This is a genomic window from Euzebyella saccharophila (genome assembly GCF_014855495.1).
Classification (GTDB): domain Bacteria; phylum Bacteroidota; class Bacteroidia; order Flavobacteriales; family Flavobacteriaceae; genus Euzebyella; species Euzebyella saccharophila.
In genome coordinates, this window is the sequence record NZ_JACYFJ010000001.1 from 807399 (window position 1) to 865069 (window position 57671).

At 38.9% G+C, this 57671-nt stretch carries 42 protein-coding genes (2 of these 42 cut by a window edge); 19 read left to right on the forward strand and 23 right to left on the reverse strand.

What is annotated here, in order from left to right; translation table 11 throughout:
• The 3 genes from IL355_RS03335 to IL355_RS03345 form a co-directional block, all read left to right on the forward strand.
• Window positions 1–747, forward strand: the end of a protein-coding gene (locus IL355_RS03335) for a TonB-dependent receptor (RefSeq protein WP_192460770.1). Its footprint begins 1968 nt before the window's first position; 747 of the gene's 2715 nt are visible here — the last part of the coding sequence; its start codon lies off the left edge, out of view; the stop codon is at window positions 745–747.
• An 88-nt stretch (window positions 748–835) separates the two neighbouring features.
• Window positions 836–1276, forward strand: coding sequence for a hypothetical protein (locus tag IL355_RS03340; protein WP_192460771.1), 441 nt, complete (start codon window positions 836–838; stop codon window positions 1274–1276).
• A gap of 54 nt (window positions 1277–1330) precedes the next feature.
• Window positions 1331–1924 (forward strand): 3-keto-disaccharide hydrolase, encoded by a 594-nt coding sequence (locus tag IL355_RS03345; RefSeq protein ID WP_192460772.1) that lies wholly within the window; start codon window positions 1331–1333, stop codon window positions 1922–1924.
• Between the two features lie 46 nt (window positions 1925–1970).
• On the opposite strand, the gene IL355_RS03350 is transcribed toward IL355_RS03345, so the two are convergent.
• Window positions 1971–3008 carry an endonuclease/exonuclease/phosphatase family protein gene (locus tag IL355_RS03350; RefSeq protein ID WP_192460773.1) on the reverse strand — a complete coding sequence of 346 codons (1038 nt, stop codon included), beginning with the start codon at window positions 3006–3008 and terminating at the stop codon, window positions 1971–1973.
• Between the two features lie 114 nt (window positions 3009–3122).
• Here IL355_RS03350 and IL355_RS03355 point away from each other — a divergent pair, with 114 nt between their 5' ends.
• Both IL355_RS03355 and IL355_RS03360 read left to right on the forward strand, forming a co-directional pair.
• Complete coding sequence (locus IL355_RS03355) at window positions 3123–5852, forward strand: TonB-dependent receptor (protein ID WP_192460774.1); 2730 nt, start codon at window positions 3123–3125, stop codon at window positions 5850–5852.
• A gap of 25 nt (window positions 5853–5877) precedes the next feature.
• On the forward strand, window positions 5878–7227 hold the full coding sequence (locus IL355_RS03360) for a DUF5689 domain-containing protein (RefSeq protein WP_192460775.1): 1350 nt from the start codon (window positions 5878–5880) through the stop codon (window positions 7225–7227).
• Here the strand turns inward: IL355_RS03360 and IL355_RS03365 are convergent.
• The 3 genes from IL355_RS03365 to IL355_RS03375 are packed head-to-tail and all read right to left on the reverse strand — an operon-like array spanning window position 7224 to window position 10308.
• A complete protein-coding gene (locus IL355_RS03365; protein ID WP_192460776.1) occupies window positions 7224–7625 on the reverse strand; it encodes a response regulator in 402 nt (133 codons plus the stop codon). The genes IL355_RS03360 and IL355_RS03365 overlap by 4 nt on opposite strands.
• A gap of 47 nt (window positions 7626–7672) precedes the next feature.
• Entirely contained in the window at window positions 7673–8101 is a 429-nt protein-coding gene (locus tag IL355_RS03370) for a response regulator (protein WP_192460777.1), read from the reverse strand.
• The gene (locus tag IL355_RS03375) at window positions 8101–10308 is read right to left on the reverse strand and encodes a PAS domain-containing sensor histidine kinase (protein ID WP_192460778.1); all 2208 of its coding nucleotides are present in this window, start codon (window positions 10306–10308) and stop codon (window positions 8101–8103) included. Before IL355_RS03375 ends, IL355_RS03370 begins: the two co-directional genes overlap by 1 nt.
• A gap of 247 nt (window positions 10309–10555) precedes the next feature.
• On the opposite strand from IL355_RS03375, the gene IL355_RS03380 reads away from it, so the two are divergent.
• The 3 genes from IL355_RS03380 to IL355_RS03390 are packed head-to-tail and all read left to right on the forward strand — an operon-like array spanning window position 10556 to window position 12432.
• Window positions 10556–11023 (forward strand): ankyrin repeat domain-containing protein, encoded by a 468-nt coding sequence (locus IL355_RS03380; protein WP_192460779.1) that lies wholly within the window; start codon window positions 10556–10558, stop codon window positions 11021–11023.
• Window positions 11023–11652 carry an NUDIX hydrolase N-terminal domain-containing protein gene (locus tag IL355_RS03385; protein WP_192460780.1) on the forward strand — a complete coding sequence of 210 codons (630 nt, stop codon included), beginning with the start codon at window positions 11023–11025 and terminating at the stop codon, window positions 11650–11652. Before IL355_RS03380 ends, IL355_RS03385 begins: the two co-directional genes overlap by 1 nt.
• 3 nt (window positions 11653–11655) lie before the next feature.
• A complete protein-coding gene (locus IL355_RS03390) occupies window positions 11656–12432 on the forward strand; it encodes a nitrilase family protein (RefSeq protein WP_192460781.1) in 777 nt (258 codons plus the stop codon).
• On the opposite strand, the gene IL355_RS03395 is transcribed toward IL355_RS03390, so the two are convergent.
• Both IL355_RS03395 and IL355_RS03400 read right to left on the reverse strand, forming a co-directional pair.
• A complete protein-coding gene (locus IL355_RS03395) occupies window positions 12416–14053 on the reverse strand; it encodes an Ig-like domain-containing protein (protein ID WP_317175467.1) in 1638 nt (545 codons plus the stop codon). The genes IL355_RS03390 and IL355_RS03395 overlap by 17 nt on opposite strands.
• A gap of 31 nt (window positions 14054–14084) precedes the next feature.
• Window positions 14085–14792 (reverse strand): ComF family protein, encoded by a 708-nt coding sequence (locus IL355_RS03400; RefSeq protein ID WP_317175468.1) that lies wholly within the window; start codon window positions 14790–14792, stop codon window positions 14085–14087.
• Between the two features lie 46 nt (window positions 14793–14838).
• Here IL355_RS03400 and IL355_RS03405 point away from each other — a divergent pair, with 46 nt between their 5' ends.
• Complete coding sequence (locus tag IL355_RS03405; RefSeq protein WP_192460782.1) at window positions 14839–15735, forward strand: hypothetical protein; 897 nt, start codon at window positions 14839–14841, stop codon at window positions 15733–15735.
• A 37-nt stretch (window positions 15736–15772) separates the two neighbouring features.
• Complete coding sequence (locus IL355_RS03410; protein ID WP_192460783.1) at window positions 15773–17317, forward strand: glycine--tRNA ligase; 1545 nt, start codon at window positions 15773–15775, stop codon at window positions 17315–17317.
• 27 nt (window positions 17318–17344) lie between these two features.
• On the opposite strand, the gene IL355_RS03415 is transcribed toward IL355_RS03410, so the two are convergent.
• Complete coding sequence (locus tag IL355_RS03415; RefSeq protein WP_192460784.1) at window positions 17345–19417, reverse strand: TonB-dependent receptor family protein; 2073 nt, start codon at window positions 19415–19417, stop codon at window positions 17345–17347.
• A gap of 152 nt (window positions 19418–19569) precedes the next feature.
• Between IL355_RS03415 and IL355_RS03420 the strand changes: the two genes are divergently transcribed.
• Together IL355_RS03420 and IL355_RS03425 are read left to right on the forward strand one after the other, a co-directional pair.
• A complete protein-coding gene (locus tag IL355_RS03420; protein WP_192460785.1) occupies window positions 19570–20334 on the forward strand; it encodes an exodeoxyribonuclease III in 765 nt (254 codons plus the stop codon).
• Window positions 20335–20408: 74 nt separating this feature from the next.
• Window positions 20409–21449, forward strand: a complete 1041-nt coding sequence (locus IL355_RS03425) for an NADP(H)-dependent aldo-keto reductase (protein WP_192460786.1) — start codon at window positions 20409–20411, stop codon at window positions 21447–21449.
• Between the two features lie 101 nt (window positions 21450–21550).
• Here IL355_RS03425 and radA read toward each other — a convergent pair whose 3' ends face one another.
• The 5 genes from radA to panC form a co-directional block, all read right to left on the reverse strand.
• On the reverse strand, window positions 21551–22912 hold the full coding sequence (radA, locus tag IL355_RS03430) for a DNA repair protein RadA (protein WP_192460787.1): 1362 nt from the start codon (window positions 22910–22912) through the stop codon (window positions 21551–21553).
• 95 nt (window positions 22913–23007) lie between these two features.
• On the reverse strand, window positions 23008–24150 hold the full coding sequence (locus IL355_RS03435; RefSeq protein WP_192460788.1) for an alpha/beta hydrolase: 1143 nt from the start codon (window positions 24148–24150) through the stop codon (window positions 23008–23010).
• Window positions 24151–24173: 23 nt separating this feature from the next.
• Entirely contained in the window at window positions 24174–25139 is a 966-nt protein-coding gene (locus tag IL355_RS03440; protein ID WP_192460789.1) for a lysylphosphatidylglycerol synthase transmembrane domain-containing protein, read from the reverse strand.
• Between the two features lie 2 nt (window positions 25140–25141).
• Window positions 25142–25492, reverse strand: a complete 351-nt coding sequence (gene panD / locus IL355_RS03445) for an aspartate 1-decarboxylase (protein ID WP_192460790.1) — start codon at window positions 25490–25492, stop codon at window positions 25142–25144.
• Between the two features lie 69 nt (window positions 25493–25561).
• On the reverse strand, window positions 25562–26407 hold the full coding sequence (gene panC, locus IL355_RS03450; protein WP_192460791.1) for a pantoate--beta-alanine ligase: 846 nt from the start codon (window positions 26405–26407) through the stop codon (window positions 25562–25564).
• 105 nt (window positions 26408–26512) lie between these two features.
• Here panC and IL355_RS03455 point away from each other — a divergent pair, with 105 nt between their 5' ends.
• The 7 genes from IL355_RS03455 (at window position 26513) to IL355_RS03485 (ending at window position 37858) form a co-directional block, all read left to right on the forward strand.
• Window positions 26513–27322 carry a glycogen/starch synthase gene (locus IL355_RS03455; protein WP_187456645.1) on the forward strand — a complete coding sequence of 270 codons (810 nt, stop codon included), beginning with the start codon at window positions 26513–26515 and terminating at the stop codon, window positions 27320–27322.
• A 6-nt stretch (window positions 27323–27328) separates the two neighbouring features.
• Complete coding sequence (locus IL355_RS03460) at window positions 27329–29158, forward strand: DUF4270 domain-containing protein (RefSeq protein WP_192460792.1); 1830 nt, start codon at window positions 27329–27331, stop codon at window positions 29156–29158.
• A 151-nt stretch (window positions 29159–29309) separates the two neighbouring features.
• The gene (gene glmS, locus IL355_RS03465; RefSeq protein ID WP_192460793.1) at window positions 29310–31157 is read left to right on the forward strand and encodes a glutamine--fructose-6-phosphate transaminase (isomerizing); all 1848 of its coding nucleotides are present in this window, start codon (window positions 29310–29312) and stop codon (window positions 31155–31157) included.
• Between the two features lie 195 nt (window positions 31158–31352).
• A complete protein-coding gene (locus tag IL355_RS03470; protein WP_192460794.1) occupies window positions 31353–34190 on the forward strand; it encodes a TonB-dependent receptor in 2838 nt (945 codons plus the stop codon).
• Window positions 34191–34197: 7 nt separating this feature from the next.
• Window positions 34198–35817: a response regulator gene (locus tag IL355_RS03475; protein WP_192460795.1), complete on the forward strand. Its 1620-nt coding sequence runs from the start codon at window positions 34198–34200 to the stop codon at window positions 35815–35817.
• A 181-nt stretch (window positions 35818–35998) separates the two neighbouring features.
• Window positions 35999–37507: a F0F1 ATP synthase subunit beta gene (gene atpD, locus IL355_RS03480; protein WP_187456640.1), complete on the forward strand. Its 1509-nt coding sequence runs from the start codon at window positions 35999–36001 to the stop codon at window positions 37505–37507.
• A gap of 72 nt (window positions 37508–37579) precedes the next feature.
• Window positions 37580–37858, forward strand: coding sequence for a F0F1 ATP synthase subunit epsilon (locus tag IL355_RS03485; RefSeq protein WP_192460796.1), 279 nt, complete (start codon window positions 37580–37582; stop codon window positions 37856–37858).
• Between the two features lie 77 nt (window positions 37859–37935).
• Here IL355_RS03485 and IL355_RS03490 read toward each other — a convergent pair whose 3' ends face one another.
• From IL355_RS03490 to IL355_RS03540, 11 genes are all read right to left on the reverse strand, one after another.
• On the reverse strand, window positions 37936–42828 hold the full coding sequence (locus IL355_RS03490) for a T9SS type A sorting domain-containing protein (protein ID WP_192460797.1): 4893 nt from the start codon (window positions 42826–42828) through the stop codon (window positions 37936–37938).
• A gap of 4 nt (window positions 42829–42832) precedes the next feature.
• Window positions 42833–44917 (reverse strand): fibronectin type III domain-containing protein, encoded by a 2085-nt coding sequence (locus tag IL355_RS03495; protein WP_192460798.1) that lies wholly within the window; start codon window positions 44915–44917, stop codon window positions 42833–42835.
• A gap of 1 nt (window position 44918) precedes the next feature.
• Window positions 44919–49967, reverse strand: a complete 5049-nt coding sequence (locus IL355_RS03500) for a hypothetical protein (RefSeq protein WP_192460799.1) — start codon at window positions 49965–49967, stop codon at window positions 44919–44921.
• Window positions 49968–50588: a hypothetical protein gene (locus IL355_RS03505; RefSeq protein ID WP_192460800.1), complete on the reverse strand. Its 621-nt coding sequence runs from the start codon at window positions 50586–50588 to the stop codon at window positions 49968–49970.
• 103 nt (window positions 50589–50691) lie between these two features.
• Window positions 50692–50931, reverse strand: a complete 240-nt coding sequence (locus IL355_RS03510; RefSeq protein ID WP_192460801.1) for a hypothetical protein — start codon at window positions 50929–50931, stop codon at window positions 50692–50694.
• A gap of 144 nt (window positions 50932–51075) precedes the next feature.
• Entirely contained in the window at window positions 51076–51642 is a 567-nt protein-coding gene (locus IL355_RS03515; RefSeq protein ID WP_192460802.1) for an REP-associated tyrosine transposase, read from the reverse strand.
• Window positions 51643–51879: 237 nt separating this feature from the next.
• Window positions 51880–52488: a hypothetical protein gene (locus tag IL355_RS03520; RefSeq protein ID WP_192460803.1), complete on the reverse strand. Its 609-nt coding sequence runs from the start codon at window positions 52486–52488 to the stop codon at window positions 51880–51882.
• A gap of 300 nt (window positions 52489–52788) precedes the next feature.
• Window positions 52789–53097, reverse strand: a complete 309-nt coding sequence (locus IL355_RS03525) for a hypothetical protein (protein ID WP_192460804.1) — start codon at window positions 53095–53097, stop codon at window positions 52789–52791.
• 218 nt (window positions 53098–53315) lie between these two features.
• Window positions 53316–53888 (reverse strand): REP-associated tyrosine transposase, encoded by a 573-nt coding sequence (locus IL355_RS03530; RefSeq protein WP_192460805.1) that lies wholly within the window; start codon window positions 53886–53888, stop codon window positions 53316–53318.
• Between the two features lie 105 nt (window positions 53889–53993).
• Window positions 53994–54365 carry a hypothetical protein gene (locus tag IL355_RS03535; protein WP_192460806.1) on the reverse strand — a complete coding sequence of 124 codons (372 nt, stop codon included), beginning with the start codon at window positions 54363–54365 and terminating at the stop codon, window positions 53994–53996.
• 1 nt (window position 54366) lies between these two features.
• Window positions 54367–57671: the 3' portion of a fibronectin type III domain-containing protein gene (locus tag IL355_RS03540; RefSeq protein WP_192460807.1), read on the reverse strand. It continues 3139 nt past the right edge of the window; 3305 of the gene's 6444 nt are visible here — the last part of the coding sequence; its start codon lies off the right edge, out of view; the stop codon is at window positions 54367–54369.

A 57671-nucleotide genomic window follows, 5' to 3' on the forward strand; every position in this document is an offset into this window, starting at 1 on the left:
GAAAAAATAACAGGTTTTGAAATAGGGTATGGTTTTAGAAGTTCTAAATTCAGAGCTAATGTTAACTTGTATTCTACAAGATGGGCAGATAGGTTTGAAAACGTTCAATCAACTTTTAATTTTGGTGAACCTGATGAAGTTCGAGGTACGGCGAACCTATTGGGTATTACCCAGGTACACACAGGTATTGAATTTGACGGAAGATTTCAAGCAAGCAATAAGTTGGCATTTAACGGTATGCTTTCAATTGGTAATTGGGAATATAAAGATGACGTGGCGGCTACCTTTTTCGATAATGACCAATCCCCAATTGTAATTGATGGGGTCGAACAAGCTCAAACTCTCGAATTAGATGGAGTAAAAGTTGGTGATGCTGCCCAGTTTACTGCGTTTTTAGGAGCGGATTATGGTATACTTGACAACTTAAGTGTTGATGCTGGATACCGTTTTGCAGATAATCTATATGCACAATTTGATGCAACGGACATTGGTCCAGAAGGATCACTGAAATTACCTTCCTTTGGTTTGGTGGATGCTGGTCTGTCTTATGGATTGGCATTAGGAGATTCTAGTTTAAATTTTAGATTAAATGTGAACAATGTTTTTGATACTACATATATCGCTGAATCAGATACAAATGATTTTGTTGAAGCTGGTGACGAAACTTATGATGGTATTAATGTAAGCAATAGAGTATTCTTTGGTTTCGGAAGAACTTGGAACCTTAGTGCAAGATTTAATTTCTAGGCACTCATTATTATATTAGAACCCCGCTACTAGCGGGGTTTTTTTATGCCCAAAAAGCCGTACATTTAGCTTCTTAAAATCACAACTTATGTACGAAATAGTTCAGGTGCTTCATTCCTATTTAGCCTATGTAGTTCTTTTAATATTGATTTTGGCCGTTTTCAACGCCTTTAGCGGCTGGATAGGTAAAAGAATCTTTAATATGGAAAAGGATTTAAGGCTAAGTCTATTTGCCTTGATTCTCTCGCATATTCAGCTATTGGTGGGGTTGATTCTCTACTTTGTTTCCCCAAGTGGCTTAAATGCTATCAAAACCTTGGGTATGGGAGGTTTAAATGCCCAGTCACGATTGTTGGCACTGGAACATCCTGTAATTAATATCGTGGCCATCGTATTCATTACCATTGGCTGGTCTAGACACAAGAAATTTGTAGAAGGCGACAAAAAATTTAAAAGCATTGCCATTTTCTATGGTCTCGGACTTGTTTTGTTACTGAGCCGTATCCCATGGAATGCGTGGTTCAATTGATTTTACCAATCAAATAAATCAAACCCAAACCCTAATTTTATAACCAAAAATCAAATGAAGAGATTATTAGTATCCCTGTGTGTGGTATGTATGGTGACTTTCACCCATGCCCAAAAAGAAAAATTGTTCAATGGAAAAAATCTTGATGGTTGGACCATCTATGGTACCGAAAAATGGTATGTAGAAGATGGTTTACTCATTTGTGAAAGCGGTCCTGACAAGGGTTATGGCTACTTGGCAACTGATAAGCATTATAAGGATTTTGAATTGACATTGGAATTTAAACAAGAGGCCAACGGAAATAGTGGTGTATTTATTCGTTCTACCATCGAAGGGACCAAAATTACTGGCTGGCAGGTAGAGGTGGCACCTCCAGGCCATGATACCGGTGGTGTTTATGAGTCCTATGGTAGAGGATGGTTGATCAAGCCGGAAGCAGAAAAGGATAAAGCCTTGAAAATGGGCGAGTGGAATAAAATGAAAATTCGAGTAGAGGGAGACCAAATTACATCTTGGTTGAACGGTACCCAAATGATTACGCTTACCGATGAAAAAATAGGTAAGGGAGAAGGGTCAGTGGCTTTACAAATCCATGACGGCGGAGGAATAAAGGTGAAATGGCGCAAATTAAAGTTAAAACAACTTTAATAGCTTGCAGAAACGTTTGAACCCCTCTATAACCAGAGGGGTTTTTTTATGGTTCTTTTCTGATTAAATAAAGGTAAACGGGAAAGTGATCGGAGTAACCTCCGGTATAGGCGCCACCAGCATAAGTTCTTAATGGGTAGCCTTTATAGGTTCCTTTTTGTGTTATAAGATAGGGGGCGGTAAAAACGGAGGCTTTCCAAAAGTGATACTTTTCATCTCTCTTTTCTACAAGCGCTTCGGTCATAAAAAGCTGGTCAAAGAGATTCCAATTGTCCCTATAGGCCAAAGAACCTACACCCTTTTTATACATGCGTTCCATAGGGTTGTAAAGCTCTCCTTTCTCTAGCTTTTTAATTTTCCCTTTCGTTTTAAGTATATTTTTAAAACTATCATTGGTGGGGTCGTCATTAAAATCCCCCATACTAATAATCTTTGCTTGCTCATCCAATCTTTGTAGGGAATCAATAATTCGTCTGTTTAGTTGGGCAGCGGCTATTCGGTTAGGCCGGCTTCTTGCTTCACCACCACTTCTAGATGGCCAGTGGTTGACTAAGAAAAATAATTGTTCACCATCCAACATGCCCCCAACAACCAATTGGTCCCTGGTGTAATTTCTTTCTTGCTCCTCATTTAAGAGCAATAGCCGATGACTTGCTGTGGAAGTTGGCACAAAAGCCGATTTCTTGTATAGTAAAGCAACATCAATGCCCCTTTCATCAGGTGAATCATAATGAATAATTTCATAGCCCTTGTCCCTAAGAACTTCTTGATGTATCAAATCTTTTATGACTCTTAAGTTTTCTACCTCACAAATCCCCAGAATGTCCGGGGAATTTCCCGTCTTGTCAGAGCCAATTTCCGATATGACTTTTGACATGTGAATTAGTTTTTGCTGATATCTTTCTTGGGTCCAATTATCCTTCCCCTCCGGTGTTCGGTCATCATCAAAAATCAAAGTGTCATTGGTGGTGTCAAAAAGGTTTTCAAGATTATAAAAAGCAACCGTTCTTATCTTATAAGAACTGCTTTGGGAAATTGCTAAAAAGGGAAACAGGAGTAAAAAAAGTAATTTCAAATTTATCATCGGGATATAAAATCTACTTCAATTAACGATTTTTTTAGCTGATTAAACCTCATTCTTGGTAAGAATAATCCTTAATTTGTTAATATTGATACGTTCTCCAAAAAATATAAGTAATTGAAACGCATTGGGTTTCTTTTTGTTTTCTCCTTTATTGCCCTGCATAGTCTTTGGTCTCAAGATAGGTATACACTTGATGGAAGATTAGTTTCCCAGAGAACGGAAAATCCCATTCCTCAAGCTGAAATTACAATTGAAGGGTCTAATAATATAGTAAGGTCCCAAGAAAATGGATTCTTTAGAATTACAACTGCAAAAAGGGAAATTCTACTAAGGATTTCGTCTGCGGATTATCTAATAAAACAAATACCTATAACCTTTACTTTGGATAGTTTGAGTTTAGGAACAATTATGTTGGAAGAGGACATCACCACTGAACAGACTACCAATCTCATTACGTTAACCGATAATGAACTTACGGATGATGGTATTGCCTCCAATCCATCCGGATTATTGCAGGCCACTAGAGACCTATTCCTTAACAGGGCGGCTTTTGATTTTGGTCAAGCCTTCTTTAGGGTAAGAGGGTATGATTCCCAAAATGGAAATATTTCCATCAATGGTATTAAAATGAACAAGTTTTATGATGGTAGACCGCAATGGAATAATTGGGGAGGACTGAATGATGTATTAAGAAATCAGCAATATACCAATGCGTTAGCACCTTCTGATTTTACCTTTGGTGGTATTTTAGGCAATACAAATATAGATACGCGCCCAAGTGGGTTAAGACCGGGAACTAGATTTACGGTATCTGCCTCCAATAGAACATATGCGGGTAGGTTTATGGCCACACACAATTCTGGACTGCTTGAGAATGGGCTGGCATATACTGTTTCAGTTTCTAAAAGATGGGCTAAAGAAGGGTATATAAATGGAACTTTATATGATGCCTATAGTGCCTATGTAGGAGGTGAGTATAAAATCAATGATAAAAACTCCCTTCAATTCACTGGAATATTTGCTTCTAACAGACGTGGGAGGTCATCGGCCATTACGGAAGAAGTTTTTCAATTGGCGGGTAATCGTTATAATCCTTATTGGGGGGAACAAGATAACAAGACCCGAAATTCCCGGGAGCGAGAAATTTCAGAACCTATCCTAATGCTAAATTATCGGGTGGAAAAAGATAAATTCAACTTGAATGCAGGTGTTTCCTATCAGTTTGGAACAAATAATAGAAGCAGACTAGGGTACTTTAATGCACCAAATCCAGATCCTACTTACTACCGGTACCTTCCCAGTTTTTATATCAATAGCCCTATAGGAGCAAACTTTACGAGTGCGAATCTAGCGAAGGAAGGGTTTCTAAACGAACCGCAAATTGATTGGGAGGCAATTTATAGGTCTAATGAAAGAGAGGCGGCGGCTTATCTCTTATATGATGATGTCACGGATGATCAACAATTTAACTTTAATCTCATCAGCAACTTTGATCTGTTACAGAATGTTCAGGTAGACCTGGGATTGAACTTTTCACAACTTTCATCTATCAATTATGCTAGAATTACTGATTTATTGGGGGCGCAGTTTCACAATGATATGGATGCCTTTTCCAATACCAAAAATGACATAGCAGGCCTGGTTCAAAAACAAAGAGGAGATGTTTTCAATTACAATTACATTTTGGACGCTACAAATTATTCAAGTTTTGCTCAGTTTAGGTATAGCAAGGCCAGATGGAGTGCTTTCATGGCCGGTGAATATTCAACTACTTCTTACCAAAGGGAAGGGCTTTTTCAAAATGAAAGATATATAAACAATTCTCTTGGCAAGAGTGATAAGGTAAATTTTTCCAACTACGGCGTTAAAGGAGGTGCAACCTATAAAATAACCGAAAGACATGTAGTGAACGTCAATGCTGCGCAAATTTATAAGGCACCAGTGCTTCAAAATGTTTTTGTAAATCCTAGGGAGAATAATGAGGTAGTTGCAAATATTCAAGATGAAAAAATTACGACGCTAGATGTTAACTACCATCTTAAGCTGCCTAATTTAACGGGTAGGTTGAGTGCCTTTTACACCCGATTTCAGAATATAACGGACATCAACTTCTTCTTTGTGGACACCGGGGTAGGGTCCGATTTTGTTCAAGAAGTATTGACGGATTTAGATAAGTTGCACTTAGGTACAGAACTCGGATTGGAATATAAGCTTTCATCATCCGTTAAAATGAATTTTGTGGCAGCCATAGGCAAATATGTATTTGCTAGTGACCCTAACGTTACTATCAATTTTGACACGGCAGGTAGAGAAGAGGATTTAATCAATATAGACGGAAACCTATCTTTGGGTCCGGCCCAAATAAAGGACTATAAGCTTGCTCAAGGTCCACAACAGGCATATGCTTTAGGTGTTGAATACAGAGACCCCAAATATTGGTGGATAGGTGCTACGGCTAACTACTTAGCAGATAATTATGCCAACATTTCTACTATTACCAGAACCTCCAGTTTTTATTTAGACCCGGAAACAGGAAATCCTTTCCCAGATGCTACTGCTGAAAATGTTGAAGAATTGCTAAGACAAAAACCTTTGGATTCTTTCTATTTGCTCAATTTAATAGGCGGGAAGTCATGGTTGAGAAACGGTAAATATATTAGTGTGTTCACTAGTATCAATAATGCGTTTGATGTGCAATTTAGGACTGGGGGGTATGAACAAAGTAGAAATGGAAATTTTGGACAGTTACGCGATGATAATTTGAGTGGCACCCCTTCATTTGCCCCTAAATATTGGTATGGCTATGGACGTACCTTCTTTTTAAACATCGCCTATAGTTTTTAGAAGTATGGAAAAACGGAAATTTTTAATGATACGCTTCTTTGAATACATATTATTGGTGATTGTTTTTGCTACTTGCTTTTTGTCCTGTAATAGGGAATATGATCCTCCCAAATCGGAATGCGATGAAAATATAATGGCTAATGCTACTTATACAGAAATTAAAGAACTCTATATAGATGAAACCATACAAATTCAAGAGGATTTAATAATTGAGGGCTTTGTAATTTCTTCAGATGAGGAAGGTAACTTTTTTAGCGTACTGCATATTCAAGATGCTGTTGCTAATCCTAAAGAAGCCTTTCAAATAGAAATAGATATAAGGGATTCTCACTTACTGTACCCTATTGGCAGTAAAGTGTTTATAAAACTAAAAGGATTGTATCTGGGTAAGAGTGGCGATGTTTATAAACTGGGTGCAACCTTTGAGTCCTTTGGAAACGTATCCGTGGGTCGTTTACCTGCTAATGTGGTAGATGAACATATCATTCCCTCTTGTGATGACCCTTCAATAATTCAACCTGTAAAAATTTCTATCGAAAGATTGAACGAGTATCCTTCTGGTATTCTAGTATCCTTGGACAGTTTGGAGTTTGTTGAGGAAGAATTACTGCTTCCGTTTGCCAACGAGGCAGAGGAGACCGTTAGAACTTTGATTAATTGTGACGACCAAATAATATCCCTAGTGAATAGTGGGTATTCCGATTTTCAATCTGAAATTGTACCGGATTTAAATGGAAGGGTCACTGGGATTCTTTTGGAGGGTGAGTTGATAATAAGAAGTTTACAGGATATGGAATTCACCAATGATAGATGCGCTCCGTTTATAGATGAGTTTACTTCTAATCAGCTTTTTATCTCAGAATTGGCTGACCCCGATAACAATGTGGGTGCTAGATTTGTTGAAATTTTCAATGCTTCGGAAACCGCCTTAAGTTTAAAAGGATGGTCTTTAGTCAGGTATACAAATGCAAATACTGAGGTAAGTTCTATGGTTGACCTTTCAGAAATTGTATTGGAAGGAAAAACGACACTTGTTATCAGCCCCAATGAAGAGGAGTTTCAAAGAGTGTATGGTTTTGCACCGGATATGGCTATTGGCAGCAATAGTCCTGCAGATTCTAACGGTGATGACAACCTGCAACTTATAGACCCTTTCGGAAAGGTAATTGATGCATTTGGAGTAGTAGGAGAGGACGGTTCCGGAACCGATCACGAGTTTGAGGATGGACGGGCTTTAAGAAAATTGAATGTTGATATGGCGAACCCAAACTTTGCTAATAGTGAATGGGAAATTTATAATGATACGGGTGCGGCAGGTACCAATAATCAACCCCAAATTGCTCCGGAGGATTTTACACCTGGGGAGCGGAATTAATTGAAATAAGCTTCAAGTATTTCTTTGGAAACAGGTTTGGAAAGGTAATTATTCTCTAACCCATAGCTTTTGGCTTTTTCTGCATCCGCTGGATCTATAGATGAACTCATGATTAGAATAAGAGGTGTGGTTTTCTCAGAGGGATGTATTCTCTTAAACTCCTCAACAAACTCCCATCCGTTCATAATGGGCATATTTAAATCAATGAAAATGACGGAGGGCAATGGTTGATTGCCCTCTATTAATTCTTCAAATTCGTCAATCGCATCTTGCCCATTCTCAAAAACTAAGGGATTGGGGTCCGTTTCCCCATCATATTTTTTTAGTGCCCTTTTTAATCCAAAAACCGAAATGGCGTCATCATCTATTATGCAAATGCTTTTTAAGGCTTCATTCATTCATTCCAGCTTTTAAAAGTGACTATTCTAAGTGTACAGTGTACACCCTATGTTTCTGTGGTCTTATCGTGTTCTATTCCAATATTCTTTAGTACTGTATGTAAATCTTCGCGAACCACCGGTTTCAAAATATAATTATCAACTATTTCATAATTTCTTATCCGTTCCAAATCACGAGGGTCTATGGAAGAACTAATAATGTAAATGACCGTTTTTTCCCTGTTTGGATTAGGAATTTTTACAAATTCATCCAAAAACTCCCATCCGTTCATGATGGGCATATTAAGGTCTAAGAAAATTATGGGTGGGATGGATTCTCCGCTTTCGACAATATCTTCAATTGCTTCAATAGCATCTTGACCGTTATTGTAAACCATGATTTCATCACTGAAATCAACTTCCTTCATTATTCGTTTGGTACTATAGACAAAAATGGGGTCATCGTCAATAATACAAGTACTACTTACTTTAGCCATTATTCTGGGGTTTGGTTGTTCTCAAAATACAATTTAAAAGTAGTTCCTATGCCTACTTCACTTTCTACTTCTATTTTACCTCTCATGGATTCCATTTGGTTTTTGGTAATAAAGAGGCCAATGCCTTTTGCATCTTTATTTTTATGAAAGGTTTTATACATGCCAAATATTTTCTTGCCATGTCTTTTTAGGTTAATTCCTAGCCCATTATCCGCAAAACTTAAAATTACATGATTTTCGGTAATTTCTGTTGTAATGTTTAAAGTGGGAGTACGTTTGGGCGAACTATATTTAATACTATTGGTAATTAAATTTAAGAATATGCTGTCTATATATGCCGGAATACCGTTTACGGTTAAATTATGGGGCATATCTACAGTGCATTGTACCTTTTTGTCATTTAATAGAACACTTAGGTTCTTTTTTACCGTGTGTAGGGTTTCAGGTAGGTTTACGGGTACCATTTTTTCATTGGCACCTACTTTTAGTTGAACCACATCGTTAAGATGTACGACGGTTTCATTCAGGCTTTCAGAGGCATCCTTGAGCATAGAATGGATTTCCGTTACTTCGGATTCATCCTTTTCCCCTTCTAAAAAGCCAGTGAGCATGGAGAGGTTGGTAGCGTGTGATCTTAGATTATGTGATACAATATGGGCAAAATTCAAAAGGCTATCATTTTGCTGCTTGGTAATATTTAAAAGCCTGGTCAATTCTTCTTCAGCCTTAATTCTTTGGGAGATATCCATTACCTGCGAAATAAAATGCGAAAGTCTCCCTTCAATATTTCTAACCGCTGTTACCGTCAATATCGCAAAAATAGTCTTACCTTCTTTATTAAGGTATCTTTTTTCTATTTTGTAACTATCCCGCTTACCTTTAATTACTTCATTAAGAAGCGCTACATCCTTTTCTAGGTCTTCTGGGTGCGTAATATCTTGAAAGTTTTTGTTTCGCAACTCTTCTTCCGTGTATCCCAATTTTGAACATAATTGCTTGTTCACCTGGATCCACTCCCCTTTTAAACCTACCAATGCCATACCCGTTGTAGATTTCTCAAAGGCCCTGTGCAAGGACTCTTCGCTACGTTCAAGCATTAATTGTGTTTTGGAAAGCTCTGTGATGTCAAAGTTGGTGCCTATCATTTTGGTGGGCGTACCTTTCTCGTCATAAATAATGACAGCCCTGGCACCTAAGTGTCTAATTTCTCCTTTTGGGGTGACGATTCTATACTGGGTCTCATATTCTTTTTTGCCTTCTAGGGCATTGTTATGTGTAGATACAATAGTATCTAAATCATCTGGGTGAACGGCCCTTCTCCAATGATGTCTGTTGTTAGGGTTAAAATTGATTCTTTTAACTCCATATAATTTGTACATGTTGTCATCCCATACAAAGTCTTCATTGAGCATAGAGTATTCCCATATTCCTATATTGGATCCAGTGGTGGCAATGGCAAGTCTATTGGAAACCTCATTTAATTTGATTTCCATTCTTTTCTCATCATCAATATCTTGAAAAGTACCAAAAATACGAACACACTTGCCGTGTTTCATTTCAACACTGCCCATGGCACGTACCCAACGTTCCCTTCCTTTAGCAGTGACAATAACAAGGTTGACATCCCAAGGGGTGCCATCTGCCATGGCTCGCGCCACTACTTTTGAAATAGTATCTCTATGCCTACCTTCTTTATAGAATTTAATTCCCTCCTCCAGTTTGGGCATATAGTCCAATGGAAGCTCATGAATTTGTTTGGTGATGTCTGTCCAATAGAGATCATTGGTGAGTAAATCAATTTCCCAACCGCCAATTTTGGCAACTTCAACAGCTTTTTGGTGAATCTCTTCCTTTCTTTTATTTTCAGAAATATCTTCTAGAAAGAGGATGATTCCTGTAATAATGCCGTCAAGGTTTCGCTGAGGTTTCACTTTCCATTTTAACCACTTTACAATACCTTCCACCACCAATTTTTTTGCGTCATTTTGATGGGATTCTCCTCTAAGGCATTTAGGTAGTACTGTTTCCAATTCTGATTTCAAGTACGGCATAACCTCAAAGAGGTTTATACCTAGTAAATTAGAATTTGGAACAGAAAATTTGTCTTCCCAAACCGAAGAATAGGTCTGAAAACAATATTGGTCATCCAGTAACGCAATGGCTACAGGTGCTTCTTTGATAAGCGTGTTAATGGTTAAAGTGTCCAATACAAGGGGGGTTTGGAGAGTGAAGTTATAAAAATATGTTCAAAAGTAGGAAAATATCTAAAAATTAATGGTTATTTACCTTAATCGTGTAATCCACTGCAATTACTACTATACAAGGATTTATAAATAAATTTAATAGTGCTATTTTATAAAAGTCAATTGAGGATATTTGAAAGAGATTCAATTTTGTAATTTTCAGTCGATTTGCTTTCATAGTATTATGAACGTCATTTTTAATAACATTTGTATGAATGAAGATTTTTTAAATTATATAAGGTCTGGGAATGTAGGAAAGGTATCAACAGCAATTGCAGACAATCCTAAGCTCATGTCCGTTAAAGACCAAAGAGGTTCCACGCCCCTTATTTTAGCTACCTATTATAATCAATATGAAATTGCCCAATTGTTGTTGGAGAAAGGTGCAGAAGTAGATGAAGTAGATGGGGCCGGTAATACGGCATTAATGGGCGTCTGTTTTAAAGGATATGATGGGTTGGCAGAATTGTTGGTGAATAAAGGAGCCAATGTAAATGTGAAAAATTCCATGGGGGGTACCTGCTTAATTTATGCAGCTACATTTAACAAACCTAAAATTGCAAAGTTGCTACTGGATAATGGAGCGGATACAAGCGTAAAGGATAATAGGGGACATACGGCCCTCGACCATGCCAAGTTACAAGGTTCCCATGAGCTTATTAACATGTTGGAAGTGTAATGGATTTAAGTGCGGAAGAACAACTTAATTTAGTAAAACGCCTTAAATCAATAGCTGATATTGGATTGGTCTATGCCGAAAGTGATTACTCAGAGGAACGCTATCAAGAAGTTAGGCAAATAAGTCTCCAATTAATGGCGCAAATTTCGGGTACACAACTTAAGACTTTAGATAACTTCTTTCTTCCTGAAAAAGACTATCCAACGGTAAAAGTAGATGTTCGGGGTTTTGTTCTAAATGAACAAAATGAGATTTTAATGGCGAAGGAAAGATTGGATAACAAGTGGACAATTCCCGGTGGTTGGGCAGATGTAGGGGATACTCCCTCTGAGGCTGTTATAAAAGAGATAAAGGAAGAAACCGGTTATGAAGCTGAAGTGGGTAGACTTTTGGCCATTTATGATAAAAGATGTCACCCTCATCCCCCACAAACATTCTATATTTATAAATTGATATTTCTTTGCAATATAACCGGAGGTGTCCAAAAGCATGGATATGATATGGAAGCCGTTGGATTCTTTAAAATAAATGAATTACCAGAACTTTCTAAAGATCGTATTCTCTCCTCACAACTTCAGCAGTTGTATGAGTTGGCTAAAGGAGAGGGAAGTAAGGTACATATTGATTGATTTATGAAAGAGGAATTACATATAGCCATGGTGCAAACAGCCTTGGAATGGGAAAAACCCGAAGTCAATAGAAAATCGATTTCTAATAAAATCGATTTAATTTCCAAAGACGTGGATATCATTATTTTACCCGAAATGTTCACTACCGGTTTTACCATGACCCCTGAGAATATAGATATTTCCGAAGGCTGTAAAACCATAGATTGGATGCAAAATATTGCAGACGGGAAAGGGGTGGCCATTGTGGGTAGTGTGGCCTATAATACAGGAAAGGAATTTGTTAATCGGCTATTTTTTGTTGCCCCAAATGAAAAAGAGGTATATTATGATAAGCGTCATACCTTTACATTGGCGGGAGAGGACAAGGTGTATAAAGCGGGAAAAGATAAGTTGATTGTAGACTACTTGGGATTTAAAATTTGTCCGCTGGTATGCTATGATCTTAGGTTTCCTGTATGGGCAAGAAATGTGGACAACTATGATGTTCTTTTATACGTAGCTAATTGGCCAAAGCTCAGAGTGGCTGCTTGGGATGCCCTTTTAAAAGCTCGTGCCATTGAAAATATTTCCTATTGTATTGGAGTTAACAGAATTGGGGTAGATCAAAAAGGCAATGAATATTCTGGGCATTCGGGCGTATATGACTGCTTAGGCAGCCAAAAGGTTTTCTCCCAAAAAGAGGAGGTGATATATGCAACCTTGTATAAAAACCATATTACCGAAACAAGGAAAAAACTGAAGTTTTTAGAAGACAGGGATAATTTTACTCTCGTATTGTAAACGTCTCCACTTTTTCCCAATTGGCCCTTACTTCAATAACATCAGGATAATAACTAATTCGCTCAGGTTGTAATTGCTTTAGGTAATTACCGGTATCCCATCGATTATTTCCGTTTTTGTCAAAAATTACTTTTAAAAGATAATTTCCTGGGTCTAAATGATTGAACTCAAAGGATTGGGGTTCATTAGCAATTATTTCGCGCTCAAGACTTCCTTGCTCATCCGTTAGTTGTACAATTAAAGGATAGGCATCCTCTGCTACTTTTACCTCAAACCTCAAATTTCCATAATCGGCATAGCTCCCGGTTGATAAAAAATAAGAGAGGGTGTCATTGGCTTGGCCAAAGAAATCTTCAATCGCTCCCGGCAGTAAATCCAGTTGATAACTTGAATTGGGTTCTTTTTCAAAATTTATGTCAACTTTATTCAAAACGGTGTCCAATTCACTCTTAAAGGTAATGGCAACAGAATCTTGGTTCATCATGCTCATTAAGGTGGTGTCAATAGAAATGAGAGGTGTGTTGGCTCCAATGAAAAAGGACTCCGTAAAACTTAATGAACTGCTTTGATTAGGGTTTAAACGTAAAGAGTCAATGCCAACCTTCCTATTTTTGACCGTAAAAGTGTCCTTTACTTTTAATCTCTCATTGGTAACCGTAAAAACGATGGAATCCATTTCGTAGGGAGTCAGCCAAAAATTTAGAGTATCCTTGTCCTTTTCCTTCACTATTTTTGTTGAAACAGTGTCCGGCAGTGTAGTAAGAGGTGTTATCTCCACGCCTGTCGCATCCCCATAGTATCCAAACTGTATTCTGTTTTTGGCAACAAGACTAGGTACTGCCATACTGTAATTGGGTACTTCCTTGAACAAGTTTAAAACGTAAGTAGAGTCCGTCGGTAACGTAATAGTATCTGGTAGGAAAGCAATTTTGTCTGCGTTTTGGTCAAAAACATGGTTTTTGGCCGCATCCTTTAGGGCAAAAAGCTTGTATTGACCTTCCTTTAAATTTTTTAATCTAAATATAACGGCACTGTCAAGGGTGTTGGTGATATAATTGGGAGGTTTTTTGTAAACTGTGGAATCTGTGTAAGCTGTATCCATTTCATACAACATGATACTTATAAAGTCATCAGCCTTTCTTTTATAGGCATCCTTTACGGCACCTGTAAGTTGCAGAGAATCTATATAATCTCCCGTTGAGAAAACATAGGTTAAGAAAGAACTTGGGTTTCCTTCATTGTTGTCTTGAACACTTTGGCCAAAATTTATGGTATAGGTGGTGTTATCCTTTAAGGTGTCTTTGAATTTGAATTCCACATACTTGCTGGCGCCACCTTGAGGCGTAATATCTGGCTGATATTTTAATGGTGGAGAAACTATTAATTGGTTTTGTACGTCTTCCAATTTTATAAGCTCATCAAAATAAAGACGAATTCGTTTCGCTTTAAAGTTGGTGGTCATACTATCGGGTTCGGTTTTTACCAAGGTAGGAGGCGTAATATCCTTAGGGCCACCAGATGGGCTACCTTTTCTGGCACACTGCCAAAGGCTGTTCACAATTAAAAGAAGAAAAAGAAACGCCGTAAACCTACGCACCATAAACCAGAAATATGGATACAAAGAAACGACTAATTTTTGGCAAAAACCATAATTAGGGTACTACGGCCATACTAGTAATATATAGTTTGGTGTCTATGCCGATTGAAAGAGCTTGAGCACATATTTCCATGGTACCACCAGTGGTAATAACATCATCTACCAATAGAATATTTTTGCCCGTTAGCCTTTCTGGGTTATTTAAGGCATATAAAGAGGTTTGCTGCTGCCATCTTCCCAACCGGTTCTTTTTGGTCTGCGTTTTAGTATTCGCGGTTTTAACAAGAATATCATCTATATAATCAGCTTCAAGGTACACTGCCAATTTTTTAGCGAATTTGCTTACTTGATTATATCCCCTCTTTTTTAATTTTTTGGAATGTAGCGGTACAGGTATTACAAGATCTATTTTACCGTCTAGCTCTTTACTGTCTTTTAACAATTGACCGTACCACTCTCCTAAAAAGTCACCAATTACTTCTTGATTTCTATATTTTAGGTTATGAATGAGCTGTTGAACAATCCCTTTTTTTGAGAAAAAAAGGAAAGAACTCGCTTTTTCTATGTTAATTCGACCATAAAATATACGGTCAACGGGATTTTCTTCGTTAAAAGAATAATCGGTGAGTGGCAAATTGTTCCGACAAGTGGTACAGACCAGTTCCTCTCCTCTGATTAAATGAGCATTACATCCAAAACAGACCCTAGGGAAAAGGACCGTAATGATATCAATTATTATATTTGTTAACTTTTTATACAGCAAAATCTAAGCTCGAAAAGATCGACTTACCTAAAGCGCACCGTTCCCAATGAACGTTCAAGATACTAAATTCAATTACAAGATTATTTTTGCTGCCCTGGTTGCCGTAATTATCGGTATTCTTATAGCTTTTTATTACAGTTATGCCCAGAACAAAAGCGAAATAGCCTTTTTACAACGTGAAAAGGAACTTCTTGTTCAGGATTTGAATTTAATGAAAACCGATGTTGATAGGCTCTCTGCGCTCAATGAGGTAAACGAAATTGAATTGGAAAGTTCAAAATATAGAATTCAACAATTATTGGATTCCGTTGGGCAATTAAATTTCACTATCGAAAAACTGAGAGAGTTTAAGACCGAATTAAGAAGGCTCGAGTCTAAAAATGATAGTTTAAAGCTTAAAAATAATTTCCTTAGGTATAATAATACGCTACTTACTGAGAAGTATGAAAAGACCAAAAGGGAATTGGAACAGCTGAAAGGAAAGAGTGTTTCCTTGGCAGAGGCAGAGGCCATGCAAAGGCAGAAAATCAAGGAACTTAATCGGGAGTTAAAATCTAAAAGTTACCTAAGCCTTCAGGGCACGGAGGGAAGTGGTTTTAGGTTGCGCAGTGGCAAGCCAATTAATACCAATAAAGCCTCAATCATTGAAAAACTTCGCGGTTGTGTAACGGTTTTGGCAGATATAAGGGAGATGAACACCATGAAGGTTATCTACTATCAGTTTTTAGATCCCAACATGACCGTAGTTGCAGACAATGCGAATACCATTTCTGTAAACGGAAATGTCTACAGTAAAAGAGTTGAGTTTAAATTCAACGGTGAGGACACCAATATCTGCGACTTTATTACCATCCCTCAAGGTTCGTTGGAAGAAGGAATGTACAGGCTTAACATTTTTGAAGGACAAAAACTACTGTCCTCTACGGAATTTGAGCTGAAATAATTTTTTTTGACTTTAGGTAATATCCTATTTTTGCCGCATGGCAAAACAAGAAGACGATTTTAAGAGGGTTATCTCCCATGCAAAGGAATACGGGTACGTATTTCAATCCAGTGAAATATATGATGGTTTAAGCGCTGTTTATGACTATGCTCAAAACGGTGCGGAACTAAAAAAGAATATTAGGGATTATTGGTGGAAAGCCATGGTGCAACTCAATGATAATATTGTAGGTATAGACGCCGCCATATTTATGCACCCCACTACTTGGAAAGCTTCCGGGCACGTTGATGCGTTCAATGATCCCATGATAGACAACAAAGACTCTAAAAAAAGGTATCGTGCAGATGTTTTGGTAGAGGATTACGTTGCTAAAATCGAGGCAAAAATAGAGAAAGAAGTTGCCAAAGCAGAAAAGAGATTTGGCGATAAGTTTGATAAAGAACAGTTTTTGGCTACCAACCAAAGAGTGATAGATTATCAAGAACAAGCAAGATCTATTCTTAGTAGATTGGCCAAATCTTTGGAAAAAGAAGATTTGTCAGATGTAAAAAAGCTTATTGAAGAGTTGGAAATTGCCTGCCCTATGTCCGGTTCTAGAAACTGGACAGATGTGAAGCAATTCAACCTAATGTTCGGTACAAAATTGGGAGCATCTGCGGAAAGTGCCATGGATTTATATCTACGTCCAGAAACGGCTCAAGGTATTTTCGTAAACTTTTTGAACGTTCAGAAAACCAGCCGAATGAAAATTCCTTTCGGTATAGCACAGACAGGAAAAGCTTTTAGAAATGAAATTGTTGCTAGGCAGTTCATTTTTAGAATGAGGGAGTTTGAACAAATGGAAATGCAGTTTTTCATTAAACCGGGCACTCAAATGGAGTGGTATGAAACATGGAAGGAAAACCGGATGAAATGGCATTTAAGCCTTGGTTTGGGAGAGGATAATTATCGTTTTCATGACCATGAAAAATTGGCGCATTATGCAGATGCAGCCGCGGATATTGAATTTCGCTTTCCTTTTGGGTTCAAGGAATTGGAAGGAATACACTCCAGAACAGACTTTGATTTAGGTAATCACGAGAAATATTCCGGTAAAAAATTACAATACTTCGATCCTGAAACCAGGGAGAGTTATGTGCCCTACGTGCTTGAAACTTCTATTGGCTTAGACCGTATGTTTTTGGCCGTATTCTCTAATTCCTTACAGGAAGAGGAGTTGGAAAACGGTACCTTTAGGACGGTGCTTAAGTTACCTCCTGTACTGGCGCCCACAAAAGCGGCTATCTTTCCTTTGTTGAAAAAGGACGGATTGCCAGAACTTGCCCAAGAAATTGTAGATGACTTAAAATGGGACTTTAATGTTCTATATGATGAAAAGGATGCCGTGGGTCGTCGTTATAGAAGGCAGGACGCTAATGGTACCCCCTTTTGCATTACGGTAGATCATCAATCTTTGGAAGACCAAACGGTGACCATTCGCCATAGAGATTCTATGGAACAGGAACGTGTAGCCATTGCCGATGTGAAACGTATTATTCACGAGCAAGTAGACATGAAAACTTGGTTGCAGAAAATTCAATAGGCCACTACTGCTATCTTTTAAATTTTTCTATAACCGATAGCCTAGTCTTAGACTGGTATAATAATTTCTCGGGTTACCTGGATAGTAATATCTAGGTTCCCCGCCAAAACTACCGGCATTGATCAATACCGAGGATGCGTATTTTTCATCGAAAATATTATCAATTCCAAAATCTGCACCAAGGGTAAATTTGTCAGATAGTTTTTTATGGTAGCCCATTCTTGTGGTAAAAACCGTGTAGGGTTCACTTTCCAGGCTATTGTCATCTCGCAGTGGAATTTCTGATACGTGGCGATGCGTCGTATTCCAATAAAAATCCTTGAACAACTTAAGCTGAATGCCGGCAGTACGTTGTTGCTTGGGAACTCCAGTTAAAGGATTTCCAGAATAGTCTTCGTCCTCATCGGTAAAATCTAAAAACTCATGATCATTAAGGGTATAGCTTACAAAAGGGGATAGGTGAAAATTAGGGCTTAGGTCCCATAGATAATCCATGTAAATTTCAAGTCCTCTATGTCTGGTTTTTCCGGCGTTTCTGCCAATGTATTGGTCTTCGGCTACCCTTTCCGCTACCAATAGATTTTTTACGTTCATTTGGTAGAGGTTCAGATTGAGGTGAAATTTTTTATCATCAAGAAATAAGTCTGTTCCTATTTCATAGTTCATTCCGGTTTCTTGAGAAATATCGGGATTAATGACTCCGTCTGGGGTAAGTGTCTGTTCAACCGTAGGATTTGAAAAACCTCTACTTATATTGGAAAATAATTCAATATTATCAGTGGCTTCATAAGTGATGTTAAAGTTAGGGAGAACAATGGTCTTAAAACTTCTTTCTGCACTTTGGTTGTTGGGGCCTGTGTTGAATCTATCCCTAAAATCATAGGAAGTTTTATTAATGTTGACCCCAATTTGGGTTTTCAATTTTTCGGTAAGAGGAAAGAGCACCGACCCAAAGAGATTTAATTGCTCTCTAAATTCTTTGTTATTAGCAAATTGTGGACCTTTTAAACTACCGTTTTCAGGTTGGGTCAAAGTTTCAAAAAGAGCCCAGTTATATTCATCTTTATATAGCTCCCCGCCAAAATGGTATTCGGCCAAGGCAGTAAAAGCATTAAAGGTTCCAGAAAATTTAGTTCTAGCACCAAACCCTTTAGTAATTTCATCTAAAAAGCCTAACGGTCTTGGTCGCCTTTCAAAATGATCCAAATAGCTATAAAAGACACTCGTGGTATTTTTTAGACTGTTGCTAAAGTAATGGCTGTAGTTAATGCCTGTGAGCGTATAGTTGTTTGTTTCAAAACCCGAAACTCCTCCCCAATTAGCAGCAGCTTGCTTTGGATTTTCCATCAATGCGGTAATTCCTAAGGAGCTTGCAATGTGCGCCGTATAGTCAATATGATTAATTAAAAGACCGATGGTGTTTTTTTCATTGATTTTGAAGGAGGTGTTCAATAGAATTCCATCACGGTCAAAATTACTGTTGTCACGATAGCCGTTCATGCTCATATGACCGTATTGCAGTCCAATACGCAATTTACCGTCAAAATGGTTGAAGGAAAGGTTGTTTTTAACCAAACCAAAGGAACCAACCGTGAGATTGTTGTTAAAATTGGTTGCTTTGCCTAAGGCTTCCTTGGGGGTTAAAATTATGGCTCCGCCAAGATTGCTGCCAAATGATGTTGCTTTAGGTCCTTTTACTACTTCGATTTGACTAAGGTTTTCTAAGTCGAAAGCTTCTATAGTTGAAAACCCGGAACCATCCGTGACCGGAATTTCATTATAATAAAGCCGGAGTTTGTCTGTTCCAAAAGCAGTTCTACTTCCAATACCCCTTACGGTAATTCTATTGGTATTTATAGCGCCGGAAAAGACAAAAACCCCAGGTATTTGGTTCACCGAAGAAACAATATCTGCAGGGCTGTAATTTTGAAAAGTCTTGGCAGAAATGACCAATGAAGGTTCAATTCCCAAGCTTTTTTTAGATTTTAATGCGTCTAAAAGAATAACCTCATCCAGTTGGGTAATGCTGTCGTTTTCAATAGTGCTTTGAGACCAAGCTGCGAATGATAGCAAGAGGATTAAAAGGGGAGTAAACTTCATGATTGGAATAATTGGGGTAAAGATACAAGACTTGCCTTGGTTTAATAACAATAATGAGCCAAAAATTGATGCGTATAACTTCTCTAGTCCATAGCTACATTGGATTTTTATAAGTTGGAGGCTTTCCCTATTTTCGGGCAAATTCAAAATAGGTGAAGATAGTTTCGTACAATGTTAATGGTATAAGGGCGGCATTAAAGAAGGGCTTTTTAGAATGGTTAATGACCGTAAACCCAGATGTGGTCTGTTTGCAAGAAATCAAGGCAATGGAAGAACAGTTGGATCTATCTTTGTTTGAAGCAGCCGGTTACCCGTATCATTATTGGTTCAGTGCTCAAAAAAAGGGCTATAGTGGCGTGGCCATTCTGTCCAAAAGAAAACCTGATAATGTGGCGTTCGGAACCGGTATCGCCTATATGGATTTTGAAGGACGTAATTTAAGGGCAGATTTTGGGGATGTTTCCGTAATGAGTATGTACGTGCCATCAGGAACCAATTTGGCCAGATTGGAACATAAACTTATGTACATGGCAGATTTCCAGGTCTATGCCGATGAATTGAGAAAAACCCATCCAAATCTTATAATTTTGGGCGATTATAATGTTTGTCATGAAGCTATAGATATTCATGATCCGGTAAGGAATAAAAATGTTTCCGGATTTCTACCTGTGGAGCGGGAGTGGATGACCCAATTTCTTAAGAGTGGTTTTATAGATAGCTTTAGATATTTTAATCCTGCGCCAGACAATTATACTTGGTGGAGTTACCGGGCCTATGCAAGGGCCAATAATAAAGGTTGGCGGCTTGATTACGGTATGGTCGCAGACACTTTGGAAGACAGATTAAAGCGTTCCGTAATTCTCTCCGAAGCAAAACACAGTGATCATTGTCCAATATTATTGGAGCTGGAAAATTAATGTTCAAAAGAGGAACTAGGCCCATAGGATTTCTTTAAATTTGAAACTTCTTAAAAGCAACACCCCAAAAAACCATGAAGTACACTAAACTTCCACATACAGATATAGAAGTAAGTAAAATTTGCCTTGGAACTATGACGTGGGGCAACCAGAATACGGAAGCTGAGGGTCATGAACAAATGGATTATGCTTTGAATCAGGGAATCAACTTTTTTGATACTGCAGAACTCTACCCAATTCCTGCACATCCTGATAGACATTCGGTTACGGAAAAGATAATAGGTACTTGGTTCAAAAAAAATGGAAACAGGGATAAGGTCGTACTTGCATCCAAAATTGCAGGTAAAGCAGATTTCACTAAGTTTATAAGAACAACAGGCTTTAAAAAAGATTCCATTATTGAGGCTGTCAATGCCAGTCTCTCCCGACTACAAACGGATTATATAGATCTGTACCAGTTGCATTGGCCGGAACGAAATACCAATTACTTTGGAAAACGGGGCTACAAGCATGATGTAAGTGACCATTGGGAGGATAATATTCACCAAGTACTGGAAACACTACGTGATTTGGTTCGTGAAGGAAAGATTAGGCATGTAGGTTTATCCAATGAAACACCATGGGGAACCATGCGTTTTTTAACGGAAAGTAAGGTGCATGCAAGCCTGCCCCGTATGTTGACCATTCAAAACCCCTACAGTTTGTTGAACAGGCTTTTTGAAGTAGGACTGTCCGAAATTTCAATTAGGGAAAAAATTGGACTTTTGGCCTATTCTCCTTTAGGATTCGGGACTCTTTCAGGAAAGTATTTGGGAGGTATGATGCCTGCCAATAGTAGGTTGAACTTATTTCCTAATTATGCTAGATATAGTAGCGAAACTGCCGTGAAAGCGACTGAACAATACAATACGCTTGCCAAAGAAAACGGATTAAGCCTTGCTCAAATGGCATTGGCATTTGTGAATACGAGACCATTTATAACAAGCAACATTATTGGTGCAACCACTATGAGCCAATTAAAAGAGAATATTGCGAGTATTGATGTAGAACTGTCAGAAGAGATATTAAAGAATATCGAGGCCATACATGGTCAAATCCCTAACCCAGCACCCTAATTTACTATGTATTTTTTGAAAGTTGGTCTAGGGCAATTGGTGCTGATTGTTTTGGTGATATTGGTGATTTTGGTTTGTGCGCGGATTATGCGAGATAGACGTTAACCGAACAAATCGCTGACAACATCTTCAATTCTTGAGCAACGGTGAATATTGATTTTTGTGTTTTTTAGCCCTATTTTATTGTTTTTGGAAACGTAGATTTCAGTAAACCCTAGCTTTTCTGCTTCTATAATCCGTTGGTCCACACGTTGAACCGGTCTGATCTCTCCCGCTAGGCCCACTTCCGCAGCAAAACATACCCCTTTTTCAATAGTAATGTCTTCATTACTTGAAAGAATGGCAGCTATAACCGCAAGATCAATGGCTGGATCATCTACTGAAATGCCTCCTGTGATATTTAAAAAGACGTCCTTGGCACCTAATTTAAAACCGGCTCGCTTTTCCAAAACGGCCAAAAGCATGTTGAGTCGTTTGGCATTATAACCGGTTGTGGAACGTTGGGGGGTGCCATAAACTGCTGTGCTTACGAGTGCCTGAATTTCGATCATTAAAGGTCTCATTCCCTCAATTGTAGAGGCTATGGCCGTTCCGCTTAGTTTTTCGTCGTTTTTGGAAATGAGGATTTCAGAAGGATTGTTTACTTGCCTTAGTCCACCACCTTGCATTTCGTAAATACCTAGTTCGGCCGTAGAGCCAAATCGGTTTTTTAACGATCGGAGAATTCTATATACATAATTTCTATCACCTTCAAACTGTAGAACGGTATCCACCATATGCTCCAAAATTTTAGGGCCCGCAATGGAACCGTCTTTGGTAATATGTCCTATTAGAATAACAGGAGTGTTGGTTTCCTTTGCAAATTTTATGAGTTCTGCCGTACATTCACGAATTTGAGATATGCTTCCGGCGGCAGATTCTATATAATCTGAATGTAGTGTTTGAATGGAATCTATGACCACAATATCCGGTTCGGTGGCTTCTATCTGCCTAAAAATGTTTTGAGTTTTGGTTTCAGTAAGTATGTAACAGTTTTCGCTATTTGGATGGATGCGGTCTGCCCTCATTTTTATCTGTTTTTGGCTTTCCTCGCCTGAGACATACAAGGTGGTATAGGGTAGTTTAAGGGCTATTTGTAATAATAAGGTACTTTTTCCAACTCCAGGTTCACCACCTAAAAGAACCAATGCACCGGGAACCAAACCTCCTCCAAGTACCCGATTAAATTCTAGGTCAAATGTGTTAAGCCTTTTTTCTTTATCTGTACTGATTTCATGAACCCTAAGAGGCTTTGAAACTTTTTTTGCCGTATTGGAACTACTTTTCCAACCTTGCTTTTCCTCTTTCTGCACCAGTTCCTCTACAACGGTATTCCATTGTTTGCAAGAAGAGCATTGACCAACCCATTTTGCGTACTGGGCTCCACAATTTTGACAGAAATAAGCAGTTTTTACTTTAGCCATGAAGTACCTGTTTGAAAAGATGTAAAGGTACTAAAACATAAGATTTGATAAGGACTATACAGGTCTATCGAACAATAGCATCAAAGCAAAAAACTCTAATATCCAAAATCTGCTTTAAGGGCATCTATTTTTTCTAAAGCCATTTCCTTTGTAAGGAAGTCTATTTCATCCATTCCAAAGGCTTTTTCAAAGGTTTTGAGGGCTTTTTTAGGTTCGCCCATCTGTTCGTAATATTCACCTTCAAAATAAAACCCCATCATGGTATCCGGGAACTCTTTTTTGCAAAGGTCTGATAGTGGCTTTAAAGATTCTATATCCTCCTTTTTTCTAGAGGCCGCGTAAATAGCCATGATATCGTTCAAATCAACCATTTTCTTTATGCCGAACAATTCTTCAATACCATTGTATTTGTTTTCAAGATATTGAAAGACGGGTTCTTCTGAGGTAAGTATTTGCTCTTTGTACTCTTTAGGGCTTATGGGTTTGAACATGCCAAAAATGTTATCAAATGCCTTTCCTATCCCATAGGTTGCAATGGAAATATGGTCTGCACCTTCATATTTTTGGAAATTGTAATGAAGGGTTTCTTTATCAATTTCCTTAATGGCATTATGCATTGCCAAAATACGCTCGGTATCCTTGTTTTTTTCATCCTCAATAATGAGTTCATAGAACATCTGTTTGTCAAATGCAGATAAACGTGAAGGTACCCTAGATTCCATCTCAGGAGCCAAGGTGGGAGAAATATTAATATAAGCGTTGAATAATGAATTTTCTTTAAACAGCCAATAATTGGTATAATTGGCAGTGATGTCGTAACCAACTACCATTTTAAAAGGGGCGGTACTGTAATTGAGATCCAGGTATGGAATAATTTCCATTCCTAGGAATTCAAAGAACAATTTTCCTTTTTCAGATGGCAATCCGTTTTCTTCGTTCCAGGCACAATCATCAAACCGAATGCTTTTTTCACTTTGCATAATACCAACAACAATACTTGCGGGCATGCCATGAAACTGGTGGTAAAATTTAGCGTTGGCAACTACTTGGTCAAAAAGGTATTCCGCATCCAAAACTACAATCAGGGGATATTTTTGGGTTTCATCGTAATCTTCCGGAAAGTAATATTTGACATCTCTACGTTCCTGTAATTTGAACGATTCGAATATTTCTTGGGTAACCTGGGCTTTTAGTCCAGAGCACACTAAAAGTGCTAGAATTGTAATTTTACGTAACATGGAACTTTGTTTGGTACAAATCCTTATCGGTTTCTGTTCAATAACGGTAATAACAGAAAAGATATTGCACCAAAAACCACTACCATTAGGGTTTGTGCTATCCACATGATCCAGCCGTAGGCATCACCGGAAACCTTGCTTATGCCAAAAATGGAAAGGGCAGTGCTAATGGCAATAGGATATAGCCCAATACCTCCATTAGTGAACATCATGGCCAAGGAACCTGCCACAAATGCAACCAAAAGCTCGCTGGTGGTCAAACCCAATGTTTCGGGCACTGTAAATTTAATGACCCACAGCATGCCAATATAACAGACCCAAATAAAAATAGTGTGGCCTATAAAAGCCCATTTTTGTTTCATTTTAAAGATGCTCAGAAGCCCTTCAAATAGTCCTTTTAAAAAGGTTTTCAACTTTAATGCAAAGGGCAACTTCGATTTTTTGATAAAAAGCAAAAAAAGAATTCCTACCACCAAACCAATTAAAAGTAGGGCAATGATTTTACTAAAGGGAATACCAATTTTAGTGAGATAACCTAGGATAATATCGGTTTGAAGTAATAGCGTAAGCGATATAATCAGAAAGAGCATAAGAACATCTATAACCCTTTCCGTTATTATAGTGCCAATACCTTTGTCAAAAGGCACCTTTTCATACGTAGTTAATGCAGTGGCCCTCAATATCTCACCCGTTCTGGGGATACCCAAATTGGTAAGGTAGGCCATCAAAATAATAAAAGTGTTATTGCTTATTTTGGGCTTATAACCCAAAGGTTCTAAAAGGCAATTCCATCGTATAGCCCTTGAAATATGGCTAAGAACACCTAACAGCATGGATGCTGATACCCAAAATAGATCAGCCTCTTTTACGTAATAAATAATCTGATCAATTTCTTCCTTTGAGGTGGAAGTGTACCAATACCAAACCAAAAAAACTCCCAATGCTATTGGGAGTAGTGTTTTAAGAATCTTTTTAAGATTGTTTTTCAAGGTTAGATCAACAGATTGTTCTCTTCATTTGGGAAAACCAAGGAAGGATTAAATGCTTTGGCCTCCTCTATGTCCATCCAAGCGTACGTGATTAAAATCAATACATCCCCAACGGCCACTTTACGTGCAGCCGCTCCGTTCAAGGTAACTTCACCACTATTTCTAGGCCCGGGAATTGCATAGGTTTCAAGTCGTTCTCCATTATTGTTATTAACGATTTGTACCTTTTCTCCCCTAATAATATTTGCAGCATCCATAAGATCTTCATCTATAGTAATACTACCTATATAATTAAGGTCTGCCCCTGTAACTTTTACACGGTGTATTTTAGATTTGACAACTTCTATTTGCATGGTACAAAGTTAATTATAATAATTCCTTTAGCCTTGAAATTGCTTTCATTGGGATTGTGATATCGAAATTTAGTTAAGTGCTATGTTATCAATTAATCTAACCCCATCGGCATAAACGGCAATAAAGGCTCTATATTTTTTATCTTTTGATTTTTCTATAACCGGTACCAAATTTTCGGCATCGGTCATTTCAAAATATTCCAACTCCAATTCTTTATGGTTCTCAAATTCTTTGGCTAACCAGTCTTTAACATAACTAGCACTTTTCGTGCCAAATTTTATTTTGGCAGCCTGTAGGATTTGATAGATATAGCCTGCCTTTAGTCGGGTTTCTTTGGACAACCTTTCATTTCTAGAACTCATTGCCAAACCATGTTGTTCCCTTATAATAGGGCACGGAACTATTTCCACGGGTATTTGTTGGGAAGAAACCAATTTCTTGATAATCTGTAACTGCTGATAATCCTTTTCCCCAAAATAGGCCCTTGTTGGTTGTACCAATTTGAGAAGGGTTTCTACTATGGTTCCCACCCCATTAAAATGGTCATCCCTAAAAGCACCTTCCATGACCTTGTCCAATCCGTCAAAGTCGTAGGTTTTTGATTCTATGGCATTGCCATATATTTCCGTTTCTGAAGGGGCAAAAATGATTAGATCGTTTGAAACTGTCTCCAATAGTCTTTTGTCTGCCTCAAAGGTTTTTGGGTACTTTTCGAGATCTTCTTTTTTGTCAAATTGAGTAGGGTTTACAAAAATACTTACAACTACAGTCTTGTTTTGGAGTACTGCGGTACGTACCAATTCCAGATGACCATTGTGAAGTGCTCCCATGGTGGGGACAAGGCCCAAACTGTTATCATTAGGATTGGAATTTAAGTGATTCTGTAGCTCTTTTTGAGTACGAAAAATTAACATAGGTTCATTTTAAGGGGGAGCAAACTTACTATATTACAGCTAATCTGCATAATTTTTGTAATTTTGCAGCCACGTTAGAACCCATAGCAAAAAAATATAGCATACATGAATGGTAAAAAGATATTGTTCGTATCATCGGAATTAGTACCCTATCTTCCGGAGAACGAAGTTTCCTTAATGTCTTACGAAACCCCCAGAATGGTGAACAGTAATGGCGGGCAGATTCGTATTTTTATGCCAAGGTACGGCAATATCAATGAACGTAGGCATCAGTTACATGAGGTAATTCGTCTTTCGGGGATGAATTTGGTAATCAATGATATGGATATGCCATTGATCATTAAAGTTGCCTCTATTCCGAAAGAACGTATTCAGGTTTACTTCATTGATAACGATGAGTACTTTAAAAGAAAAGCTACTTTTTCTGATGCTGACGGAAACCTTTTTCCTGATAACGATCAAAGAGCCATATTTTTTGCCAAAGGTGTCGTAGAAACAGTCAAGAAATTAAATTGGACACCGGATATTATTCATGTTCACGGCTGGATGGCTTCCCTTTTACCGCTTTACCTGAAAAAATATTATGCAGATGAGCCCTTGTTCGATACCAGCAAGATAGTTACCTCTGTTTACGGAAAATCTTTTGAAGGCGAACTACAGAAGGATATGATCAAAAAAATAGCTTTTGATGGTATTCCTGAAGAAAGTATTGCAGCCTTGGAGACCCCTTCGTATAATAATTTGTTAAAAGTTGCCGTAGATCATTCAGATGCCGTTATTTTAGCCGCGGAAGAAATTCCTGAGGATTTAAATAACCATATTTCCAACCTTGAAAAACCAGTGTTGCCTTACGTTTCTATTCAAGAATTTGAAGAAGCGTACGCAAATTTTTACAACACTGAAGTTTTAAAATAGTCCTGAATGACATTTTTCAAAAGATTTTTCTTTTCTGCATTGGCAGCTGTTTCGCTAATGCTAGCTGTAGTAGCCTGTGAAGAAGATCCTACTACCATTGGTTCTGGTGTAATCGGTAGCTCTCCCTTTACTACGGACAAGGCAGTTTTTGATGTTTTTGCATACAATAAAAAAATAGAGGCGGTAAGCACTAACAAATTACCGTTATATCAGCTAGGTTCTTTTACGCATCCAGTGTATGGTAAAACAGAGGCCACTGTCAATAGTCAGGTTCAATTATCATCTGTAAATCCTACGTTTGGTGTCTACTCACAAGCAGTAGAGGATGACCCTAGTGATTCTCAAATCGCAGAAAATGAAAAAGTAGAGGCTGTTTATTTATACATTCCTTTTTTGATCAATCCCGAAGGTGATTCAGATGGAGACGGTCTAATAGATGAACTTGATAAGAAGCCTAACGATGCTGCCAGTGATTCGGATGAAGATGGAGTTTCCGATGCTCAGGAAATAGGCAGAGGTACCAATCCTAATAATCCAGATACTGATGGTGATGATATTCCAGATGGGGAGGACAATGACTTTACGGCTAACCAGTATCAAAAAACCTTGGATGTAGATAGTGTATATGTTGGTGGAAAGGCCTTTGATCCATCCTTAGAAGGCACTATGGTTAATTTAAGGGTAGAGCGTTCCAATTACTATCTGCGCGATTTGGATCCCAGTGCCAACTTTCAGGAAGCGCAAGAATACTATAGCAATCAAGAATTTGCTCCTTCTTTTGTTGATAGCCTGCTGTTTGATGGGCAGGTAGCATTAAGTAGAAATCAAATTCCCGTTCAGAAGAGGGATGATAGCTCTACGGAAGATGTCGATGAGTCTGAAACATTTACTTATTTAGGTCCTGGAATTAGGGTGGCTTTGGATGCTGATTTTTTTCAAAACAATATCCTGGATAAAGAAGGTAGTTCAGAGCTTACAAGCCAAGAAAATTTCAAAGATTTTTTTAGGGGAATAAATTTTACGCTTAACGGTGTTTCTGAAGAAGTGATGATGTTGTTCGATTTAAAAGATGCGAACATAACCATTACTTATAGCTATGATACAACCGATGGTGAAGGTGAAGGGGAAAGAGATTATGTGATCAATTTTTTAACTTCTGTTTTAAGTAACGGACAAGCTACTGGAATTGTCAACGGTAATGCGGCAAATACTTTGAAAAACGATACGTATCCTGCCGATGTTATGGATGCAATTGGTTCGGAACCCAATGCCGAAAAAATATATCTAAAAGGAGGTTCTGGCTCATATGCCGAAATAAAACTATTTGATGAAGAAAACGGAACCAGTGTTCTAAATCAGATAAAGAATAACAACTGGATTGTTAATGAAGCGAATTTGGTTTTTTATGTCGCAGATGAGAGCAATGTGGCCCAACCGCCTAGTTTGTACTTGTTCAATACAGAAACTCTACTGCCGCTCTATAATACGGGAATTCTTCAAAGTGATCAAGCGAGTGTTCTCTTGGAAGAAATGTACGGAGGGGAACTTGAGGAAACCACTGATGGACAAGCTCTAAAATATACCATAAGGATTACGGAGCACATTAACGATTTATTACTGCGTGATGTCGAAAATGCCACTTTGGGAGTGACCTTAACATCCAGTCCTTTCCAGTTAGGAATTAGGGATGCTATGCTTTCCGATGATGTGGAGGAAGAATTACCCACTGGTAATACTTTAACTCCTCTGGGTACTGTGTTATACGGTAATAATGTGTCAGAAGGAATGTCCAGTAAAAAATTGCAATTGGAAATTTCCTATACGGAAACTGAATAGCAAGACTTCTACTATTTGGGCTTTTTTATCTTTATTTAGCTATACTATAGGCTTAATATCCCCGTTTACAAGTTAAAGAACATTGGTTTCTAGATTGTTCTTGTAAATTTGCTTGAACATTAACTTCAATTTTAGCTGTAAATTACTAGATATGTGTGGTATTGTAGGTTATATAGGTCATAGAGATGCCTATCCAATAATCATTAAGGGATTAAGAAGATTAGAGTACCGGGGCTATGATAGTGCTGGTATTGCCTTATTTGATGGACAAGATATCAACCTTTCCAAAACAAAGGGGAAGGTGGAAGACCTTAATAAAAAGGCAGAGAAAGAGATTTCAACTTCGGGCTCACTTGGTATGGGGCACACACGTTGGGCAACCCATGGTGTTCCTGATGACGTAAACTCCCATCCCCATTATTCCAATTCAGGAGAATTGGTAATTATTCATAATGGTATCATAGAAAATTATGAATCCATTAAAAAAGAGCTTATCAAAAGGGGCTATACTTTCAAGTCCGATACGGATACGGAGGTATTGGTAAACCTAATTGAAGAGGTTAAGAAGCAAGAGAACGTCAAACTGGGAAAAGCGGTTCAAATAGCATTGAATGAAGTCGTAGGTGCCTATGCTATCGCAGTCTTTGATAAACAAAAACCAGATGAAATTGTAGTGGCCAAATTGGGTAGTCCGCTAGCCATTGGTATTGGTGAGAATGAATACTTTATAGCTTCAGACGCATCCCCGTTTATTGAATATACCAACAATGCCGTTTATCTGGAAGATGAGGAGATGGCCATTGTAAGAATAGGTAAAGAAATTAAACTTCGTAAAATAAAGGATGATGCCATAGCGTATCCAAATATCTTGGAGTTGAAAATGAATATTGAGCAAATTGAAAAGGGGGGCTATGACCACTTTATGCTCAAGGAAATTTATGAACAACCTCGCGCTATCCTAGATACGTACAGAGGTAGGCTACGGGCGGATCAAGGTATCGTTAAGATGGCGGGTATTGATGAGCATTTGGAGAAGTTCATGAACGCCAATAGGGTTATAATTGTAGCATGTGGTACATCTTGGCATGCCGGTTTAGTGGCGGAATACATTTTTGAGGATTTGGCCAGAATTCCGGTAGAAGTGGAGTATGCTTCGGAGTTCAGGTATAGAAATCCGGTCATTACGGATAAGGATGTATTAATTGCTATTTCCCAATCCGGGGAAACTGCAGATACATTGGCGGCCATAAAGCTGGCTAAGGATAAAGGTGCTTTTGTCTTTGGGGTATGTAACGTGGTGGGGTCTTCCATTGCTAGAGAGACCCACGCCGGTGCGTATACCCATGCAGGGCCAGAGATTGGTGTGGCTTCTACAAAAGCTTTTACTACTCAGATAACAGTTTTGACGCTCATCGCTTTAAAACTGGCTAAAGAAAAAGGGGAGGTTTCGGAATCAAATTTTCATCAGTTCCTAACGGAATTGGAAACTATACCGTCCAAAGTCGAGAAAGCCCTAGAGTCAAATCCGTTAGTAGAAATTATCTCTGATGTTTATAAGGATTCTACCAATTGTCTTTATTTGGGTAGGGGGTATAATTTTCCAGTAGCATTGGAAGGTGCATTAAAATTAAAGGAAATCAGTTATATCCACGCAGAAGGGTATCCCGCTGCAGAAATGAAACACGGACCTATCGCATTGATTGATGATCAAATGCCCGTGTTCGTAATTGCTACCAAGAAAGGGCACTATGAGAAAGTGGTTAGTAATATTCAGGAGATAAAGTCACGAAAAGGAAAAATTATAGCCATTGTAACGGAGGGTGATGAACAGGTAACGGAACTGGCAGACCATGTTATAGAGGTGCCGGAAACATATGAAAGTCTTACTCCCTTATTGACAACTATTCCTTTACAATTGCTTTCATATCATATAGCCGTTATGCGTGGTTGTAATGTGGATCAACCAAGAAACTTGGCAAAATCTGTTACTGTGGAGTAATTTTTAAGGTATTTTCACAATATTTAGATATTAAGGCCATGGTTTTCTATGGCCTTTTTTATTAGGGTATTCTAAATATGAATGCTATAAATTAAGAAAAATATATTATGCATGCATAATTTTTTTCAATTTAGTATTTTTCGTGTAAAAAAAAATGTAACTTGGTCAAACGAACCTTTTTAACTTAAACTTAACATGAGAAGAGTACTATTTTTGGCATTGCTGTTATTGGGCGGTTTCATACAAGCTCAAACTACGGTAAACGGGAAAGTGGTAGATCAGAACAATGAGCCCATTCCGGGAGCCAACGTGATTATAACGGGTAAGGCAATTGGGGCTACGGCTAATTTTGACGGTAATTTTACTCTCGAAACTTCTGAGGTCCCCCCCTTTCAGTTAACAATTTCAAGTATCGGATATTCTGAGGCCACAGAAGAGATTACTGCAAATAATCAATCTGTTACTGTAGTTCTTTTCGAAGCTCAAACCTTTCTGGATGAGGTGGTCATATCCGCTTCCAGAACTCCTGAGCGTATTTTTGAATCTCCGGTTACGGTAGAACGTTTTGGTCTGCAGGAAATTAAGAATACCGCTTCAGCGGATTTTTATGACGGATTGGAAAACCTAAAAGGGGTAGACGTAAATACCAATAGCTTAACTTTTAAAAGTGTAAATACCAGAGGTTTTGCAACCTTCGCAAATACCAGGTTCATGCAGTTGGTAGATGGAATGGATAATTCCACGCCAGCTCTAAATTTCCCCATTGGCAACCTTGTAGGTATGATTGAAACCGATGTGCAGAGTGTGGAATTATTACCGGGCGCATCTTCCGCTCTTTATGGGGCCAATGCATTTAACGGTATCTTGTTTATGAGAAGTAAAAATCCTTTTGACCATCATGGGATTAGTGCTTTTGTAAAGCGAGGGTTGACTTCCCAAGAAGCCGCAGGCGACAATCCGTATACGGATTTGGGTATACGTATGGCACACAAGTTCAGTGATAAGTTCGCGGGTAAAGTGAATTTTGGCTACTTAAAAGGAACCGATTGGGCCGCTACCAGCGAGGTTGATAAAACTAGGGTGGGTGGTACACGTGCAGATTTAAACTATGATGGTATCAATGTGTATGGTGATGAAGTTTCGGCAGATATTAAAGATGTTGCCGTCACCCTAGAAGGTCTAGGATTATTGCCGGCAGGAGCCAATGCTTTGGTTCCATCTACAGAAGTCAGTAGGACGGGTTATAATGAAAGGCATCTTACAAACTATAATGCAGAAAGCGTAAAAGCTGATTGGGGTCTTTACTACAGGCCGTGGGCCAATGATTTTGAAATTGCCTATGTAGGTAAAGTAGGTACGGGTTCTACTATTTATCAAGGTACTAATAGATACAATATCAATAACTTTTTTCAACAACAGCACAAAATTGAATTTAGAAATGACAACTTCTTTTTAAGAGGGTATGTAGTTGCCGATAAGGCAGGGGATTCCTATGATATGGTATTTACAGGTATTAATATCAACCGCGCTTGGAAGGATGATAATACCTGGTTCGGGGAATATACAGGGGCCTATGTTCAGGCCACCTTGGGCGGCGCCACCAATGAGCAAGCACATGCGATTGCCAGGGCGCAAGCAGAATCTGGAAGGTTTGAGCCAGGGACGCCAGAGTTTGAAGCAGCCTTCAATAGAAGTATCAACGACCCCGACCTTTCTACAGGCTCTCAGTTTCGTGATGCTTCAAAATACTATCACGCAGATGCCAATTACAATTTCAGCGAATTAATTGATTTTGCCGAAATTCAGATAGGTGGGTCTTTTAGAAAATATAGTTTGAATTCTTTCGGAACTATCTATACCGATTATGATGGCACTATTGACTATTCGGAATTTGGGTTGTACACACAAGTTCAAAAGACTATCGATTTTACGGAAGAAATGAACTTGAAACTAACAGGTTCGGTGAGATATGATAAATCGGAATTTTTTGATGGATTCTTCTCTCCAAGGTTATCCGCAGGTCTTACCTTGAACCGTGATCATAATATTAGGGCTTCTGTGCAAACAGGGTTTAGAAACCCTACGACTCAAGATTTGTTCATTGGTCTCGATGCTGGTCGAGCTATTCTTGTGGGCTCTGCTCCTGACAACCTAGATAGATATTCGAGAAGTTTTGAGGTAAGTGGTGCGGCACAAGGTGGTTTGCAGCAACCTGCATCCATTACTCAAACTGGTAGGGCTGCTTATGAGAATTCATATAAATTTTCCTCTGTTTCAAATGATAACTCTACTCAAGACTTTGAAGACACCGGTGATCCGTCGAGTCTAGAAGTGGCTAACCCTGATGTTGTAAAACCGGAGCAGGTAACTTCTATTGAAGTTGGTTACCGAGGTAAGATAGGTAAGTTAGTAGTTGATTTTAGTGCGTATTATAATAATTACAAAGATTTTATTTCTCAGGAAGTAGTTATTGCTCCATTTTACGGTGACGTGGAGGGTAATCAAACGGTAGATTTGCCAGGCAGGGATGATTTTCCATTAGCTGCATTGGCTATTGCCAATGATGATTTTCAAGCATACAGCGCTTATACCAATTCAGATGTTGATATATCTTCTTACGGGGCCTCTATTGGTCTAACAGCCACTTTCTTTGGCGGGTACGATTTAAGTGGAAGCTATACGTATGCCAAACAAGACTTTGATCAAGAGGCGAATCCGGACTTTATGAGCAATTTTAATACGCCTGAGCATAAGTTCAAGGCGTCATTGGGCAATACGGACGTATTTGAAAATTTTGGTTTCAATTTGGCATATAGATTTAGCGATGATTATTTCTGGGAAGCCACCTTCGGAAATGGGGTAGTGCCCGAATTCCACGTTTTGGATGCCCAGTTGAATTATCGGGTGCCTAGCATAAAGTCCTCTTTCAAAATGGGTGCAACCAATCTTTTGGGTGATGAATATTTTACGGCTTTTGGAACAGGTTTCATAGGTTCTATGTACTATGTTTCATGGACCATCAACAACTTATAAAATTACAATGATGAAAATAAGATATATTGCCCTTTGGGCAGTTTCATGCCTTTTTATCGCATGTAACGAAGAATCGGACTTTGAGGAAGTGGAAGTAGTAGAGGAAACGCCCGAACTTACCTCGGGTTCGGCCGACTTTTCAACCTATGTCTCTTTAGGAAATTCGCTTACAGCCGGCTTAACGGACAATGCACTGTTTATTGCAGGTCAACAGAATTCCATGCCCAATCTATTGGCTGCAAAGTTTTCTCTTGTAGGAGGAGGTTCGTTTACACAACCTTTAGCAAATGATAATATAGGAGGACTGTTGGCTGGTGGTGAGCCTTTGGAAGGCTTTAAACCGAGGTTGGTGTTCGGAGGAGCTGGTCCGGAAGATCTCGAGGATGTAGTAGGGCCGGTAAGTCCGACAACCGATATCGTATTGAACAATCCCGCAGGTCCTTTTAACAATTTAGGGGTTCCAGGAGCTAAAAGTTTTCATATGCTATTTAATGGATACGGAAATTTAGGAAACTTGGAAGCAAAACTCGCCAATCCTTATTTTGTACGTATGACCGGAAGCACTCCGGATGTAAGTATCTTGGAATTGGCTATGGCGCAATCTCCCACCTTTTTTACCCTATGGGCAGGGAATAATGATGTGTTGGGTTATGCTATTTCCGGAGGTGATGGTACGGACCCGATTACAGACGAGGCTCTTTTTAATAATGCTATCAACGGATTAGTGGCAACATTAACCTCTGCTGGTGCGCAGGGTGTTATGGCCAATATTCCATATGTAACCACTATACCGCATTTTACTACGGTCACGCATGATCCGATTGATCCTGAGGAGAATAATTTCGCCGATTTAGTACCTACCTTAAATGCATTTTTTGGAGCATTGAACCAAGTCTACGATTTTTTGGGTGAATCGGAACGTGCCATTACGTTTAACGATTCGGTCAACAATGCTGTTGTTATTTTAGACGAAGACTTAGTAGATCTCTCTGCGCAGATTACCGGGGTTCTAAATGCTAATCCGGCCTTTCCTGTTTTTGTACAGCAGTTGGGGTTGTCGGAGGATAAGGCTCCCGTAGTAGCAACCTTAATGGGAAATGCGTACGGACAAGCTAGATTGGCCAACGAAGATGATTTATTGGTATTGTCTAGTAGAAGGGTAATTGGTGAAGTCGATGAATTTTCTACGAATGCTCTTAAAAGTTTTGGCTTTCCGGAAGCCATGGCGGCACAATTTTCAACAAATGGAATTACATTACCTCTAGGCGATAAGTGGGTGTTGACTCCAGAAGAACAAGATGAAATAAAAACCGCTACTGATAACTTCAATGCCACTATAGCTACGGCCGCTTCCAGTGCCGGGTTGGCATTTGTGGACGCCAATGCCATCATGCAAAATTTGGCCAATGGTGGTGTAACGGATGGTGACTATACCTTAACAGGGAGTCTGGTAACGGGAGGTGCCTTTTCCTTGGATGGTGTTCATCCTACGGCAAGGGGGTACGCCCTTTTAGCCAATGAATTTATGAAAGCGATCGATGATACTTACGGTTCAAATTTTGAGGACTCCGGTTCTTTGTATGATATAGGGAATTTCCCTACGAATTATTCACCTACCTTGAGGTAGTTTAATGTTTGAAAATCAACAAAAAACGGTGCTTATGTAAGGCGCCGTTTTTTATGCTTAAAAAAGAATAAAAAGTAGTTTTCATTTAAAGTTGAAAAAGCTACCTTTGCACCCGGAAAAACACAGGTGAAAAAAACTGTCTATCAATAGTTAATCAATTGAATTTTTAAACGAAAAGGTAATGTCTAAAGTTACAGGTAAAGTTTCGCAGATCATTGGGCCGGTTGTAGATGTTGAGTTCCAATCGGGAGATACCCTTCCTAAAATCTACGATTCATTGGAAATAACCAATAAAGATGGTTCTAAGTTGGTTTTGGAAGTGCAGTCGCACGTAGGTGAAAACACCGTTAGAACCATTTCTATGGACTCTACGGATGGTCTAAGCCGTGGAACTGATGTACTTGCTACGGGTAGTGCCATTCAAATGCCTATTGGCGATGATGTGTATGGCCGTCTTTTCAACGTAATTGGTGATGCTATTGATGGTTTGGGAGATTTGCCAAAAGCCGGTGATAAAGGTTTGCCAATACACCGCGAAGCGCCAAAATTTGAAGACCTCTCTACTTCCACGGAAGTACTTTTTACCGGTATCAAGGTAATTGACTTGATCGAGCCTTACGCAAAGGGTGGTAAAATTGGATTGTTCGGTGGTGCAGGTGTTGGTAAAACGGTATTGATCCAGGAGTTGATCAACAACATCGCAAAAGGTCACGGTGGTCTTTCTGTATTTGCCGGTGTAGGTGAAAGAACCCGTGAAGGAAACGACTTATTACGTGAGATGTTGGAATCCGGTATTATTAAATACGGTGATGATTTCTTGCATTCCATGGAAGATGGTGGATGGGATTTGACCAAGGTAGATAAAGCTGCCATGAAAGAATCAAAAGCCACTTTCGTATTCGGTCAGATGAACGAGCCACCGGGAGCACGTGCACGTGTGGCGCTTTCAGGTTTGACTATTGCGGAGTATTTCCGTGACGGTGCTGGAGACGGACAAGGAAAAGATGTACTTTTCTTCGTAGATAACATTTTCCGTTTTACGCAAGCAGGTTCAGAGGTGTCGGCACTATTGGGTCGTATGCCATCTGCGGTAGGTTACCAGCCTACATTGGCAACCGAAATGGGTGCCATGCAAGAGCGTATTACATCTACTAAAAGAGGTTCTATTACTTCTGTACAGGCGGTGTACGTACCTGCGGATGACCTTACGGATCCGGCTCCTGCGACAACCTTTGCCCACTTAGATGCTACTACCGTATTGTCCCGTAAGATTGCTGAGCTAGGTATCTATCCTGCGGTGGATCCTTTGGATTCTACTTCTAGGATCCTTACTGCTGAAATCTTAGGAAAAGATCATTACAACTGTGCGCAACGCGTAAAAGAGCTTTTACAGAGATATAAAGAATTACAAGATATTATTGCCATCTTGGGTATGGAAGAATTATCCGAAGAGGATAAATTGGCCGTAGGTCGTGCAAGACGTGTTCAACGTTTCCTTTCACAGCCTTTCCATGTGGCAGAGCAGTTTACCGGTATCCCTGGGGTGTTGGTAGATATTAAGGAAACCATTAAAGGGTTTAACATGATTATGGACGGTGAATTGGATCACCTACCAGAATCTGCCTTTAACCTTAAAGGAACCATCGAGGAAGCCATTGAGGCAGGTGAGAAAATGTTAGCTGAAGCGTAAATAGTGATAAGTTAAAAGTTGATGGTTCCTTTGTGCCTTGACTTTTGACTTAAAGCTTAAAACCAATAAGAGATGTATTTAGAAATTGTATCGCCAGAGGCTACATTATTTGCTGGAGAGGTTACGTCGGTAACTGTTCCTGGGGTAAATGGAGAGTTTCAAATGTTGAACAATCACGAACCTATTATTTCCCTTTTACAGGAAGGTAATGTAAAGGTGGATGGTAATATCTCCGTAGATGAGGAATTCGCTTCTAAATTCTCCAAAGATTCAGATGGCAAGACAATTCTTCCGATTTCTAGTGGTACTGTTGAAATGAAAGACAATAAGGTCATTGTTTTAGCGGATTAATAAGTACACAATAATAGAATTAGAAAATGCCCGAAGAAGTTCTTCGGGCATTTTTAGTTTTGTGTTTATATCAGAGATTATTTCTTTATTACCTTCCTTAAGGTTTTCCCATAAGGAGTTTCCAGTAATACAGCATATACTCCGGCCGGTAGTCCGGAAATATCAAAAGGAACTTTATAAGAAGAGGCACCTCGTTCTTTTTTAGAGGCTATCAGGGCGTTATTTGCCAAACTAAACACTTTGATGCTAATATTTCCTCGTTCGGTCATATGTATATCTGCGGTGAATTGCCCGCTGGAAGGATTCGGATAGATAAGAAAATCCTCTACCAACTTACTTCCGTTGGCGGTTGCTTCTTCTTTAACTGTAGAATCCGATTGGTTGATAATTATTTTTTTGGTTTGTTGTGCGATACAATCCCCTCGGTACGTAATGATTCCGATTTCGTATTCCCCAGCTTCGGTAAACTGCAATTGGGCTTCGTCGCTATCGGAAGAAACTACCAAGGCTTCATCAGGAAATATCCATTCCAACCTATCTGGAAGCGGGTAGCTGATATCTACGGCAACTACGGTCTCATTCACAAATGCCTGTGTAGAGGCCGCCAATTCGGCATTAATTTCCTCGGTACTTATATCAACTGAAATAGAACCCTCCGCTTTACATCCTGAGGAGGAGGTTACAATAATCGTATAGGTACCACTTTGGGTGATATTTATAGCAGGAGAATTACTTGTAAATCCATTGTTGGAGGTCCAACTATAAATAGCGCCCTCGTCTTCTATACTAGCATCCAAAGCCAATTCCTGATCCAAGCAAAGCGTTTGGTCTTCCCCTAAATCTACTTCTACAGGTTTCGGGTATTCGATTAAGTATGTACGTGTAACCGGACCATTTTCTAGCCCTGTGACGGTCACGGAATACGAACCAGGGGCAAGATTAGTGATGGTATTGGTCGTTTCGCCAGTACTCCAGTCATAAGTAAACGTTCCGTTGCCCTGATTTACGAGTAGGGAAATGCTTCCATTTGTATCTCCTTCACAAGCTGGTTGTATGATTGTTTCCTCAACAATATCAGGCTGGGTAATTTCAAAAATTTCCGTCAGTCGGCAACCATTATCATCTGAAATGGTAACTTGGTACCTGCCGGCCGCAAGACGGGAAATATTTTCTTGGTCGCCTATTACCAGCCCATTGGATAATTGAGTCCACTCGATATCGAAAGGAAAGGCTCCTCCCGATAATTCCAACGATATACTACCGTCATTAGCATTGTATTCCGAAACATTGAGTAGGTCTCTATTGCTAATTTGTAAGGCATCTGGTGCCGCTTCTACTACCGCTGTAAGTTCCGTATAGCAGCCATTCACATCAGATATGAAAAGGGTATATTCTCCAGAAGGTACATTGGTCAAGTTGAGGCTGGAATCACCATTGCTCCAAGAAAATTCATAAGGAGCCGTTCCACCCGAAAAAGTAACTTCTACAGCCCCTGTCGCTTCCCCGCTACATAAGATAGAGGTGGTGCTCAGTACCGAAGCCGTTAGCAAATCCGGTTCAGTGATGACCACTATGCCAGAATCTGCACTAATTCCATTAGCATCGGTAGCTCTAAGGAAGTAGCTTCCAGGACCTAAATCTGCCAAAAGATTGGAATCTTCCGCCAGCTTTGTGTCAGAACCATTTATTTGCTGAAACCATTCCAGAACATAAGGCGCTACGCCACCTGTAACTTGTCCGGCAATTTCACCGAATGCATCTCCACTACATGGAATGACTTCCGTTTGGGATGCAGTAACTATAAGTTCGCCAGGTTCAGTAATGGTAAAGGATTCGTTTAAAATACAGCCGTTGGCATCCGTAACCAAAATAGAGTAGTCTCCCTCCGCTAGGCCGCTAATATCCTGTGTATTGGTTCCGTTGACGTTCGGTCCTGTCCATTGATAAGTAAAGGGGGGTACACCACCGGTAAATATAGGGGAAATGGCACCATCGCTTCTTCCCTCGGCACTTACAGAAAGCACAATGGTGTTTTCGTTATCCAAAAGAATTTCAGGATAACTATCTACCACCACATCGGTTTGTACCATCTCACATCCATTGCTATCACGAACGGTTACCGTATAATTACCGGAATTCAAAAAGCTAAAGTTACCAGAGGGTTGAAAATTAGTACCGTCAATGCTATAGGCATAACCCGGGGTGCCGCCTTGAGGATTGCTGATTATAATACTTCCTTCGGTGCTATTGGCACAGGTGCCAGTGGCGGTTATGTCTACACTAATGACCTCAATAGCATCAATAGTTACAATAGCACTCTCGAGAGCATTGGGGACGGAACCATCATTTAGAAATAGCTGATAATCTCCAGGAGGGAGGTTTTCTATGGTGTTATCGTCTATGGTCTGGGCATACAAAGAGCCATCTCTGTACCAATCAAAAGTAACAGGAGATGTGCCGGTTACATCTGCTGTAATGATGGCATCATTGGCGGCAGGGCAGTTCATTTGGCTGACTATAGTTATGTTATTAATGGACAAAGGGCCGGGTTCGGTAATTTCAATTTCCAAAGGTGTAGAAGAACAACCGTTACTGTCCGATACGGTAATTTCATATCGTCCCGCAATTAAACCTGTTATATTTTGAGTATTGCTACTGAAGGAAGTGTTATTAGGTCCAAGTCCTACCCAACTAAAGATGTAGTTTTCGTTAGCATCTATTTCAGGAAGTCCGCCAGCTACAGAAATTGTAATGGCCCCATCATTTCCTCCATTGGTGCTTACATCTTGAACGGTAGGGTTGATGATTATTTCCGTAGGTTCTACAATTTCTACTTGGGATGAAGGAGGAGATACACATATCGGTGTGTTTCTTTTTCTTATGATAACTTCATAAAATCCACTGCCCAAATTTGTGATTGTAGTTCCTGTCAAGGCAGTCCAGTTGAGTCCTCCGTTAAGTGAATAGTCATATTCAGTTGCACCTGACACCGAAATTTCTAGGCTTCCATCATCGGCTCCAAAACAACTAGCATTTGTTGGCGAAACCTCCATTATTTCAATGCTAGTCGGTTGGGGGACTTCTATGTCCGCGGCTTCCGAGTATGCCCCTTCGATATCAAAATCCCCTCCAGCGGAAATAGCCCTAAATGAATAGGTGCCTGGGGCTAAACTAGTCAAGCTGTTATTGACCTCCCCCGGAATTTGAACACCATTGGAATCGTACCACCTAAACTGTAATGGGGGGGTGCCTCCAGTTACTTGCAAGGTTATACTGCCATCTAATTGACCTGTACAGCTAGGGGCAGTGGCATTTACATTTTCAATAGTGGGAAGTTGATTGGCAATTAATTCAAACTCTTGCGATGTATCGGAACAATTTGATCCTGAAACAAGAGAAACCGTTACCTGATACCTTCCTTCTGGTAAATTTTCAAAAGTATATGGGTCCTCGGTTGTATTTGACTCTGAATCATGCAATATGAAGCTATTGCCGATTTCATCAAACCTGTACAGATTGTAATTAAAACTTCCGTCGCCTTGTGCAAGGGTAATTCTAACGGAACCATTGGACAAACCTGAAGCGGATGGCGGAAGGCCAAAAGATTGTGAAGGGTCATCATTAATTTCTATTGCTACCGGTGTCTTTAGTACTATAAAGGAATGCGGATTGTTTACATCGTTCGTACAGTTATTTGAGTTGCCGGTATATTCGACCAATATATCAACGGTTTGATCATTTAATGATGCCGGAATCTCTAGGGTTGAAGAAGTGGAGTTGTAAACCCCACCATTAACTCTATACCGAAACTCGTAATCTGACAATGTACTGGAACCTCCACTCAAATAACCTCCGTCTGCACTTAGTGAATATACTGTATTTTCTCCAATACAGGCTGCTGCACTTTCTAGAGATGATGAAGCGGTTATTTCTGTTGGGCTTTCTATCTTAAAACCGTCTGTAATAGCCGCACTGCTAACGGTGCCATCTCCGTTTAATACTTGGTGTACGACAAAATAGTTTTTACCTCCTATAGCTCCTGCAAGACCTTGATACTCCCAGTAATAAGTACCATTAGCATTGATCAATTGGTCATTTGAATCTGAAATTGTTTGCGGGGTATTTCCGGCAACAGTTGGGTTATCTTTTTCTAGGTCGTCTACAACATTGTCGGGTGGAGTGCCTTCATACAGGTATACCCTTAAACTGCTGTTGTTAGGTAAATCATCTTCAAACTCAAAACGGACGCTGCCATTGTTTGTACCTGCACATTTTTCAGGTTCAGGTTCTATATTGGTCAGGTTAAGTCCACATGAAAGCCAAGAGTAATCAATTGTTTTTTTATACCCACCATTTAAATTATTGGTAACAACAAATGTAATTACTTCTTCAATATGATCAGTTGGATTATCCGGAAACAAATCCGTAAGGTTAAGGGTTTTCGATTGTGAATTGAAAATCAGAGGTTTTTCTGTTGGATCTGAAGCGGTATAAAAAGACCAAGAATAGGCTTCGGTTGGGTGTCCTACTGTTGCGTTAAAAGTAACATCTTCACTATAACATTTAGAGCCAGTTGTATGACTTGCAGTAATTTCTATTTTTGGCACAAGACGTATTGATCCACTTAATGAATAACCTTGCCCTGTTAAACTAAAATCTTCTCTACTATTTAAGTTAACTACACCATTTTCGGTCAGACTAGGTTCCGAACCAAAATCCAACCTTGCGTTCCAATTTAGAGAAGAATTTGAGGTGGAATTAGCCAAGGTTTCACCATAGGTAAATTGTTGTGGCGGGTAGGAAGGGGATTGCAGATATTCATTAAATAATATTGCTGATTGTATTCCAATTTGTACATTTCCGTTATACGGAGAAACCCCACCTACATATCTAAATTCGGCATACACATCATATTGTCCGAACATATGAAGGGATATAGAAAATAAAATTAAAAAAACGATATTTTTCATAATCTCAATAATTAACCTCAATAACCTTAATAGGAGAAAGTTGACCGTTCTCTAAAAGGGCCTGTAACCCATAAGTATATGAAGTGTTAATGGTTAAGTGGGTGTCATTAAACCCTTTTTGGGTGCCTGCTATAGTTTTATAAAGGTTTAGCTCTTCCTTTGAAGTTCCCTTAAAAAGTTTGTATTCCGTAACTTTTTTATTTTCTATTTTCCATGAAAGATTAATAAATCTAAGTTCCCTATTGACATTGGCAGTAAAGCTGAGGTCTTCTTTTTCAATAGGTTTTTCAATTTGATTTACGGTTAACGGATTTGAAGGATTACTTTCAAGTCCAGAATAGTCTAAGGCAACTACAATATAATTATATATACTCGCCGGTAATTTTTCCTTGTCTAGAAACAGGGTGTCAAGTTCAGTTGTTTCGTGTATTTTTCTCCAAATGATCTGTCCATCTTTCATATCGCTTCTATAGATTGAATGTGAGATCACATCCAAGCTACTGCTGGGTATCCATTTTAGTTCCGTTCCTTTTTCTGTGATTTTATATGAAGTAATCACCGGGGCCGAAGGAGGTATCAGGTCAGGGAGGGTGACTTCCAAAGTTTCTGAAAGTTGAGAGGCATTGAAACGTTGGTCTTCGGCCAGTACCTTATAATATATTTTTCTATTCAGGTTTTTAATATTTAGGGTGTCTGAAAAGTTGTTTTCTTTTAACTCTACCGAGGTCACCTGTGAAAATTCTACATTGGGATTGTTAGATCTAAATATTCTGTAGCCTAACAAATCTTCCTCACTATTCTCTTCCCAAGAAAGATGTACAATTCCGGTGGTGTCTATTTTTGCATTTAACCCTACCGGTGGTTGAGGCGGTATGGAATCTACGGGTTGAACAATAGAAGCAAAGGACGGTCTTTCAACTCCATTGTTACCAATGGCTACCACTTTAAAATAGTTGATTCTTTGAAGAGGCGCGTAAGTGGTTTCCCTACTTTTAGGGGGTAGAAGTTCACCTACGTCCATAAAAAAATCGTTATGGTTATTGGCTCGTCGTAGTTGAAAGCCCTTTATGCTTTTCTCCTCTTCTTGATTAAATCTCCATTTAATTCTCACCCCATTTTCTCCTTCAAAAATCTTTTTTTCAATTATGGGCGCAAACTTGGGTGTTGGCATGGCCATGGCCGAAAGTTCTTTTGAAGGAGGACCAGTTTCATCAAAAGCAGTCATGCCCTTTATACGATAGTAGAACTCTTTATTGTTAGGAACGGAATCTTTATAAACTAAAGTCACATTTTGCTCATCTTGGAGAGCTTGAGCGTTAAAAATGGGTTGGGCTTCCAGTTTTTTAAAATTGTTTCCATCCTCTGATTTTTCAATCGTATACCTAGAATAAAATCTCTTTAACATGCCATAGTTCCATTCCAATATTATTTGATGGTCTTGGGTTACTACGGTAAAGCCGAGGGGAACAGGCAATCTTTCCTGATAGGGGAAACCGGTCAAAACCGCACCTTTTGGCTGTTGATCTATAGGCAAAGAGGGGTCTACTAAGATTACACTATATACGTAAGTTTCATTTTCATCCACGTTATTATCCGTGAATGCTAATCCTCCCAACTTGGCAGTTTCAAAACTTTGCTCGGCGGCCAAAAGTGCAAAAGTAAATCGCTGCTCGTTTTCATCATTGATGGCCATAATGGCTCCAGTGTCCGTTCCAGGAGCTGTAGTATTGAAGTTGTTTCCAAAAATAGCTTGCGCCATTACCGCGGCGTATTCATTTTGCTTGGCCAATTCTTCCCAGTCAGAAAGAGGTTTGGGCATAATTGGGCTGGTTGTTAAACGCTCCTCTATCTGATTTTTTAATAATGTACCGTTTCTGGACAGGATAGTTCGATTAATGTGATACCCATTTTTATTTCCTTGTTGCCATTGCAAAGGTTTGGTAGGCGACCATCTTAGTTTGATGTTCTCTTTTGAGGCTCTTGCTAAAACTGCAACTTTAATTTCATCAACCTGAGCAGAAGAAGGCGCCCAAGCGATGGCGAATAGAACAACATTGAGTAACGTAATTAAGTGCTTTTTTAAAACCATATTAATCGTTCACATACTTTATTTTGTATCCTTGGCTATATAAATTACCTGGTGTTCTATAAATCAACTCAGCTTGATAAGATTTATTGAACCTAAATGCCGGAAATGATTTTGTTAATAACAAGTGGTATTTTTCGTAAATATCAGGATCTGCAGAAGGGTTAGGATATTTGTTTCGTAGCGTCCCTCTCAAATGGATAAAGTCTTCATAATATTGATAGGGTAAATTATAAATAAAAGGGATTCTATTTTTTACCCAAGGAGAATTTGGGTCGTTTTCATAATCTCTTTTATACTCGTACCCAATATAGAAAGACCTAATAGGAGGTACTCCCAAAATATTCTCATCCCTATTTACATATATGCCATCAATGGGATAGATCGGATCTGACCCTGTTCTATCATACATGATAGGCAGTATATCTTTTTTATAGTAGTCATCTTTTAAAATAGCTTGTGCATAAATCAATGGTTCCGGATTATACCGATCTGCATAAATTTCTGGTTTGTCAAAAGCTTCGTAATCCGCCACTTTTATAGAAAGGGATTGAACCTTGGCGTAAACATCTAAAGAGTCATTTGCATTAAAATAGAAAATGTTATTGGTAAGATTATCAATTACCTCTAAACTGTTTATTTTATCTTTGAAGCTAGCATGTTGACTTGACCTAAATTCCATATCCAAAATAGATTTAGGGGCTGCATCGTTCATCTGAATACCCGTTGCTTTTTTCTGTGAAACAACGGCAGTTGAGTTAACATCATTTCTTTCTGTTTGTGTATCGGTTCCTGGATCATACCAGTTGGTGTTTACTTTTTCGGTATCGTAAACAGTTTCCTTTTCTTCAGTGAAAATTTCTGGAGGGGCCTCTTGCCCTGGTGGATAAACCATTAAATCTAAACGATACTTTGAATTTGGAACCAATTCGGGTATTTCGAAAAATACCATACCTTTTTGTTTGTCATATCGCAAAGGCGTGCGTATCCCTTCGTTCGTTAGTAAGGAAACAAACTGAGCTCGCATTTCATATCCTCCTTCAAAAAGGTAATCCGGAGCTCTTTTTGGTTTTACATAACCCGTTGTATATTCTTGTGGATAAAAGTTTTTCATGTCTTTCACAGGATAGACGTAACTCACTTGTTCCCATGGAATGTGGTCGGGTGCTTTGGTGGTTTTAAAGGCTATTTCTTTTCGTTCAACTACTGGTTTTCCTTCTTTTACTAGGGTTTTATAGGCCCCGTTTATTTTTTCATCAAAACTTACCTCAACTAAAGCAATCAATTCCTTTTCGGAAGGAAGCGTTTTTTCTGAAATGAAGGTTACGGCGTCATGATCTTCATTCCATTCAAATTTTCCCTCAATTTCCTTGCCTTCATGGGTTAGGGTAAATTCTTTTAATTGTATTTTGAATGTTCGCTTGCCTTCTTCCAGATTAACCTCAACATCTTTATTGACAGGATAGGTGAATATAGCTTGTGGAGCGGCATAAACAGAAACATCGGTATCACCTTCTCGAGGCACAACATCTGAAATTATGGGCACCCCAATAGCGTCGGAAATTCCTTCAAATTCACACTCTTCCCCTGCCTCAAATTTCATTCGCATATTCCCTTTGATCAATCCGCCCAAAATCTCATAGCGCATCCCTACGTAACCATTTAAATAAATAGGATTGGGAAATTGACCTCTCAACATGGCTGCCACACCTGCATATGCAATAGGAAACTTCCCTTTTATAAAGGCCAAGTCTACCTCAACACCAAACTCTCCTTCTAAATAGGCGTAAACCTGACCCATGGAATACCAGCCGTTATTGCCGATAGGTCCTGGTCTACCCACACATTTTGCATCAGGATAGTAGGCGTGCATAATATCAAAACCACCTCCAAACTCTAGGTAGGCATAAAAAATGAGATATTGGTATTTGTATTGATATGAGAAATTTAAACCAAATGCAAAGCCTTTTGCGGCTTCAAATTGTCCATCTTTCCCTTGTCTGTTGAGTTCTGCCACATCTGCACCAAGAATTCTTACTACTTCATCCCTGGGGGGGAAAGCCGTAGGTAGTTTTGTACCGGTCATAAAATAAGCTTGTACATTTAGCTCAGCTATCTTTACATCAAATGTCAGGGATATGGGTGTTTCCGGTGTGCCTACATGAATGTACCATTCTTGTGGATCTTTATGTATAACGGCCCTCCCAGCTAGGTTGTCTTCATTTCCGCCACGTATGCCTTCAAGGTCTATATAAACTTCAAATTCACCGTGAAAAGAGTCGTTAACGAAGTCTTTTTCAATACCTACGAATACACCAACACGTCCGCTAGAGGCAACTTCACGTTTTGGGATGGCATTTTTAGAAAGCCCCAGAAAATCATTGTCCTTTAGAAAGGTTTCAGCTTTACCTGCATTTTTTTCAATGAAACCGGACATTTTGTCCAAAAGTTTATTGTTTTCTAAAAGTTTTGCCTCAGGTGAGATGTAAGAATCGTCTCCCATCAGAGAACCTTCGCCTGTAAACCCAATTCTATTAAGGCCACCATGGGTATTAAATTCCATTTCTATAAATACTTTGGCGCTAAACGAAGATGAATTGTTCGTTCCAATACCGGCCCCAGCCCTCAAGCCCAGCCCTGTATTTGCATCAGGAACATATACTGCTTTGCTTGGGTTGAATTCCGTGGTTTTTCCGTTCGTAATTCGCTTCATTTTATTCGAAAGTCCCCCGGCAAGGGAATTAATCGGTAATTTACTTGAGCCACTTTCTTTGGAGTCTGACCAAATATCAACAAACCAATATCTGAATGTAGTACTGCCAAACATGGCTTTCGCAGAAGCCTTGTAATTAAGTTTGGTAATATCTACGGAGAGCTCGCCTGCAAAACCATTACCATAGGTAGGGTCTTCATCCATAATTTGAAGCCCTCCGGTTAGGTGCACCCCACTTTTCTTATAATCCACCTTAACCCCATCCACCTTTACTTTTTCAAATTTCCAGGCTTGTATTTTGGAAGATTCTTCCAGTTTTCCCAAAATATCCATGCTAGTGGTAGCATGGGACCCGTCACCATCCAGATTAATTTTGAGTCCGAAAGAAAGGCCCACCTGGTTGCCCGGGGTCACTAGCTGCAGATTTTCTACCGATGCCGGAAAGTTCATCAGCTTCATGTCACCCGTAAACCCGAAGCTGGTAGCGCTAATGGCTTTTTTACCGGGTTCGGTTTCCAGTTTTAATTCTTGAAACTGAATGCCGGGAAAATTGAAGCCTTTTCCACTATCTTCTGCCTCTTGGGTGCTTGGCGATTTCTCGCCTTCTTTTTGACCTATTTTACCAACGATGGAGAGTTCACCCGTAAGGTTGGCGGAAGGATACACCTTGCCATCCTTTACGTCAATGGCCACACTGGAGTTTTTGGCCAGTTGCATTTCTCCCAGAAAGACAGGGGTTTCATAATTACTTTGCAGCCCCACTTCCAGTCCGTAACCATTTTGGTCTATATAGCCTGAATAATCCATGGGTTTCTCAAAAATAGGTACGGCAATATCACCGCCCATAGAACCCCCTGTTAGCGAATTTCGGGAAAGGGAAATACTTACGTCCTCTATGGTAAACGCCCATTTTCCGGCCGCTCCGTCACCTGTTTTAAGCACGTTTTCCCCATAAAAAGTACCGGATACCCCTTGGCTGTCCAGCACCAAATCCTTGGCGCCAAATTCTACGCGTCCGTTGGATTTTTTGGTATCCTCTATTCCTTGAGGTAGCATACCGCTTACTTCTTCGGCGTAAAAACCACGCCATAGTTTTTCATCGGCGCCGGAATAGATGTTGTTGTATTCTCGGGGAAGGTTAAGGTTGGGCGCACTGCGGCTATCGCTAAGGTCCAAGACCACATTTTTAAGGTTAAAGCCCCAACCCGTCAAGCCTACCACTTCAAAACGGGGAAGGTCTACATTGATCAAAAGGTCGTTCCAGCCTTCCGACTTTACACTAAAAGAAGCGCCCACATAACATTTGTTGTCCACTACCTGATCTTCCATGTCCTTTAGATACTGGTTGTCCCTACTATTTCCGCAGGTGTATTCCCCATTTTCGTTAATAGGTAACAGCACGTTTCTTGAAACCCGAAGATCGCCTTCTAGGCTAATGCCCTTTAGGTTGGAACAATCGAACTCTATAAAGGATTGGTCGCTAAAAGAATTCGTCTTTAGGTCTATATCACCTCTGAGGGTCAACAGCCAATTGTCTCCCTGAATGGGAATGGCCTGATTGCCCAAAAGCACCAGTTTCATATCACCGGATAGTCCGCCCTCATAGCTGAGCTTTACATTTTCGGCACCAAAAAAGAGTTGTCGTTCAATACTGCGGTCTTTCTTATCGTCCACTTCCCCTTTTTCAGGAACGGTCATACGCGCCCATACCTTTAGCAGGGCATGGTTGGGCGTAAATTCTACCTCGGTAATGGCCAATTCTACCGAATTGCCCGAAGTTTGGTCCGTTTTTTTAAGCCCCACCGGAAGCTCCAACAATTCATTGCCGGTAAGTATTTCTACAAAGCGACCCATTTTGGACACCGCTTCCACTGCGTTTTTTGCATTTTTTATCAATTTTTCTACGGCTGGATTCTTGGGGTAATTCTCCGCCATAAAAGCCGCATTGAACTCCGGCTGCCGTTGGGTAAAGACCACATTAAAATTCTGGTTTTGGGCCAGTTTTTCGTCTAGGGTAGGGAAGGAACGGTAAGTAGCCTCCTCTAACTCCCCCAAAGAGGGAGAATTTTTGCTGCCAGCCTCTGAAGTGATGGTGGGTATGGTGTCTTTGGAACTGGATAGGGGTGTAATCTGTGCGTGCCTATCCGATTGCAATGCAGCCAATTGCTGCAAATAGTCGAGTTGTTGTTTCTTTTTTTGTTGCTGCAGCGTAGTGTCCTTTGTTTTATGGGCCAAACTGTCTTTAGAACCGGAAACAGGTGGCGTAACGGCATACAGTTGTAAGCTGCCTAACAGGCTGCATAGAATGAAAAGTAGAATATGTGAGTAGTTGTTTTTCATCTATTTGGTTTTTTGTTTCGCTTCGCTTCTTCCAAAGATTGCTTTCCAGCCTTTCATACTTTCTTCGAACATGTTGGGTAAGTCAGGCCATAAATTACTTTTAAGATAAATCTTATAAGCACCTATGAATAGTGAAATGCTCAACACAAAACCGAGCAATCCGATTAAGGGAAATAGAATCCCCAAAAAATAGAGGAATAATTTTGTTCCAATTGAAGGTTTATTACCAATCAAGGTTTTCTCACCTATTTTCAAATATTCAATTACAGCACCCGATTTCATAAATGTAACCGGCCCAAAATCGGACAATTTATCTTCTTCCAATTCAATGGGCAATACATTTTTCAATCTTCCCTGATTTGTAATTTTATTTTGTTGTAAAAAGGAAAGCAATTTTTTGTGTTCATTTTCAGGTATATAAAAAAGCATGTTTAAGCTGTCACCATCCCCTGTAATGAGCTCGAGTTTTGCATATTTGTCCGTATTTGAACCCTGAAAGGCTTGTCTTAGGGAAAGATGTTTTAAATATTTCGAAGATTGTTGATGAACATCTGCTTCATTGGCTTTATTAAAAAGTAAGGGGCCGCTAAATACCATTAAGCAAACGGTAAAGCCGAACATAAAACCGAATTTTAATATGTACTCAATTGATTTCAATATAGTTACAATTCTTCGTTTTTCTTTAAGTACTTAATTTTTATCAATATTTAATAATTAGACATTTTTATTTAAAACTTGATAAATCCTTGCTTCTTTCCCGAAATAAAGAGGGTTTTTCACGTACCTTATCTGCTAATTGGGTTATAAAACTTTTGCCATTTTTATTAAACGCACTTTCTTCTAAAGAGTTCAATTCGAAAGTGACATAATACAGGGCTACACCTCCACATAGAACAGATAGAATTAATTTATCCTTATTTTCAAAAAGAGTAAAGTCCCATTCTTTTTTTATTAGTTCTTTCATTTTAAGTTTGTTACGTTTTCTATATAACTTCCTGAGGGAATTGCATCAATTACAATTTCAGAGTAACCTTGTGGTAGTTTACCTCCGCTGGCGCGAGCGTCACGCTCGTGCCATTAAAGTTTACATGTATGTCTTTAATTTTACTCATAGTATGCCTAGTATAATACCTTGGTTATCAATTTTTATAACCGTTTCATCATCGGCATAGTTCCTTGCACTACTGTACTTCCAATCGATAGGGTCGGTTACAAAACCTGCTTCTACCGGGTTTTTATGTATGTACGCTATCTTCTGTTTGATTACTTTATTGCTCCATAATTCAATAGGTTTGTTGTGTTGCTGCCAAAATTGTCTTTTGGTAACATTACTTTTCTTTTTTCCTGCTCTTTCCATCATCCATAAGAGCCATTCTTTTCTACTTTCCTGAGGGTTTTCTTCAATTTCTTTTATCAATTTTCTAGCTGTATAGCCCTTGAAATCTCTTAGCAACCCTGATGGGTCTTCATTTTCCGACCTAAAGACAAAGTGAACGTGGCTCGGCATAAAACAATAAGCAAATACTTCCATACCTTTTTCTGCTCTGCAATAGTTGATAGCTTGCTCCAGTATTGAAAAATAGGCTTGTCTTGTAAACACATCTATCCAAAACACGGTCGCGAAGCTTACGAAGTAAGCTGCTGTAGGGTTGTTGAATTTGTGTTTTCTGCTCATTGTTTCTTTATTCTTTTTCTTATGCCCGGCTTATTCTTGACGGCACGAGCGTGACGCTCGCGTCAGCGGAGGAATATCAATTGTCCCCTTTAGGGAACAGTAAAAACCAAAACGATTTTTACAGGGGTGTTTTGTTATTGTTTTCTACTGATTATTATTGTCATTGCCTTTACTTTTTACACTGTTGGTGTGAGCATAGATGCTTGCGCTAGCGGGGGGTAGTTTTTATTCATAATTCTAATGTAATTTTTTGGACTTAAATCCTCTAAAGACGTATTTTAAGCCTTCTACCTTACTTCCTATTGAATTAGGTAAATCCGGAAACACTCCTGTCTTTTGATAGGTTTTTATGCAATCAAAAAACACCATAGAACTCAATAAAAAAGCCAATAATCCTACTAGGGAGAACCCACCTCCAAGCAAGTAGTAAATTATTTTCTCGAGGGCGGTTGTCTTTCTTCCTATTAGAGAATGGTTGTTAATCGAGAGCAATTCGATACTTTTATTTTTTAACCGATACTTAATGTCTTTATAATCTTTTAATTCAGTTTTATTTATAACGATAGGTAAAAGCTTAAACAGTGCTTTGTTTTTAATATGTCGGTTTTTTACCAAGAATTCTTCTATTGCTGTATATTCTTTTTCGGGCAAATAGTAATTCTTGGTTAAAGTGTCATTTGGTTGAATAATTATAGAAAACTGCATATAATCCTCACCATTGAATACGTGGTTCAGCTTTAATTCAAGCAATTCATTTACAGTTATAATATTAGTTTGATCTGGATCAATTTTTTTGAAAAAAGCAGGTCCACCGTAAAGCATCAGAACTGTGCTCAAACCGAACATAAAGCCAAATTTTAATATGTATTCGAAAAACCTCATATTTTACTTATCTTATTCGTTTGTTTCGGAACTTTTTTCTATAAACATTTTCACAGGAACTTCAGTACCTAAGGCCAATTCTTCTTTGTTCTTATTGTATTCAAAAATCCCATAAGTTATGTAACTCAACCATAGTCCAGAGAATAAGAATAGGATTGATAAAAACCATCTTCTTTTATAATATTGTTCTTTTGTTAAAATCAACTATATTTTTTTAAATGTTCTCATTTTATTCTGAATTTTCATTGACTACAAAGTATATTTCTATTTCAGAAAGTCACTTAAAATTGCTAGTTGGGCAGTAATATTCTCAGGATTTGATTTAGTGTGATTATTTACCTTTTTATCATATCTCCATAAATCATATGGCTTTCCGTCAATAATAATTTCGATATAAAACCCGATATCACCTTTAATATTAATAATCAAATCATCTTTCATATATTTTATACCCCAGTAAGGTCCATGTACATTCTCTTCCAAGAGTTGGAAATTTGGAAAATTATCTTCAAAGTACTTCCTTATTATTTTATTATTGTCTTCTGCCCAATTTGCTACCATACAGCTTTCCATAAATCATTTATTTCAATAAATTCCTTGACGCCCAATTCAATTAAGTAATTAACCTCTCTTGCAAAAAAACTGCTCGTTTCGCGGAGAAAACGGATCATGAGAAAACCAAAACTCTTTGTTTGCGGCTTTTTGTCTATCCATAAACTCTTTATTTATTCTCCCCGCTAGCGCGAGCGTCACGCTCGTGCCCATGAAGCTGCTGTTCATAACATTGTCTCTCATAGTTCCATTATACCTAAATGCATACCTTCGTTATCTATCTTTAAAACCGTTTCATCATCGGCATAGTTCCGTGCACTGCTATATTTCCAATCAATGGGATCGGTTACAAAACCTTGTTCCACAGGATTGTTGTGAACGTAATATATTTTTTGCTTTATGGCCTTTCCGCTCCATAATTCAACAGGTGTGTTATGCTGCTGCCAGAACTGCTTGTTTTTAACATTGCTTTTTCTTTTCCCTGCCCGTTCCATCATCCATAAAAGCCATTCTTTTCTACTTTCCTGAGGGTTTTCTTCAATTTCTTTTATCAATTTTCTAGCTGTATAGCCCTTGAAATCTCTTAGCAACCCTGATGGGTCTTCATTTTCCGACCTAAAGACAAAGTGAACGTGGCTCGGCATAAAACAATAAGCAAATACTTCCATACCTTTTTCTGCTCTGCAATAGTTAATAGCTTGCTCCAGTATTGAAAAATAGGCTTGTCTTGTAAACACATCTATCCAAAACACGGTCGCGAAGCTTACGAAGTAAGCTGCTGTAGGGTTGTTGAATTTGTGTTTTCTGCTCATTGTTTCTTTATTCTTTCTCTTTTTCTGTTTCTTATGCCCTGCTTATTCTTGACGGCACGAGCAAGGATGCTCGCGCCAGTGGGGCCTTTATCGCTAATACCAAAATTAAAGGGTTGGTGTAGATATCCTCTTTTGATACTCTTGTTTATCCCAAGTCCACCCATATTTAGAAAAAGTACGAAACACTTCTTCCATAATTTCATCTACATTTGAGTCAACTTCTCGAAAAGTTTTGTGCCATTGAGGGGTAAATGTTGAATACTCATCATGTCCTTTTTCAACTTGAAGACGCATTCCTTGATTAAGAATACCTACCCAAAATTTAACTTTATCATCAAAATTAAGTTCATGATAGTTTTCTGGTAGACAACTCCAGAAATTAGTTTTATATGTCCTGTTTTTCACGGAGTTCATATACTCTATGAACTCGTCTTTTGGTAATTTTAAAATCTCCTCTGATGATAGCTCTCTTTTCATTTTAATGATTTTGAATTAGTTTTATAATCCACTTACCCGTTGATTGGTCAAGAACAGGGTCGGCAACTGCTTCAAACTTACTTCCTGATTTGATTAAAATTTCAGGTGCAGGCATATTATTATATTTCACACCATCAGCAAAATCTGTAATGTTTTTACCTGTTGTATGTTGTATTTCAAATATTATATTAATCTCTGGACGTCCACCGAATGAAGCTCCTTGAGACCCACCACAAGATGTAAAATCATTCCAAGTATGTTTAGCTCCTTGATTATATGAATCAAGAAAACCTTGTAAATCTGCTTGTTTTATTTCAATTCCTCTATAAACTTTTTGACCCGAATAATTCGGCAGTTTAGCCAATGCGTTTTCTAAAATTAATTTTACATCTCCTGTCAAATTTGAATTGAGACCATTCCTTAACCAGTAGTTTAAATCACCATAATAGAAATTAGTTGTATAGCCCCAAAGTGAGAAAACTTCATCATTACTAAGGTTTGGATATTGTGCTTTTAATGTTTGAATTTCGTTCAACCAATTTTCGCCAGACCTTACATTGTGGTAATTTTTAAAATAGTCAAGAATTTCATCTTCTGTTTTTCCAAACTTCTTTAAAGCATTCACAAAGTCCGTAGGGAGTTCTTGTTTTACAATAGTTTTCGTAACTGTTTTAAAGCTCCCCCCCGCGTTAACCAAATTCACCTTGATTTGTGCAATTAGCTCATCTATCAAGTTAATATTACCCTCTGAAGGCTGAGTATTTAAACGTATAGCACTTGGGTCTGCAATAAAGAAACTACCATTATCATCTATCAAAAATTCTAGATCTACAACATCTACTTCCTTTTGTTTAAGGAGGTCTTTAATTGTTTCAAGACTTTCAATACTGTTGGCGGTAACAGCATCCGATGAGCCGATGATTTCAACCGTGGCACCTCGGAGTTGGGCGATGTTGTCTGAACTACCGGCATAACGCTTCATAATTATGGCGGGACGACCTTCATATATAACTTGTTCCAATACCTCTACGGCAGGTATTTCTTGCGCTTTTAGTTTGGCTAGGGCTTCTACCTCGTTTATTAAGGTTTGCACGTTCTTGCCAGGCTGCATTACAGCCAAGACTATGTCAGGTTCACCGGCAATTGAGTATACATCTTTGTAAGAAGAAGAGCCATCGCTTATTTTTGTTAACGCACCATTAGGAACATATTTGTCATACGGCCAATTCGCGTAACCTTTAAAGCCTATAATATCTCCATTTTTTAGAATGTCTATGCCATCATAGGAGGCTATCTTATCACCATTTTCCAAAATTTGCCTTTTGGTAATATTGCCTCCCGTCATTTGAGCTACCAGATTATCCGCAGGGTCTTTTATTTGGATAAAATTGAAATTACCAGATTTTTTGGTCGTAATTGTAATGAGGGCAGTGGTTGGGAAAATCTCATCAATTTTAACCAATTGATCCACTATCTCTTGTTTACGAGTATTTGTTTTGCTGTCTAACAACAAATTTTTAATGCCTTCAAGGCCATCTCCTTTAGTGCTTTTAAACCTGTTTGCTATACTTTGAACAGCATCTATATTCTCAAACTTGGCCAGTGCAGGACCAGATACATTTGCGGCTTCCAAAATAGCCTTAACTTCATTTAAACTCTCGATTGCTCCTTCGGCAATATCAACAACCGTATTTGCTCCTGTTGCTGTGGCTGCTTCAATATCTAGTGCCATTTCTAATCCGAAATCAACATCTAAAGCATCATTAAAATCTTTCTTGGCATCATCAAGATTATCCGCTACCGAAGACATCATGGGCTTTTCATTGGCAGACTCAATTATTTCATTGGCCCGCTTTATTTCGTATTCCGTTACGTTGCCGTTATTGTCCAGTTTGGCTACCAAGGTAAACCTATCGCTTGATCGTAAATAGGTGGCGGCATATTGGCCAAACCCGACAGCTACCAATGAGGCGGTGTACAGACCGGCTTCAGTTCTATGGCCGTTGGCAACTGCATATATGAGCCCTATACCATCGGCAATAAAATCTATTTGAAAAGGTGCAAGGGCAAGGGAAGCCGCATCCAATACGGAATATACCACGGCATCGGTATCAATTTCCTGATAAAGGTGAAAGGGCTGTACTTTTGCAAATTCATCAACCTCCATTAAATAGGCCAAATTCACCAAAAAACCGGCATATTCATCTTGGGCCTGATGCAGGTTGGAATAAGCTATGAGTAGTTTGGAATTTACAGCTGCCCGATCGATATAAACTTCTCTAAACAATATTCCTTTTTTGCCCGGTACTGCCTCAAAATATGAAATTGTCTTGTCCGGTTTATCGGATTTTGCCTCTTCCAAGGCGTCAAAATCCTCCATAGCCGCCTGTGACTGCTTATTTTCGTATGCTATATGCCACTGGGCCAATTTTTGCTGATGTTCATATTTGGCATTGACGTACTCAGAAGTACTGTTGTAATCTGATGATTTCGGTTTTTCCCTTTTTAGTTGTCTTCCTTGGGATTCCAGTTTCCTAAGTTCATCATAATGGGGACTTTTGAGAATTGCAATATTTTGTATAAAAGAAAGTCCCCTAACATCTTTATCACTTGATTTTTCTACTATCGCATTTTTTCTATCGGCCAAAATATAGCTGTAGTAGATGGTGGCCGGTTTTTTAATGCGGGCAAATGCTCCTAAAATATAACTTAGAAGGTCATTGGATTTTTTAAATTGAAAGGTGTCGACTAGGTCGTTCTTGCTTTGGGCAAAACCTACCTGCATACACTTGGTTGTTCCTAACCCTTCACTAAACCTGATAAAAGGAACGACAATAAGAATGGCGTTATTAGAATAATCTTTTAAATTACTTTTCTCAAGTATTTTTGACGCAAATTCATCCAGTTTGTTCTCATCAATTTTATATTCCACTGGCTGAAAGACTACATAGAAATCTTTATCAGTTTTATATTTAAGAGTGTATAGTTTGTCTTCAATTAGTTCGGCTTTATCTGCCAAGGCAGCATTTGAGACGTTTACCAAATGATAAAAATCTCCTTTTGTTCGGTAGGGCTTACTCTTTTGGCCTATTCTTCTGCCATAGGCTTCGTTGATACTATTGGCAGCTTGGGTTACCCATTCTTCTTTATAAGTGCCATCAGTATTTATTAATTGGCATATGGTTAAGTTAAATGGATTTTCTTCTAACTGTGCAATTGCGTCCTGGTCCTCTTGTATACAATCGGTTTCACCTTCATACTTTACTAATTGGTGATTAAAATTGATGGTCCCATTTTTAAAGTTTT

Bases quoted from the DNA above. Each gene is read 5' to 3' on its own strand.
- IL355_RS03415 (WP_192460784.1), bottom strand. From the start codon at position 19,417: ATGAAGTTTACTCCCCTTTTAATCCTCTTGCTATCATTCGCAGCTTGG.
- IL355_RS03425 (WP_192460786.1), top strand. From the start codon at position 20,409: ATGAAGTACACTAAACTTCCACATACAGATATAGAAGTAAGTAAAATT.
- IL355_RS03410 (WP_192460783.1), top strand. From the start codon at position 15,773: ATGGCAAAACAAGAAGACGATTTTAAGAGGGTTATCTCCCATGCAAAG.
- IL355_RS03510 (WP_192460801.1), bottom strand. From the start codon at position 50,931: ATGAAAGAACTAATAAAAAAAGAATGGGACTTTACTCTTTTTGAAAAT.
- IL355_RS03365 (WP_192460776.1), bottom strand. From the start codon at position 7,625: ATGAATGAAGCCTTAAAAAGCATTTGCATAATAGATGATGACGCCATT.
- IL355_RS03390 (WP_192460781.1), top strand. From the start codon at position 11,656: ATGAAAGAGGAATTACATATAGCCATGGTGCAAACAGCCTTGGAATGG.
- IL355_RS03485 (WP_192460796.1), top strand. From the start codon at position 37,580: ATGTATTTAGAAATTGTATCGCCAGAGGCTACATTATTTGCTGGAGAG.
- IL355_RS03345 (WP_192460772.1), top strand. From the start codon at position 1,331: ATGAAGAGATTATTAGTATCCCTGTGTGTGGTATGTATGGTGACTTTC.
- IL355_RS03350 (WP_192460773.1), bottom strand. From the start codon at position 3,008: ATGATAAATTTGAAATTACTTTTTTTACTCCTGTTTCCCTTTTTAGCA.
- IL355_RS03370 (WP_192460777.1), bottom strand. From the start codon at position 8,101: ATGGCTAAAGTAAGTAGTACTTGTATTATTGACGATGACCCCATTTTT.
- atpD (WP_187456640.1), top strand. From the start codon at position 35,999: ATGTCTAAAGTTACAGGTAAAGTTTCGCAGATCATTGGGCCGGTTGTA.
- IL355_RS03385 (WP_192460780.1), top strand. From the start codon at position 11,023: ATGGATTTAAGTGCGGAAGAACAACTTAATTTAGTAAAACGCCTTAAA.
- IL355_RS03435 (WP_192460788.1), bottom strand. From the start codon at position 24,150: ATGTTACGTAAAATTACAATTCTAGCACTTTTAGTGTGCTCTGGACTA.
- IL355_RS03505 (WP_192460800.1), bottom strand. From the start codon at position 50,588: ATGTTCGGCTTTACCGTTTGCTTAATGGTATTTAGCGGCCCCTTACTT.
- IL355_RS03535 (WP_192460806.1), bottom strand. From the start codon at position 54,365: ATGAAAAGAGAGCTATCATCAGAGGAGATTTTAAAATTACCAAAAGAC.
- IL355_RS03500 (WP_192460799.1), bottom strand. From the start codon at position 49,967: ATGAAAAACAACTACTCACATATTCTACTTTTCATTCTATGCAGCCTG.
- IL355_RS03360 (WP_192460775.1), top strand. From the start codon at position 5,878: ATGATACGCTTCTTTGAATACATATTATTGGTGATTGTTTTTGCTACT.
- IL355_RS03495 (WP_192460798.1), bottom strand. From the start codon at position 44,917: ATGGTTTTAAAAAAGCACTTAATTACGTTACTCAATGTTGTTCTATTC.
- glmS (WP_192460793.1), top strand. From the start codon at position 29,310: ATGTGTGGTATTGTAGGTTATATAGGTCATAGAGATGCCTATCCAATA.
- IL355_RS03525 (WP_192460804.1), bottom strand. From the start codon at position 53,097: ATGGAAAGCTGTATGGTAGCAAATTGGGCAGAAGACAATAATAAAATA.
- panC (WP_192460791.1), bottom strand. From the start codon at position 26,407: ATGTTAATTTTTCGTACTCAAAAAGAGCTACAGAATCACTTAAATTCC.
- IL355_RS03490 (WP_192460797.1), bottom strand. From the start codon at position 42,828: ATGAAAAATATCGTTTTTTTAATTTTATTTTCTATATCCCTTCATATG.
- IL355_RS03380 (WP_192460779.1), top strand. From the start codon at position 10,556: ATGAATGAAGATTTTTTAAATTATATAAGGTCTGGGAATGTAGGAAAG.
- IL355_RS03340 (WP_192460771.1), top strand. From the start codon at position 836: ATGTACGAAATAGTTCAGGTGCTTCATTCCTATTTAGCCTATGTAGTT.
- IL355_RS03475 (WP_192460795.1), top strand. From the start codon at position 34,198: ATGATGAAAATAAGATATATTGCCCTTTGGGCAGTTTCATGCCTTTTT.
- IL355_RS03515 (WP_192460802.1), bottom strand. From the start codon at position 51,642: ATGAGCAGAAAACACAAATTCAACAACCCTACAGCAGCTTACTTCGTA.
- radA (WP_192460787.1), bottom strand. From the start codon at position 22,912: ATGGCTAAAGTAAAAACTGCTTATTTCTGTCAAAATTGTGGAGCCCAG.
- IL355_RS03455 (WP_187456645.1), top strand. From the start codon at position 26,513: ATGAATGGTAAAAAGATATTGTTCGTATCATCGGAATTAGTACCCTAT.
- IL355_RS03460 (WP_192460792.1), top strand. From the start codon at position 27,329: ATGACATTTTTCAAAAGATTTTTCTTTTCTGCATTGGCAGCTGTTTCG.
- panD (WP_192460790.1), bottom strand. From the start codon at position 25,492: ATGCAAATAGAAGTTGTCAAATCTAAAATACACCGTGTAAAAGTTACA.
- IL355_RS03405 (WP_192460782.1), top strand. From the start codon at position 14,839: ATGAACGTTCAAGATACTAAATTCAATTACAAGATTATTTTTGCTGCC.
- IL355_RS03470 (WP_192460794.1), top strand. From the start codon at position 31,353: ATGAGAAGAGTACTATTTTTGGCATTGCTGTTATTGGGCGGTTTCATA.
- IL355_RS03530 (WP_192460805.1), bottom strand. From the start codon at position 53,888: ATGAGCAGAAAACACAAATTCAACAACCCTACAGCAGCTTACTTCGTA.
- IL355_RS03520 (WP_192460803.1), bottom strand. From the start codon at position 52,488: ATGTTCGGTTTGAGCACAGTTCTGATGCTTTACGGTGGACCTGCTTTT.